Below are 53389 nucleotides of genomic sequence, written 5' to 3'. Positions count from 1 at the left end.
GCAGATGGTTGGCCTGCTGTTGCCGAGTGATTTCGTGGGCCGCCCGGGGCGTGATAGTGCGGCCTATGACGTGGTGGCGACGACCAATATCGTGATGTGCTGTTTTCGCAAGAAGCCCTTTGAAGAGATGATGGTGCGCACGCCGCATATCGCGCAGCGCCTGCTGGAAATGACGCTGGATGAACTGGATGCGGCGCGCGAGTGGATGCTGGTGCTGGGGCGCAAGACCGCGCGGGAAAAGATCGCCTCGCTTATCGCGATCATCGCGCGGCGCGATGCGGCGCTGAACATGGCAGGTATGCGCGGGCCTTTGACGGTCGATCTGCCGCTGACGCGTGAGGCGATGGCCGACTACCTCGGGCTGACGCTGGAAACCGTCAGCCGTCAGGTCTCGGCGCTCAAGAAGGACGGGGTGATCGGGCTTGAAGGCAAGCGGCGTGTGACGATCCCCGATTTCAACCGGCTGCTGGACGAAGCGGGCGATGACAGCGATGGCGGGATGCTTGCCTGACACGCTGCCCTTCGCCACCTACGACGTGTTCACCGAGCAGCGCTTTTCCGGCAACCCGCTGGCAATTGTTGAACAGGCCGACCGATTGAGCACGGCGCAGATGCAGACCATCGCACGCGAGTTCAACCTTTCGGAGACGATTTTTGTCCAACAGCCCGATGACCCGGCGCATGACGCAAAAGTGCGCATCTTCTTTCCGACAGCCGAGATACCGTTTGCCGGGCACCCGACTATCGGCTGTGCCATTCACCTCGCGCTGGAATCGGCGCCGGAGACGGATTTTGAGACTGCGATCACGCTTGAGGAAGTCGCCGGCCTCGTGCCTGTCCGGGTCTCGCGACATGGCGAAACGCTGCAGGCAGAGTTTCGTGCCCCGGTTCTGCCCCACCCGCCCGAGCACGGGGCCCTGCCCGACGTCGGGATTTTGGCCGCTGCGGTGGGGCTCGACCCGGAAATGATTGGGACCGGCGCGCACAGGCCGGGCCTGTGGCAGGGCGGTCCAAGTTACCTCTACGTGCCGGTACGCGACCTTGAGGCTTTGACCCGCGCGCGGCCCAGCGAACCTGCGTGGACCCGCGCAATGGATATTGCCGCCGCCGACAGCATCTATCTCTATGCGCCTCTGCCACCGGGCCAGGGTGCCGATTTCCGCGCTCGCATGTTTTCGCCCACCGCCGGAATCCCCGAGGATCCGGCGACCGGCTCCGCGGCTGCCATCATGGCCGCCCAACTGCGCGCCGCCGGTGTTTTGCAAGAGGGCGAAACCCGACTGACCCTGCATCAGGGGGTGGAGATGGGGCGCGACTCGGCAATTGGCCTTCGGATCGTAACGCAGGACGGTGCGCTGGCCGAAATTCATGTCACCGGGAGCGCCGTGCCGGTCAGCCGGGGCCGGATTTGCCGTCCCGACTGATGCTCGTGATCCTCTAGTGCGCCATGAATACCGGCAGGTTGGCCTGTTCCAGCATGTAGCGCGTCGCGCCGCCGAAGATCGCCTCGCGGAAGCGGGAGTGGCCGTAGGCCCCCATGACCACCATGTCGGCATCCATGTCGCCTGCGTGTCGCAGGAGCACATCCGAGACGCGCGGCAGGGTCTTGGAGAGCACGTCGATCTCGACCTTGACGCCGTGGCGCGCGAGGTATTGCGATAGAAGGCCGCCGGGATCGGAGCGATTGGGGCCGTGGCTGGGCGGGTCGATGACCACCACGTGCACCACATCTGCGCGCTTCAGCAGAGGCAGGGCGGCCCGGACGGCACCAAGCGCCTCGCTGCTTTCGTTCCAGCCCAGCATGATGCGCGCCGGGCGCGGCACGGGCGTGCCCCCCCTGGGGGCCACGAGCACCGGGGTGCGGCCTTCGAAAAGGGCCGATTCGGTCACCGGCTCAAGCTCGGCCCCGCGCCCCTCGGCGTAGGGTTGCGGCAAGATGACCATATCGGAGAACCGCGCGCGGGCCGCGACATGGCGTCCCAGATCGGCAAGCTGGCTGACGCCGGCCTCGACGCTCCAGCGCAGGGCGGAGCCGCCGAGAACCTTGCGGGCCCTGGCCTCGATCGCCTCGGCCTCTTCCTGGGCGCGGGCGATGGTTTCCTGCAGGACGATGGCGCTGGCCCCGGCGTAGTAATAGCCGGACTGGCTTCGATCCACGCCGAGGCAGAGCACATCGAGATGGGCCTCATGCTCGGTGGCGGCGGCCATGGCATGGTCGAGGGTTTCGTCAACAAGCGACTCGTCGGTCAATACTGTGAACAAACTGTTATAGGTCATGTCGCATTCCTTTGACCGTGTTGCGTTTGAATGCAGCATATAAGTCGATATGGGGTGGCGCCTTGACGCGGATCAAGACATAGCCGTTCAGGTTTTGACACAGATCAAGGATAGTTGACTCCGATCCTATCATTACGGTGCAGAGTCTAAACGCGCCCGTGCGGGTCAGCGACTCGTGCGGAAAGAGACGAAGGGACGCAACATGACGAACTATATCAAGCTGATCGTGCTTGGTCTGATCACGCTATTCGCGTTGATCGCGGCCAATTACGCGCGCGATCTGGCCTATCTGGTCAATGCGCTGACTGTGGCGCTGGTGGCCGGTGGGCTGTTTTTGTGGACGCTGCGCCACACCGATGAACCGAAGGCCAATATCGACCTGTCGGGCGAATACATGGACGGTGTCGTGCGCGCCGGGGTCGTCGCCACGGCCCTCTGGGGTGTCGTGGGCTTTCTCGCGGGCACGTTCATTGCCTTTCAGCTTGCCTTTCCGCAGCTCAATTTCGACTGGGCGCAGGGATATGCGAATTTCGGGCGGTTGCGGCCCTTGCATACAAGTGCTGTGATTTTTGCCTTTGGCGGCAACGCGCTGATCGCGACCTCGTTCTACGTGGTGCAGCGCACGAGCGCCGCGCGGCTGTGGGGCGGAAACCTCGCATGGTTCGTCTTCTGGGGCTATCAGCTGGTGATCGTGCTGGCCGCCACGGGCTATCTGCTGGGCGCCACGCAGTCCAAGGAATACGCGGAGCCCGAGTGGTATGTCGATCTGTGGCTGACGGTGGTCTGGCTGGCCTATCTGGCCGTGTTCCTCGGTACCATCGTCAAGCGCAAGGAGCCGCATATCTACGTGGCCAACTGGTTTTACCTGTCGTTCATCATCACCGTGGCGATGCTGCACGTGGTCAACAACCTCAGCATCCCGGTCTCGGTCTTCGGCTCCAAGTCGGTGCAGGTCTTCTCGGGCGTGCAGGACGCGATGACGCAGTGGTGGTATGGGCACAACGCCGTGGGCTTCTTCCTCACCGCAGGCTTCCTTGGCATGATGTATTACTTCGTGCCGAAACAGGCCGAACGTCCGGTTTACAGCTACAAGCTGTCGATCATCCACTTCTGGGCGCTGATCTTCATCTATATCTGGGCCGGTCCGCACCACCTGCATTACACCGCTCTGCCGGACTGGGCCTCGACCCTCGGCATGGTGTTCTCGATCGTGCTGTGGATGCCGTCCTGGGGCGGGATGATCAACGGTCTGATGACGCTCTCGGGCGCATGGGACAAGCTGCGCACCGATCCGATCATCCGGATGATGGTGATCTCCATCGGGTTCTACGGCATGTCCACCTTCGAGGGACCGATGATGTCGATCCGCGCGGTGAACTCGCTGTCGCATTACACCGACTGGACGATCGGGCACGTGCACTCGGGTGCGCTTGGCTGGAACGGGATGATCACCTTCGGCGCACTCTACTTCCTTGTGCCCAAGCTGTGGAACCGCGAGCGGCTCTATAGCCTGAGCCTGGTGAGCTGGCATTTCTGGCTGGCGACCATCGGGATCATTCTCTACGCCGCCGCCATGTGGGTGACGGGGATCATGGAGGGCCTGATGTGGCGCGAAGTGGATGCGAACGGTTTCCTCGTGAACTCCTTCGCCGATACCGTGGCCGCGAAACTGCCGATGTATATCGTGCGTGGCCTGGGCGGGGTGCTGTTCCTAAGCGGGGCGCTCATCATGTGCTACAACCTCTGGATGACTGTGAAGCGTTCGCCGGCTGTCGAAGCCACGAACAGCGCAGTCCCGGCTGAATAAGGAGGGCCGGAGAGATGGCAATTCTGGACAAACACGCAATCCTGGAAAAGAACGTCACGCTTCTGGCGATCTTTGCCTTCCTTGTGGTCACCATCGGGGGGATCGTGCAGATCGCCCCGCTGTTCTGGCTCGAAAACACCATCGAGGATGTAGAGGGCATGCGCCCCTACTCTCCGCTGGAACTGACCGGACGCGATATCTACGTGCGCGAGGGCTGTTACGTCTGCCATAGCCAGATGATCCGCCCAATGCGTGATGAGGTGGAGCGTTACGGGCATTACTCGCTGGCCGCGGAGTCGAAATACGACCATCCGTTCCAGTGGGGCTCCAAGCGCACAGGGCCGGATCTGGCCCGTGTAGGGGGTCGTTACTCGGATGAGTGGCATGTCGATCACCTGCGCAATCCGCAATCGGTGGTGCCGGAATCGGTGATGCCGAAATACGGTTTCCTCGAGAACCGCATGATCGAGCCTGAGCATATCGAGGACCTGCTGGGGACGCATCGTCTGGTTGGCGTGCCCTATACCGAGGAGATGATCGAGAACGCCAAGGCCGATTTCAACGTGCAAGTCGATCCGTTCGGCGACACCGACGGTCTGCTCGCCCGCTATCCCAATGCGCAGGTGCGCAATTTCGACGGGCAGCCGGGGATCTCCGAGGCGGATGCGCTGATCGCCTATCTGCAGATGCTGGGCACGCTGGTTGATTTCTCGACCTTCACGCCCGTGGCAAACCGGTAAGGAGGACAGATCATGGAAACCTATTCCCTGCTGCGCCAATTTGCCGATAGCTGGATGTTGCTGGTGCTCTTCGCGTTCTTCATCGGGGTGGTGATCTGGGTCTTTCGGCCCGGCGCCAGCAAGACCTACGAGAACCCGTCGAACATCCCCTTCCGGCACGAAGACAAACCGGCACCCTCACGGGATGCCGACGCCAAGGAGGCGTAAGACATGGCCAAGAAACCAACCAAGAAACAGGAACCGGATACCACCGGCCACGAGTGGGACGGTATCCAGGAATACAACAACCCCTTGCCGCGATGGTGGCTGTGGACCTTCTATGCCTGCATCGTCTGGGCGCTTTGGTATGTCGTCGCCTATCCCGCGTGGCCGCTGATCAATGAGGCGACGGCGGGCTACAAGGGCTGGTCGACCCGCGCCAACGTGGCCGAGGAGATTGCCGAGGCCGAGGCCGCCAACGCCGAGATCAACGCGCGGCTGGCCTCAGCCGAACTGACCGCGATCGCGGACGATGCCGAGTTGCAGGGCTATGCGACCTCTGCCGGGGCGGCGGTCTACAAGACCTGGTGCGCGCAGTGCCACGGGTCGGGTGCGGCCGGGGCAAAGGGCTATCCCAACCTGCAGGACGACGCCTGGCTCTGGGGTGGGACGATCGAGGATATCCACTACACCGTGGCCCACGGTATCCGAAACGAGGAAGACGCCGATGCGCGCTATTCCGAGATGCCGGCGTTTGGCGATCTTCTGGAGCCCGCGCAGATCGAAGAGGTCGTCAATTACGTGATGTCGCTATCGGGTGAGCCGCAGGATGCCAGCCTCGTGGCGGCAGGCGAGACGGTGTTCATGGATAACTGCGCCGCCTGTCACGGCGAGCAGGCGCAGGGCGATATCTATCAGGGCGCGCCCAACCTTTCGGATGCGATCTGGCTCTATGGTGGGGATTACGACACCGTCAAATACACCGTCGTCAATTCGCGCTATGGCGTGATGCCACCGATGGGCGGGGCCGATCTGAGCGAGGCCGAGATCCGCGCCGTTGCGCTCTATGTCCACCAATTGGGCGGGGGCGAGTAACCCCAAAAGAATACCCCTGGCCGCAAGGCCCGGGGGATGGTACCGGTCTTTCCGTCCTGTTCGCGCGTTTCCTGGAAGGACCGGTACCGATTACATCTGCGGATTGGACGATTTGTCAAGCTGGCCCCCTTCGCGGGGGCTTTGTCGTTTTGGTTCAGTCGCGGCGGCGCGCGGTAAGATGCGCCTCCAACTCAGCGCCGCTGCGGGCGTCGAAACGCTCTGCCGGCGGCCAGTGGGCGCGCCCCTGATGGCGGTGGCGGGTTTCGGGGCCGACGTTGAGGCGGGTGGCGGTCCTGAAAGTATTCGCGAAAATTCCTAGCATTGTGTGATCCTTTCCTGTGCTGTTGTGCTACGCTCAATATGGGATAAGACGTCGTTTCACGCGACTCTGGAAAATTTCCAAATTGTAAGCTAGGCTAACATCATGGATTGGCAGGCCCTTCCCCCTCTGACGGCGCTGCGCGCCTTTGCGGCGCTGGCTGAGACAGGCGGCACGGCAGCGGCGGGCGCGCGGCTGAATGTCAGCCACGCCGCCGTGAGCCAACAGGTCAAGCAGCTTGAGGCGCATCTGGGCGTGGCGCTGGTGGACCGGACGGGGCGGCAGTTGCGCCTGACCGCCGAGGGGCGCGATCTGGCGGATGCGCTGTCGCTTGGCTTTGGTGCGATTGCTCGGGCGGTCGAGACGCTGATAGGGGCCGATGCCGACCGCCCGCTGCAAATCTCGACGACGCCCAGTTTCGCGGCGCATTGGTTGATGCCCTGCCTGAGCGAGTTCCGGCAGGCGCATCCGCAGATCGACCTGATGATCGACCCGACGCCCCGGATGGTCACGCTGGAACCGGGCGGTATCGACATTGCCCTGCGCTATGGCACCGGGCACTGGCCGGGGCTGGAGGCGGACTTGTTGTTCCGCTCGCCCATCGTGGCGGTCGCTGCGCCCTCGCTGGTCGAGGGCAAGCGAATCGACTGCCCCGCCGATCTGGCCGATCTCCCCTGGTTGCAGGAATTCGGTACCAACGAGGCGAGCGATTGGCTGCGCCGTCGCGGCGTGGTCAAGGAGCGTGCGGCGGGGCTTGTGCAGGTGCCGGGGAACCTGCTTCTGGACGGGCTGCGCAACGGGCAGGGGGTGGCTGTCACTGTGCGCGAATGGGTGCGTCAGGATATCGCGGCGGGGCGTTTGCGGCTGTTGTTCGAGGAGAGTGAAGACAGCGGATACCATATTGTCACCCGTCCCGGCGTGCTGCGTCCGCCCGCCAAGGCCTTTGTCACATGGCTGCGACGGCAGGCGCGTCAGACGGTCTCATGTGAATAGATCGATTCAGGAGTCAGAATTTGATGCAGGTCAAAGCTCTTGGCCTCGCGCCCTGCCAAAAGACGATCAACAGATGCAAGATATCGGAGTACCTCCGTGGCCGATTCCCAGCCAGACGCCCCCCAATCCCTCTATGCCGCGCGCGAGCCGGTCTTTCCCAAGAAGGTCTACGGACCGTTTCGCAACCTGAAATGGGTGATCATGCTTGTCACCCTGGGCATTTACTATGTCACCCCGTGGATTCGTTGGGACCGGGGGCCGAGCCTGCCGGATCAGGCGGTGCTGCTCGATCTGGCGGAGCGGCGGTTCTTCTTCTTCTGGATCGAGATCTGGCCGCATGAATTCTATTTTGTGGCCGGTCTGCTGGTGATGGCCGGTCTGGGGCTCTTTCTGTTCACCTCGGCCCTGGGCCGGGTCTGGTGCGGCTATGCCTGTCCGCAGACGGTGTGGACCGATCTGTTCATCCTCGTGGAGCGTTGGATCGAGGGCGACCGCAACGCGCGGCTGCGGCTGCACCGGCAAAAGAAGCTGGATGTCCGCAAGGTGCGGCTGCGGCTGACCAAGTGGGTCACTTGGGCTTTGATAGCGGTGGCCACCGGGGGCGCGTGGGTGTTCTACTTTACCGATGCGCCTACATTGCTGGTCGACCTCTTCACGCTTGATGCGCATCCCATCGCCTATACGACGATTGCCGTTCTGACCGGCACCACGTTCTTCTTCGGCGGCTTCGCGCGCGAACAGATCTGCATCTATGCCTGCCCCTGGCCACGTATTCAGGCCGCGATGATGGATGAGGACACGCTCACCGTCGGCTATCGCGAATGGCGGGGCGAGCCGCGCAAGAACTCTGAAGAGGTCAGGGACGGGGCGGAGCAGGGCGATTGCATCGACTGCATGGCCTGCGTCAATGTCTGCCCGGTAGGGATCGACATCCGCGACGGGCAGCAACTGGAATGCATCACCTGTGCGCTCTGTATCGACGCCTGCGACGACATCATGGAAAAGATCGGCAAGCCGCGCGGGTTGATCGACTACATGGCCTTTACCGATGAGCAATCCGAACGTGCGGGCGGCGCGCCCAAGCCGATCTGGAAACATGTGTTCCGTCCTCGGACGATGCTCTATACTGTGTTGTGGTCGCTGGTTGGGATTGGTCTCGTGGTCGCACTTTTCATCCGCTCTGATATCGACATGACCGTGGCCCCGGTGCGCAATCCGACCTTCGTCACCCTCTCCGATGGCTCGATCCGCAACACCTATGAGGTGCGTCTGCGCAACAAGCACCATGAGGAGCGGCGCTTCAACCTCGCGGTGACGGGTGATCCGGCAGTGCGGCTGCAACTCGAAGGCACGCCCTACAGTTCCATCACCGTGCCCGCCGACGAGATGCGTCTGCAACGGGTCTACCTGATCGCGCCTCCGGGGGCTGAGGCGGCGCGGGAGGAGCGCACCGATGTGCGGCTCTGGATCGAGGACACGCTGAACGGTGAGCGCGCCTACAAGGACACGGTATTCAACGGAAAGGACAACTGATGACCGAGCGTCAGATCACTGGCAAACATGTGTTCATCGGCTTTGCGTCGGCCTTCGCGATCATCATCGGGGTCAACCTGGTGCTGGCCTTTTCGGCGGTGCGCACCTTTCCGGGGCTGGAGGTCAAGAATTCCTATGTCGCGAGCCAGGAGTTCAACGACCGCAAGGCCGCACAGGAGGGTCTGGGCTGGACCATCGCGGCGGATCATCAGGGTGGCGTGCTGACCCTCGGGATCACCGATGAGGCGGGGCAACCCGTCGAGGTTTCAAGGCTGGAGGCGACGGTGGGCCGCGCCACGCATGTCTTTGATGACCAGACCCCCGAGTTTCGCTTTGACGGCAGCGCCTATGTCGCCCCCGTGGCACTTGGTGATGGCAACTGGAACATTCGCATGAAGGCGTGGGACGAGGCTGGCACGCTCTTTCAGCAGCGGGTCGTTCTGCACAAGGACTAGGTCATGACCGCCACAATGCGCCCCACGCCGTCGGCCTGCCCGGCCTGCTCCGCCGCCCCTGCGGCAGAGGCATTGGCGGCGCGCGACCTGCCCAAAGCGCAGATCGCCCTGTCGCTGCCGACGATCCATTGCTCGGCCTGCATTTCCAAGATCGAGCGGGCGCTGAACGATCATCCGCAGGTCAATTCGGCGCGGGTCAACCTGACGCTCAAGCGCGCCAGCATCGACGCCGCCCCCGAGGTGACGGCCGAAGAGATGCGCACGCTTGTCGAGGAGCTGGGATATGAGGCACATGAGCTCGATGCAGGCACGCTGAATGCCACCGCGACCGATCGCGCGGGACGCGACCTGTTGATGCGGCTGGCCGTCGCCGGCTTTGCCAGCATGAATGTCATGCTGCTGTCGGTTTCGGTCTGGTCCGGGGCCGAGGACGCGACGCGCGACATGTTCCACTGGATTTCCGCCGCGATCACCCTGCCCGCGATTGCCTTTTCCGGCGTGCCGTTCTTTCGCAACGCCTGGGCTGCGCTGCGCAATGGGCGGCTCAACATGGATGTGCCAATCGTGCTGGCCATCGTGCTGGCCATCGTCACATCTCTTTGGGAGACGATGTTGTCGGGCGAGCATGCCTATTTCGACGCGGCACTTGCGCTGACGTTCTTCCTGCTGGCCGGGCGTTATCTCGATCACCGGACACGAGCGATTGCCCGTTCGGCGGCGGAGGAACTGACCGCGCTGGAAGTACCGCGCGCGACGCGGCTGCGAGACGGCGTCGAAGAAGTTGTGAATGTCGCGGAACTGGCTGTGGGTGATCTGATCCTCGTGCGGCCCGGCGGGCGGATGCCGGTTGATGGCGAGATCGTCAGCGGCACGTCGGAGATCGACCGCTCGCTGCTGACCGGCGAGACGCTGCCGGTCTTTGCAGGCGAGGGGCAGGCAGTGAGCGCGGGCGAGGTCAATCTGACCGGCCCGCTGACCATTCGTGCCAGTGCCGTGGGAGCCGAGACATCATTGCACCGAATGGCCGATCTGGTGGCGATCGCTGAATCTGGGCGCTCGCGCTACACCTCGCTCGCCGACAAGGCGGCGAAGCTTTATGCGCCGGGGGTGCATATCCTGTCGGGGCTGAGTTTCATCGGTTGGTATCTCTATACATGGGACATGCGCACGGCGCTCAACATCGCCGCCGCTGTCCTGATCATCACCTGCCCCTGTGCGCTCGGGCTTGCGGTGCCTGCTGTGACCACGGCGGCCTCGGGGCGGCTCTTTCGGCGGGGGATGCTGATCAAGCATGAAACCGCGCTGGAGCGATTGGCGCAGGTCGACACGGTGGTGTTCGATAAGACTGGCACCCTGACCACCGGCACGCCGCATCTGACCAATCTCGATGCCCTGCCGCGCGCGGCGGTGGAGACGGCCCTCGCATTGGCGCAGGGCTCGTCGCATCCGCTGGCGCAGGCAATCACCAAGGCGGCGCGCGATGCCGGCTTTGCGGCGGCGGAGGTGCGCGACGTGACCGAAGTGCCGGGCTATGGCACCAAGGGATTGATTGCAGGCGAGGAGGTGCGGCTTGGCCGCGCAAGCTGGACCGGGGCCGAAGGGCTGTCGCAAACCGCGACCTATCTGAAGATCGGCGCGGCGGCGCCGCTGGCGCTGACATTCACAGACGCCTTGCGCCCCGGCGCAGAGGAGGCGGTGCAGGCACTGGTCAAAGGGGGCAAGCGCGTGATCCTGATGTCAGGGGACACGACGCCGTCGGTGGAGGCCCTGGCGCAGCGTCTGGGCATCCCGCATTGGATGGCGGAGGCGCTTCCGGCTGACAAGGCGGCGCGCGTCGAGGCGCTGCGCGCCGAGGGCGCGCATGTGCTGATGGTGGGTGACGGGCTCAACGATACCGCAGCATTGGCCGCTGCGCATGTCTCGATCTCGCCCGCGACGGCGCTCGATGCCGCGAGGGTGGCGTCGGATATCGTGCTTCTGGGCAATGACCTCTCGCCCATCGGCGCGGCGTGCGAAACAGCCAAATCCGCCACCCGCCGTATTCGCGAGAATTTCCGGATCGCCACGGTCTACAACATCATCGCGGTGCCGCTGGCGGTGGCGGGGCTGGCGACGCCGCTGATCGCGGCCTTGGCCATGTCGCTCAGTTCGATTACGGTGTCCCTGAATGCTCTGCGACTGAGGTAAGCGATGAATATCCTCACCTATCTGATCCCGATATCTCTGATCTTGGGGGGTGTTGGCCTCGTGGCCTTTGTCTACACGGTGCGCAGCAACCAGTATGACGACCCCGAGGGCGACGCGCGGCGTATCCTGTCGGATGACTGGGACGACCACCCCAAACCCTGACCGCTCTTCATCTTTCCGAAAATACTCCGGGGGTTTGGGGGCGGGCCCCCAAGACCTCTGCGGTCAGCTTGGCCCGATCATAAAGCAGGTGACCTGCTTGGCCTGCAACCGGCGGCAGGCAAGATCGGCGCTGTCGCGGGTCATGCCCATGAAATTCGCGTCAAACCCTGTAGGGCGTTTCACGACCTTGCGCAGACTGCCGTCGAGCGTTGCCATTTCGCTGAGCGCGGTCTGCAAGAGCACCTGACGGGCCTTGTACTCGCTGGGGAAGCGGCCGACGTTCACGCCCCAATGCCGCCCGCCGGAGGTGGAGACGCGGGTCACGACCTCTGCCACCGGGTCCGTGGCCTCGGCGCTTGCAAGCGTGATGTCCTTGGGGCGGGGTTCCGGCCGGATGGCGGCATTGATCGCCTCGGCGATGGCGGTGCTGCCCTGTGCGGTCTGCGTGGCTGTCTCGTCCGGGGTGCCTGTCTCGACGGTGCTGTCCTGTGCCGCAAGCAGCGCGCGTTCGATGTCGCCGCTATCGGCGATGAGCACCGGGGTGGTCTCTGCGCCGGGCCGGGGTCGGGGGCGCAGGCTTTTGCGGACGGCGGCGGCAGCGGCGAGGCGCACGGTCTTGCCGGCAAGCTCGGGGCGTGCGCCACCGGCGGCGATCATCACCGGCTGGCTACCCATCTTGCCCAGATAGGACGGGCGGGCCGGACGGGCGAGGGCAACCCGGCTCGGGGCCTTGCTGAAGCCCAGGTCGAGCAGTTCCGCGACCTTGGCGTTACGCGAGGTGGTCGAATTGCCGCCGAAGACGGTGGCGATGATCCGTTCGCCGCCGCGTTCGGCACTGGCGGTCAGGTTGAAGCCTGCCGCGCGGGTATAGCCGGTCTTGATCCCGTCCGCGCCGCTGTAACTCTGGAGCAGACGGCGATTGGTATGGCTGACAGAGCGCACCCCTGCATGGGTCGTGATGCGTGAGAAGAGATTGTAATAATCGGGATAGTCGTAGAACAGGTGCCGCCCGAGGATCGTCATGTCGCGCGCGGTGGACAAGTGACCGCTCTCGGTCAGGCCATGGGCGTTCTTGAACGAAGTACGGGTCATGCCGAGCGCCTTGGCGGTGCGGTTCATGCGCCGGGCGAACTGTGCCTCGGACCCTTCGATCGCCTCGGCGAGGGCGGTGGCCGCGTCATTGGCGGATTTGACCGCCGCCGCGCGGATCAGGTAGCGCAGGGCGATGGTCTGGCCCGCGCGCAGACCGAGTTTGCTGGGCGGTTCACTGGCCGCGAACTTGGAAATCCGCACCTTGTCATCAAGGCTGATCTCGCCGTTCTCGACCGCCTCGAACACGACATAGAGCGTCATCATCTTTGTGAGCGAGGCCGGATGCAGTCGCGTATCGGCATTTCGTGCATAAAGCACCTTGCCGTTTCGCGCATCCATTACAAGACCTGCGTAGGGTGCCGCTGCCGCGCTCAACGGCACGATCACCAACATCCAGAAGGTCGCGAACGCCACCAATCCCCAACGGATCGGCTGCCTGCCCCGTGTTTTCATAGAACCGCTCTTTTACTGCCTCGTGTCGCCGATTTTTCGGCTGACGTGTTTTATAACTTAACCATAGCACAAGAGGTTTTTCTTTTAAAGTATTCGTTTACAACGAGTTTTTGAACGTGCCGCCCGGTACTGAGGCAACATGTAGTAGGTGTTGTCGGTTGGCCCTCAAGATGAACCTCGGAACCGGGAACAGCGGAGCTTGCTTTTGTCAAAAGACATCTGTCCCGGGCCAGGGCGCCTGCCTGATTTTTCAGCGAGATTGTTCGTGCTCGTAGCGTTGCCGCGCGATGGCCTCGTTGCGGTCGGCCTTTTGCTGATCGGCGAGGGCCTTTTCCACGTAGTTTAGATGGGCGTTGATCGCGGCGCGGGCGGCGTCGGGGTCGCGGGCCTGGATCGCAGTGTTGATCGCCCGGTGCTGATCGAGCAGGGCACCGCGCGTGGTGCGTTGCTTGAACATCACCTGCCGATTGTAGAACACGCCCTCGCGCAGCAGCTGGAACATCGAGCGCATCATGTGCAGCATGATCACGTTATGGCTGGCCTCGATGATCGCCATGTGGAACTCGGCATCGAGCCGCGCCTCGTCCGCCGGGTTGGTCTTTTTATGTGCAGCTTCCATCTTGTCCATGATGGTCTGGATCACCTGCAGATCGGTATCCGAGGCAAGGCGCGCGGCGCGGCAGGCGGCCAGCCCCTCGAGATCGCGGCGAAAGCCGATATAATCGAACACCGCCTCGTCGTGATCAGCAAAGAGCCGGATCAGCGCGTCGGAAAAGGCACTGCCGAGGACATCGGCCACGTAGATACCCGCCCCGGCGCGGGTGGTCAGCAGGCCCTTGTCCTGCAACTCGGCGATCGCCTCGCGCAGGGACGGGCGCGACACGCCCAGTTTGTCGGCCAACTCCCGCTCGGCGGGTAGGCGTTCGGCGGGGCGCAGGATGCCGCGCAGGATCAGTTTCTCGATCTGCCGTGTCACCGCGGTAGAGAGTTTCTCGGGTGTGACCTTTTGAAATGGCATGCGCGCGCCCCTTGAAAATTGGTTATACGATATGACCAATTTTTCCTTGCGGCAAGCGGCGTGATCAGAACTCGACCCCCGGCTGCGCCTTGACGCCCTGGCTGCGGAACGGGTGCTTGATCTCTTTCATCTCGCTGACAAGGTCTGCGAGGTCGATCAACTCGGGTTTGGCGCTGCGCCCGGTCAGCACGACATGTGTCATCGGCGGCTTTTCCTCTGCCAGAAACAGCAGCACGTCGTCGAGGTCGAGATAGTCGTAGCGCAAGGCGATGTTGATCTCGTCCAGCAGCACCATCGAGTTGGCCTCGTCGCGGATCAGATCCTTGGCCTTTTCCCAGGCGGCCTGCGCCATCTCGGTGTCGCGCTCGCGGTCTTGTGTATCCCAGGTAAAGCCCTCGCCCATGGTGTGGAAAGCGCAGACATCGCTGAACCTGTCTTTCAGCAGGCTGCGCTCACCGCTTGGCATACTGCCCTTGATGAACTGCACCACGGCGCATTGCATGCCGTTGCCGATGCAGCGCAGGATCATGCCGAAGCCGGAACTGCTCTTGCCCTTACCATTGCCGGTATGGACGATGATCAGGCCCTTTTCCTCGGTCTTGGTCGCCATGATCTTGTCGCGAGCGGCCTTTATGCGCTTCATCTTTTCCTTGTGGACTTCGGGGTCGAGGGCCATGCGTTCTCTCCTGCGTCACGATGCTTTGCGGGGGACTTTTGGCAGAGACGCGCGCGTGTGCAAGGGTTTTCGGCGTGCGTGGCACGCCTTCGTCTATCGTTTCGGGGGCACGGTTCGCCTTGAGCCATGCGATGATCGCCGTCCTTGCTTGCCACGGCGATATGCGGCTTGATCACGCGCGGTTTTGTCGCCAGAACAACCACATCGCGAGCCCCGTCGGGTTTGCAGAGCCAAAAGGGCCAGAATCATGGATTACAAGGCAGCAGGCGCGCCGAAGAAAGGCAGCAATGCCCCGCGTCACAAGGAGCACAACGCGCCCGGATCGCAAAAGAACCCGTTCGGCAAGCGACCCACCAAGGAAGAACTTGTGGCGCGGCTAAAGGCCAAGGCGCAGGCCCCAAAGAAAGCCTAAAGCGCTTTTTCCATGAAGATCGACGAGGGCGAGTTAGGATAATCGCCGAAGGGCCCGCAGGGGGTGAAGCCGTGCCGGGCGTAGAGACGGTGCGCGGCGTGCAGGACGTTGCCGGTCTCCAATTTCAGAGCGGCAAGCCCAAGGCTGCGGGCCTCGCCTTCGATGCGGCGCAGGATCGCGTCGGCCATCCCGCGCCCGCGCGCGACCTCATCGACGAACATGGATTTCACCTCGCCATAGCCGTCGCGCAGGGCAAGCGCGCCGGTGCCGAGGCAGGTCGTCCCTTCCATCGCGACGAAGAATCGGATGTCGGGCGCGCAGAGCGCGTCGATATCGAGAAAGAAATTGTCCTCGGGCGGGAACAGCGATTGCATGAGCGCGTGGCTTGCGGAGAGCAGCGCGGTCGCGTCTGGCCCTTTCGGGTCGGCGGGGATGATCCGGTAGGGCGTATCTGTGGCGCGTGCGGGCATTTCGGGTCTCTCCGGCGGGGAACGCGGGCAAGGTTAGCAGGCCCTCGGCGCGGTGCAAGTGGCGCGATTTCGGCGAAAACCCGCAATATCGTGTGGATAACTGACCTGTTCGCCCCATATCCTGTGGTTGGTCGTTGACAGAATCGCGGCGGGCTGGTCACATTCTGCTTTGATGGAATCGCCAGACCCGAGGTGCGCGTGCAGTTCTCCAAACTCCGACTGACCGGCTTCAAGAGCTTTGTCGACCCGACCGACCTGATCATCGCCGATGGCCTGACCGGGGTGGTGGGGCCGAACGGCTGTGGCAAGTCGAACCTGCTGGAGGCGCTGCGGTGGGTGATGGGTGAGAACCGCCCCTCGGCGATGCGCGGCGGCGGGATGGAGGACGTGATCTTTGCCGGGGCCGCGACCCGGCCCGCGCGCAATTTCGCCGAGGTGGTGATCCATCTCGACAATTCCGACCGGCTCGCCCCGGCCGGGTTCAACGATGCCGATCATCTGGAAATCGTGCGCCGGATCACTCGTGACGTGGGCAGCGCCTATAAGGTCAACACCAAGGATGTGCGTGCCCGCGACGTGCAGATGCTGTTTGCCGATGCCTCGACCGGCGCGCATTCGCCTGCGCTGGTCCGGCAGGGGCAGATCTCGGAGCTGATCAACGCCAAGCCGAAATCGCGGCGGCGTATTCTGGAAGAGGCGGCGGGGATTTCCGGCCTCTATCAGCGCCGCCACGAGGCGGAGTTGAAGCTGCGCGCGGCGGAGACCAACCTGACCCGCGTCGATGATGTGGTCGAGCAGCTGGCCGCGCAATTGGCGCAACTGGCGCGGCAGGCCAAGCAGGCGGCGCGCTATCGCCAGATTGGCGAGGAGTTACGGCTCGCTGAAGGGCTGTTGCTCTACCGCCGTTGGAAAGAGGCGGATCAGGCGCGCGCGCGGGCTGAGGAGGACTTGCGCGAGCGCACCACGGCGGCGGCACGCGCCGAAGCGGCTGCGCGCGAGGCCGCCAAGGCGCGCACCAAAGCCGACGATGCCCTGCCTGCCTTGCGCGAAGAAGAGGCGATCGCGGGGGCAATCCTGCAACGGCTGACCGTGCAGCGCGACACCCTGTCGGAACAGGAGGCCAATGCCCGCGACCGGATCGAGACGCTGGAGGGGCGCATCGCGCAGCTTGCCCGTGATATCGAGCGCGAGACCGGGCTGAACCACGATGCGGGTGAGACGATCAAGCGCCTCGACTGGGAGGCGGCGGAGCTGGCCAAGGGGGCCGAGGGGCATGAGGGGCGTCTGGAGGCCGCGCAGGAGGAGGCACGCGATGCCGCCCGCGTTTTGCAGGAGCGTGAAAGCGATCTGAGCCAGATGACCGAGGACATGGCGCGGCTCTCGGCGCGGCACCAATCGGCGCAGCGCCTGATCGAGGATTGCCGCAAGACGCTGGCGAAGAGCGAGACTGAGGCCGAGCGCGCCCGCGCCACACAGGCCGGATCGCTCGAGGCGCTGCGCAAGGCCGAGACCGATCAGGCGGCGGCGGCCAAGGCCGAAGCCGAGGCGGTGGCGGCGGCTGAGGCCGCCGAGGCCGCGCTGGTGACCGCCGACGAGGCCCGCGCCGAGGCGCAGACCCGTGAGGCCGAGGCGCGTGCCGCGCGATCGGAGGCCGAGGGCGAGGTGAACGCCCTGCGCGCCGAGGTTACGGCGCTGGCAAAACTGGTGGAGCGCGACACCGCCGAGGGCGGTCAGATCATGGACCGTCTGCAGGTGCAGCAAGGCTTCGAAAAGGCGCTTGGCGCGGCGCTTGCCGACGATCTGCGCGCGCCCGAGGTCGGGGCCGATGGCCCCTCGGGCTGGACCATCCTGCCCGGATACCAGACGCCGCAGCCTCTGCCCGAGGGGGTCACTGCGCTGACCAACCACGTCTCGGTGCCCGAGGTTCTGGCGCGCCGCATGTCGCAGATCGGCTTGGTCGACGCCGAGGATGCGCCGCGTTTGCAGCCGCTGTTGAAACCCGGTCAGCGGCTGGTCAGCACAGAGGGCGATCTGTGGCGGTGGGACGGGTTCCGGGCCTGGGCCGAGGACGCGCCCTCGGCGGCCGCGTTGCGGCTACAGCAACTGAACCGGCTGGAAGAACTGAAGCAGCAGTTGGAGCATGCCACCGCGCGCGCCGACGGGGCGATGCGCGCGCATGAGGCGCTGCGCGAGCAACTGGCGCACTGCACCGAGAAGGACCGCGCCGCGCGCGAGGCGCGCCGGTCGGCGGATGCCGCCGTCAACGAGGCCAATCGCGCGCTGAGCCGGGCCGAGGCAGACAGCAATCTTGCCGGGTCGCGGCTCGAATCCTCTGGCCTTGCGGTGACGCGCCACGAAGAGGAGGCGATGGCGGCGCGCAAGGGGCTGGCAGAGGCCGAAAATGGGCTGTCCGGCCTGGGCGACCTGGAGGCAACGCGCGCCGATCTCGAAGACATCAAGATGACCGTCGAGGCCGCGCGCATGACGATGATGGCCAAGCGTTCGGCGGCAGATGAATTGCGCCGCGAGGGTGAGCGGCGAACCCGCCGCAGCCAGGAGATTGCCAAAGAAGTCAGCGGCTGGCGGCACCGGCTGGAGACCGCCGAGAAGCGCAGCGCCGAATTGGCAGAGCGCAAGGATGCATCAGAGGCAGAACTGGCCGATGCGAGTGCGACGCCCGAGATCCTCGCCGCCAAACGCGCGGAACTGGGCGAAGAGATCACCCGCAGCGAGGCGCGCCGGGCTGAGGCCGCCGATGCGCTCTCGACCGCCGAAGGGGCGGCGCGGCAGGCGGGGCTCGATGAACGCGAGGCTGAGCGGCAGGCATCGGAGGCCCGCGAGGCGCGGGCCCGCGCCGAAGCCCGCGTCGATGCCGCGCGCGAGACCCGCGATCTGGCCGCCGAGCGGATTGGCGAGGCCATGGATACCACGCCCGACGCACTGCTGGAAAGCCTTGGGGCCGATCCTGACACCATGCCCGGTTCCGACGCCATCGAGGCGGATGTGAACCGTCTGAAACGGCAGCGCGATGCGCTTGGTGCGGTGAACCTGCGCGCCGAAGAGGATGCCAAAGAGGTGCAGGAAGAACACGACACGCTGGTCACGGAAAAGGCCGATCTGGAAGAGGCGATCAAGACGCTGCGCGGCGGGATTGCCAGCCTCAACCGCGAGGGGCGGGAACGCCTGCTGACCGCCTTCGAGCAGGTCAATTCGAATTTCACGCTGCTCTTCCGGCATCTATTCGGCGGGGGCGAGGCCAATCTCGTGCTGGTCGAGAGCGACGACCCGCTAGAGGCGGGGCTGGAGATCATGTGCCAGCCGCCGGGCAAGAAACTCTCGACGCTGAGCCTGCTGTCAGGCGGCGAGCAGACCTTGACGGCGCTGGCGCTGATCTTCGCGGTCTTCCTCGCCAATCCCGCACCCATTTGCGTGCTCGACGAGGTCGATGCGCCGCTCGATGACGCCAATGTGACACGCTTCTGCGACCTGCTTGATGAAATGTGTCGCCGCACCGAGACGCGGTTCCTGATCATCACCCACCACGCCGTGACGATGAGCCGGATGGACCGGCTGTTCGGGGTGACGATGGCCGAGCAGGGGGTCAGTCAGCTTGTCTCGGTGGACCTCAAGAAGGCTGAAGCCATGGTGGCCTGAGCACATTCACACACATCGACGACGTATTTTAACCTTTCCTTCACGTCGGCCCGGTGGTGTATTTTTGTTGCAATCCATTGCAGCAGAAGGAGGTGATCAGGCTGAATGAAAGCAATTTTCGAAAATGGATGGTCTTTCTGGCAGCGGGAACGTTGTTGGTCACGGTCATCCGGCTTTTGACGGGACTTTGAGTTCCTGAAAAAGAAGACCCTGCGGAGTTGGCGCTCCGCAGGGTCACGTTTTCGGTGCTCAGACTGAAAACAACTTTCGAATGCTTGATATACTGCCGATTCATTAGCAAAAAGTAAAGCGCGCCCCGCACAAACAGAAAACGCCGCCCCGAAGGACGGCGTGATCACTCTTCGGTCTGCCCGTGGCTTCAGAATCCGAGGCCAGCATACTTGTTCTTGAACTTCGACACGCGGCCGCCAGTGTCCATCAGACGCGAGGAGCCGCCGGTCCAAGCCGGGTGCACCGAGGGGTCGATGTCGAGCGAGAGCGTGTCGCCCTCGGCCCCGTAGGTCGAGCGCATCTGCACGACGGTGCCATCGGTCAGCTTGACGTCGATGAGGTGGTAATCGGGATGGATTTCTTTTTTCATCTTGCCAGTCCTTACGCCGACTTGCCCTTGAGGGGCTTGTAATGGGTGTCTTCCGCGATACGAGCCGATTTGCCACGGCGCGCGCGCAGGTAGTAGAGCTTGGCGCGGCGGACGCGGCCACGGCGCACCACCTCGATATGCTCGATATTGGTCGAATAGAGCGGGAACATGCGCTCCACGCCTTCGCCAAAGGAAATCTTGCGGACGGTGAACGAGCCTGCGATACCCTTGCCGTTGTTGCGGCTGATGCAGACGCCTTCGAAGTTCTGCACACGAGTGCGCGTGCCTTCGGTTACCTTGTAGCCGACGCGGATCGTGTCGCCGGCCTTGAAATCGGGAATGGTTTTCCCGAGCGAGGCGATCTGTTCCGCCTCCAACTGAGCGATAATATCCATCGCTATTCTCCTGATCTGCTTGCGGTTTTCCCCGCAAAGGTGGTTTGCGTCCCTCAGAGCTCTTGGTCTTCTTCCGGGTCCGCATGCCGCGCCCGCCAGAGATCAGGGTCGTCCTTGTCTTGTTCAGTCGTTTCCGCGGGCACCCCTCGGGGCCGAAGAAGGCCGGGCGGTGTGATGTGCCACAAGAAACACGCCCGGAACAGCGATGCCGATTCCAGACTGCGCGGTGTATAGGCGCAATCGAGGGGCGGATCAAGCCTTGTCGCGTTGGGATTTCAGGTGGCGGTCCCACAGGTCCGGGCGGCGCGTGGCAGTGAGGCGTTCGGACATCTCGCGCCGCCATTCCGCCACCTTGGCGTGATCGCCCGAGGTCAGCACCTCGGGGATCGGGCGGCCCTGCCATTCGGCGGGGCGGGTGTAATGCGGATGCTCCAAGAGGCCGCTCGAATGGCTTTCTTCGACGGCGCTCTCGGCATTGCCCAGAACCCCGGGCAGTAGCCGCACGCAGGCGTCGATCACGGCCTGTGCCGCGATCTCGCCGCCGGTCATCACGAAATCGCCCAGAGAGATCTCTTCGATGCCGTAATGTTCGATCACGCGCTCATCCAGCCCTTCGAAGCGGCCACAAATCAACGTCACGCCGGGCCCTTGCGCAAGGCGCTGCGCCATGGCCTGATCGAAGCGTCGCCCGCGCGGGCTGAGGTAAATGAGCGGTGCGCCGCGCGGTGCGCTGTCCTGTGCGCGGTCGATGGCGCGGCCCATCACGTCTGCGCGCAGCACCATGCCCGCGCCGCCACCGGCGGGGGTATCATCGACATTGCGGTGCTTGCCCTCGCCAAAGGGGCGCAGGTCGACCGGGGCGAGCGACCAAAGCCCGTCCTTGAGCGCGCGGCCGGTCAGGCTTTCGCCCAGAACACCGGGGAATGCCTGCGGCAGAAGGGTAATGACCTGCGCCTTCCACGCGCGGGCAAGCTCCGGCGTGGGGGTGATCAGCTCTCGCGGTTGCAGGGTGGCGCGAATGGATTTGCGCCCGTGGGATTTGGGTGTGTCACTCATGATGCTGCCGCTTAGCCTTTGGATCGGGGGGCAGGCAAGGGGTTTTGCGCGGCTCAGCTATCGGACTGTTCGGCGCGACGGTAGCGGCGCAGCACCTTGCGCTTGGCCTCGGCAAGCGCCTCGTCACCCAATGCAGAGCGGTTGAGTGTGAGAAAGTCATGCGCCGCGTTCTCGGGCTGGGTGTTGTGTTGGGGCAGGGTCGCAAGGTTGTCTGTCGCAACGCCAAGACGCCGCAATGCCTCGCCCAAGGGACCAAGGGGGTCGGGGCCGATATCCTCGATCCGGGCGGTCTCTACCTGCGCTTTGGCACCGAGACAGCGGCGCGCCTCCTCGATGATATGGGCGTGATCGGCGGCGGGGGCCATGCGGTCGCGGAACGGCTCGAACTCCTCGGTCAGGCGTTGCGCGCGCAGGTTCTGCCAGTAGAGGCTGCGCAGCCATGTCTCGGGGTCCCGGGTGGTGAACCAGACGGTGATCTGCGCCTCAGGGCCGTAATGCCGCTGCAAAACCTTGACCGCGCTGCGGGCAAGGATCGGGGCGGCGGCATAGGTCTTGACCCCCCTTAGGCCGGGCAAATGCCCGCTCAGCACCTCGGAACTGATGAGAAGCGGACGTCTGTCGCTGTTGTCCCGGTCTGCGACAGCGCGCTGAAATTCAGCGCTGAAGCGGTCGAGATCGGTCTGCGTGAGGCGTTCGGAGTAGTGCCGCGCAACACGGGCGGCCTCGATCAGGTCAGGGGTCAGCATTAGCTGAAGGCGCGGGGCGAGCGTGTCGAATTGCGCGGTTGCCCCGCGTTGCAGGCTCGACGTGCCGGTCTTGTGAAAACCGGGATGGAGCAGGATGCGCATCGCCTAGAACAGCCCCTCGGGCGGGTCCGCAACAATGCGTCCTGCTGCCAGATCGACCGTCGGCACCGCCTCGCGGGTAAAGGGCAGAAGCACCGTGGATTTGAGGCCGGGGCCGTGGATTTCCAAGAGGTCTGCCGCGCCGTGATTGAGCACCGCCTTGACCCGGCCCAGCGCTGTGCCGCCGGTGTCGACCACGTCGAGCCCGATCAGGTCGGCGTGGTAAAACTCGTCATCCGGCAGGCTTGGCAATCGGTCCCGGGGCACGTAGAGCCGCACGCCGCGCAGGGCGTCGGCCTGTTCCTTGGTGGCGATGCCGGGAAAGCGTGCGGTGAGGGCATTGTTGGTCTGGCCTGTCAGGGTCAGATCGAAGCTGCGGCTGGCGTCCTCGGTGCTGAGTGGCGCATAGTCGGCGATATCCTCGGGCGAGGCGGTGAAGCTCTTGAGGCGCAATTCGCCCTTGACGCCGAAGGCTCCGGCTATGGCCCCCACGCAGATGCGGTGATCGTCGCTCATGCTGCTCTCTCACGGTTTTGACCTGCATTGCAGGCTAGGGGAAAATCGCGCTGATGCAAAGGGTTGGCACACATCAGCGGGTCTCCGTCGGCAGGGTGGGGCGGCGTGTCTCCCATCCGGCCTGTTCCAGCTCGGGGGTGTCGCTGCGGGCCTCGGGCCAGCCGACGCAGAGATAGGCGACGAGCGACCAATCGCTTGGGATATCAAGGTCTTGGGCCAGTTGATCGGGGTCAAGGATCGACACCCAGCCGACACCGAGGCCCTTTGCGCGGGCGGTGAGCCAGAAGAGCGTGATCGCGCCCACCACGGAATAGCGGCGGGTTTCGGGCATGGTGGCCGCCCCGAGGCCCGCGCCCTTGTCGGTGCTGTCATCGCACCAGACCGCCAGCTGCACCGGGGCCTCTTGCATGCCCGAGAGTTTCAAGTTGCTGTAAAGATGCGCCTTTTCGCCGTCATAACCGTCGAGCGCCTGAGCATTCGCCGCGCTGAAATTGGCGAGGGCGGCGGCGCGGGCGGCGGGGGATTGCACCTCGATCACGCGCCACGGTTCGCTGAGGCCCACGGAGGGGGCCAACAGAAACGCGTCGAGGCAATCGCGCAGGATTGCCTCGTCCACGGGATCGGTGCGGAAGCGGCGCACGTCGCGCCGCCACCGCATGAGATCGCGCAGGTTGGTCTGGAAGTCTTTGGAAAACTCTGACATTCCAGTGCCTTGCCTGTCTTACTCTTCTGCCGTCGCCTCTTCGGCCGCAGCCTTTTCAGCAGGGGCGTTCGCGGCTTCGGCGGCTGCGGCGGCCTTGGCGGCTTTCTCTTCGGCGCGGTCCTGGGCTTTCTTGCCGGGGACGGCCTTTTTCAGGTTGGCGCGCTCTTTCTTGGCGATCACGCCTGCGTTTTCGAGCATGCGGCTGATGCGGTCGGTGGGCTGGGCGCCCTGCGCCAGCCAGTGCTGGATGCGCTCCACGTCCATCTTGACGCGGTCTTCGCTGTCCTTGGGCAGGAGCGGGTTGTAGGTGCCCAGTTTCTCGATGAAGCGGCCATCGCGCGGCATGCGGCTGTCCGCTGCAACGATGCGATAGAAGGGGCGCTTTTTCGAGCCACCACGGGCGAGACGGATTTTCATGGCCATTTGATATTCTCCTTTAATGGCGGGGGTTTGGTGGGGTCGAGCCCCACCCTACGACTGATGCTTCTGGTGATGCCGGATCACCTCGGCGATGATGAAGTTGAGGAATTCACGGGCGAATTCCGGGTCGAGGTCGGCGGATTTCGCCAGGTCTTCGAGCCGCTCGATCTGCGCGGCTTCGCGCGCGGGATCGGACGGGGGAAGGTCGTGTTCGGCCTTGAGCTTGCCCACCGCCTGGGTGTGCTTGAACCGCTCGGCCAGGGTGAAGACGAGGATCGCGTCGAGGCGGTCGATGCTCTCGCGGTGCTCGGCCAGAAGGGCCGCGGCGCGGGTGGCGTCATTGGTCATGGCGGGTCTCCCGGGCGGCGAACATGCGAGGCTGTATCACGTCGGTATTCTGTCGGTATCGCGTCGGTGCGCGGGTCAGGGTCATGTCAGTCAATTGGCATCCCCTTCGGCTTGAACATCGGGTCGCAATAATGGTCGATCTCGAGCTCGATCCCGTCGCGCAGCTGCCCCGAGGCGGCGGCGGAGGGGGACGGGTGGCGATAGACCGCGTCGGAGCCGTCGATCGTTGCGGCCTCGCGATCCTTGGTGCAGCCGAGACGTTCGGCAAGGCGGATGCTGTCGAGGTTCTTGGGGTCGATATAGCTGACCGCCCCCTCCCAGCCTTGCCGCTCGTAGAAATGGCGGCGCACGGCGTGGGTGGCTTCGAGTGCATAGCCCTTGCCGGCCTTGTCGGGCCAGATGATCCAGGCAATCTCGCGCTCGGGCCATTTGGCGGGGAACCAGCCGCCGGCCATGCCGTAGGTTTCGTCCGTCAGCTTGTCGTGGATCATCCACATGCCGAAGCCGCGTACCGCCCAATGGCCGATCTCGGCGGCGTAGAGCATCCACGCCTCATAGCCGTTGAGCGGCCCGCCCATGAAGCGCGAGCGGTAGGAGGCAAAGGTCGCCTTGAAATCGGGATAATCGCCCGCCTCGGGGCCGCGCAGCACGAGGCGGCGGGTCTCGATCACCGGGATATCGGGATAGTTGCTCATGCGTAGGCCTCGACCGAGCCGTCATCGTCGCGGCCAGGGGCGGTGTCGGTGGCGGCGTCGGGGCCGGGGTGGCGGTAGAGCATGTCGCGGCCCATCGAGACGTTGTCATATTCGCGCTCGAACACTGCGCCGAGGCGTTCGGCCAAGGCGACGGAGCGGGTGTTGCCCGGCAGGATGTTGGAGGTCAGCGTGGTGAACCCCAGATCCTCATAGGCGTAGCGGCGGGCGCGGAGAGCGGCCTCATGGGCGATACCGCGCCCCTCGAAACCCTCGAACACGACCCATCCCAGTTCCGGTTCGGGCCAGCCTTCGGGGTTCCAGATGCCGCAGATGCCTGCGGGCGCGCCGCTGGCCTTGTCCTCAATCGTGAAATAGCCGTAGCCATGGATATGCCAGTGGCCGATATTGCAGGCCCACCAGCGCCAGGCGTCGGGGCGCGTCTCGGCCCCGCCAAAGCCCCAGGCGCGGTCGGGATCGGCGAAGAAGGCCGCCAGCGAGTCGAAGTCGTGCAGTTCAGGCCCACGCAGGATGAGGTGGGTGCTGTCGAGCACAGGGGCTTGCGTGAGGCTCATGGGCGGGCCTCCGGGATAGTCGAGTATTTTTGGCAAGATGAAGTCATTGGATCACTTCTTCTTGCCGAAGCCCGAGAGGCCGGGGGGCAGGCCCATGCCGCCACCGCCCATGCCGCCCATGCCGCCGGGCAGCTTGCCGCCCATGGCCTTGGCGGCCTCTTCCATTGCCTTGGGGTCGTTCATGTCGGGCATGCCGCCCTTGCCGAACATGCCTGACATGGCTTGCTTGAGCATGCCGCCTTTGCCCATCTTGCCCATCTTCTTCATCATGTCGGCCATCTGCCGGTGCATCTTCAGAAGCTTGTTGAGATCGGACACCTCTTGCCCCGCGCCTCGCGCGATGCGTTTCTTGCGGCTGGCCTGCAACAGGGCGGGATTGGCGCGTTCCTTCTTGGTCATCGACTGGATGAGGGCGATCTGGCGCAGGATCATCTTGTCGTCAAAGCCCGACTCCTGCACCTGTTTCGCCATCTTGCCCATGCCGGGCATCATCCCCATCAGGCCTTGCATGCCGCCCATCTTCTGCATCTGCTCAAGCTGGCTGCGCAGGTCGTTCATGTTGAACTGACCCTTCTGCATCCGGCGCATCATGCGTTCGGCCTGCTCGGCCTCGATGGTTTCCTGCGCCTTTTCCACCAGCGCCACGATGTCGCCCATGCCGAGGATGCGACCGGCGATGCGCTCGGGCTCAAACGTCTCGATGGCGTCCATCTTTTCGCCGAGGCCCACGAAACGGATCGGCTTGCCGGTGACGGCGCGCATCGAGAGGGCGGCACCGCCGCGCCCGTCGCCATCCATCCGGGTGAGGACGACGCCGGAGACGCCGATCTTGTCGTCAAACTCTGTTGCAACGTTGACGGCGTCCTGACCGGTCAGGCCATCGACGACGAGCAGGGTTTCGCGCGGATTGGCGACGTCGCGTACCGCTGCGGCCTGTGCAATCAGGTCGGCGTCGATATGCAAGCGGCCCGCCGTGTCGAGCATGTAGACGTCATAGCCGCCCAGGGAGGCCTGCGTCTTGGCGCGTTTGGCGATGGCGACCGGATCTTCGCCCTTGACGATGGGCAGGGTGTCGACGCCGATCTGCTGGCCGAGAATGGCCAGCTGTTCCATCGCCGCCGGGCGGTTCACGTCGAGCGAGGCCATCAGCACCTTCTTGCCGTCGCGCTCTTTCAGGCGTTTGGCAAGCTTGGCGGTGGTGGTGGTCTTGCCCGAGCCCTGAAGGCCGACCATCAGGATCGGGGCGGGCGGGTTGTCGATCTTGAGCGCGCCGGGGTCTTCGCTGCCCCGGAGTGTTTCGATCAGGGCGTCATGGACGATCTTGACGACCTGCTGGCCCGGCGTCACCGATTTGGTGACCGCCTGACCGGTGGCCTCTTTCTCGACCTTCTTTATGAACTCGCGGGCGACGGGCAGCGAGACGTCAGCCTCGAGCAGCGCGACGCGCACCTCGCGCAGGGCAGTTTTGACGTCCTCTTCGGAGAGCGCGCCCTGCTTGGTCAGCCGGTCAAGGACGCCGGAGAGGCGTTCGGACAGATTTTCAAACATCACTCGGGCTCCTTCGCCGGTTAACTCATCTGTCACCCGATATAGGGGCAACGGTTCAAACGATAAACGCCCCCGTGGGCGCAACGCGCTGACGGGGGGCGATCCCGGACCGCGCCCGGGACCGGAAGCGTGCGGCTTCCGGGGTGTTGGGGTGGCGTTTACGCGCGCGGGGCGGGCGAGTCAAGCGCGGGGGCAGGGCTGTTGTAGTCCGCGCGCGAACGTATAGATTGAATGCGGCCTCTCATGTTGAGAGATGCACAGGGCGCGAGGATGCGGGTGGTGATGGACAATTGGGACGAGGTGCGGACCGCCTATAACGTGGCGCGAGTCGGCACGGTGAGCGGGGCGGCGGAGGTGCTGGGCGTGCATCATGCCACCGTCATCCGCCATATCGACGCGCTGGAGGAACGGCTGGGGGTAAAGCTGTTTCAGCGGCATGCGCGGGGTTATACGCCGACCGAGGCCGGCGACGATCTGTTGCGCGTGGCGCAGGCGACCGACGATCAGTTCAACCAGTTGGCGGGGCGGATCAAGGGGCGCGGCAATGATGTCTCGGGCGAATTGGTGGTGACCTCGATCGGCGGCTTGAGCCATCTGCTTGCCCCTGTGCTGGCGGAGTTTCAGCAGGGCTATCCCGATCTGGTGGTGCGCTATCTGACCGGGGATCGCCTGTTCCGGTTGGAATATGGCGAGGCGCATGTGGCGATCCGGGCAGGCGCGGTGCCGGATCAGCCCGACAATGTGGTGCAGCCGTTCTTTCAGCAGCAGTTCACGCTTTATGCCAGCGAGGGTTACGCGGCGCGGCATGGCTTGCCCAAGGGGTGTGCGGAGTTCGGGCAGCATCGCTTTATCGGGGCGGATGACCCAAAGACGCGCGCGCCGTTTCATCGCTGGTTGCAGGATAACGTGCCGGGCGAGAATATCGTGTTTCGCTCGGGTGACGTGCATGCGCAGCGCAACGCGATCCTTGCGGGGGCGGGGATCGGGTTCACCTCGGTGTTGCAGGCGGCGGAGGTGCCGGGGCTGGTGCAGGTGATGCCGCCCAAGCCGGAATGGGCGGCGCCGCTGTGGCTGGTGACGCATATGGACCTGCACCGGACGACCAAGGTGCAGGCGTTCCTGAGCTTTCTCAAGGAGCGGGCGAGCGGCTGGCAGACCGGATAGGCGGGCTCAGATAAAACCGCCGCCGCGCAGATCGCGGCGCAGCTGGAGCAGTTCGGGGGGCAGGGTGGTGTCGTCCGGGGTGTCCGTGAGATGCGAGAGCGCGGCGCTGGTCCACAAGTCGGCCTCACCCATCACGGTGATCTGGCGGGCGATGGCGTCGAATACGTGCTGGCGGGTGCGGCGCTGGATGAGGCCGACGCGGGTGCCGGGCTGCATCACGAACGGGGCGAGGTGAAAGGCCGAGCCGTCGGGGCCGACGATCACGCGCGCGGCGCGGTAGCGGGCGATCTGTTCGGTGACGGTGTGGCGTTCGGGATGAAAGACGGTGAACCCCGCAGCGGACATCCAGCGTTCGATCTGTTGTTCCTGCGGCACCTGTTGCGCAGGGCTCTTGAGCCTGCGGCGCGAGACATAGAGCTTTTCGGGGCCATCGGCGGGGATGGCGGCGCAGAGATGACGACGCATGTAGGCCCGCGCCTCGGATGTCCCATGGGTCCAGTGCAGGTGGCCGAAGCCCTGGCTTGGAATGATCGCCTCGTCGACCTGAACGGGGGTCTCCACAAGATGCATCGGCAGGCCCTGCCCGAGGATGTCGAGCAGGGGGCCGAGACGACGGCGCAGCACGGCGGCGATGTCGCGCCCGGCCATGGGAATGAGCGCGATGCCGTCGGGCCGTTCTTGCAGATGGTCGAGCGCCCAGAGACGTGGCGTGGCTTCGAGCAGGAAATGCCCGAAATGGTGCCGCCCGACCCCGGCAAAGAGCCATCGGCCTGGAAGGTGGGTGACGGGAGTTTCGGGCGGCGTCGGATCGGCGGTGAACCGGCTGGCCGAGAGTAATGTGCGCGCGGCGGGCACTGGGGTGCCTTGGGCGTCCAACACCCCGCAGGCGCGGTCCTGCGCGCTGGGCATCGGCAGGAGCGTAGCCCGCTCGACATGGGTGATCTGCGCCTCGGGGAGGTGGCGGGCGTCAGGTGTCATCTGGGAGTTCCGTGCGCAGGAACCGCTCGAACGCGTCGAGATGCACCGCCTCGAACTGGCCAAAGCCCTGCATCCAGATCGAGGCGTCGCGCAGGGCGTCCGGCTCCAGCCTGCACCAGACCACGCGGCCGCGCCGTTCCTGACTGATCAGACCGGCACGGCTGAGGATGCCGAGATGTTTGGAAATCGCGGCGAGGCTCATCTCGAACGGTTCGGCCACATCCGTCACCGCCATGTCATCTTCGAGCAGCATCGACAGGATCGCCCGCCGCGTCGGGTCGGCGAGGGCGGCGAAAACAGTGTCGAGGGCGGTGGCCTTGTCCATGCCGCTCATAAGCCCGAGCGCGCCGTGCGCGTCAACGCCCATCGCGGGTGGAGTCCTCGCAAATGTGCCGTTTTTCCGGGTTTTTTGGCCGGAAAAGGGGTTTGATCTGGGACAAAGCAATGTCAGGCTGGGCTCGTTAGGCTCAAAAAACGATCCAAGGAAACGCGAAAGGAAAGAATATGTTCTCCAAAATCATGGTTCCCGTCGATCTGGTTCACAAGGACACGTTGAGCAAGGCGCTCGATGTGGCCGGGGACATGGCCAAGCGCCACGGCGCGTCGATCGACGTGGTCAGCGTGGGTGGCGAACTGCCGGGTCAGTTGGGGCACACGCCGCAGGAATTCGGCGACCGTCTGCAGGGTTTTGCGGATGAGTTGCGCGACAAATACGGCGTGACCGTCAAGGCCGACCCGCTGATGGCGCATGATCCGGCGGTCGAGACCAACTCTGAACTGATGAAGGCGATCGAAAAGACCGGGGCCGACCTGGTGATCATGGCAAGCCACAAGCCCGGCTTTCTCGAGCATATCTTCAGCTCGCATGGCGGCTATATCGCGCAGCACGCGCAGTGCTCTGTTTTCGTGGTGCGCTGATACTCAACCGAAAAGTTGAATATGGCCAAACCGCCCCATCCCTCTGGTGGGGCGGTTGCGGCAGAAGGACGTCGCTGTTTCTTTATGGGAAAAATACTCATTAATACAAGGGTTTGCGCTCGTGTCGCGCGCGGGCGCATGGTGCTTGACTCATGGCCCCCTGCGCCATAGCAAAGGCGCAACATTCCAAAGGGGCCCCGCGTGACCGATCCCGAGCAGAGCGAGCGACTGGCAGAGCTGGAAGCGAGGATTGCAAAGCTCAGGGGGAAGAGCGCGCCAAAGCCCCATCAGGAAGAGCATTATTCTCAGGCGCAGCTGGCCTGGCGGATGGTGATTGAACTGGTGGCCGGTCTCTTGATCGGCTTTGGCATGGGATACGGGTTGGATCAGCTTTTCGGCACCATTCCGATATTCCTTGTCATATTCACATTTCTGGGCCTCGCGGCGGGCGTCAAGACGATGATGCGCAGCGCCGAAGAGATCCAAAAAGACGCGATGACGCCCAAGACGGGTGCGGAAGAGAGGGAAAAGGATGGCGACTGAAGCGCATGGGGCCGGTGAAGGCGGGCTTGCTTTTCACCCGATGGATCAGTTTCTGGTCAAGCCGCTCTTTGGTGACGGCGAAGTGGGCATGTTCACCCTGACCAACGCGACGTTCTGGATGGCGCTGACCATTCTGGCGATCTTCGCGCTGCTGGTCATGGGCACATCGGGCCGCGCCACGATCCCGTCGCGCATGCAGTCGGTGGCCGAACTGGCTTATGATTTCGTGCGCAAGATGGTCGAGGATGTGGCAGGCAAGGAGGCGCTGGTCTTCTTCCCCTATATCATGACGCTGTTCATGTTCATCGTCTTTGCCAACTTCCTCGGGCTCTTGCCGATGGCATTCACGACCACCAGCCATATTGCAGTGACGGCGGTTCTGGCGATGATGGTATTCCTGACGGTGACGATCCTCGGGTTCGTCAAGAACGGCCCGGCCTTCCTGAGCCTTTTCTGGGTCAGTTCCGCGCCGCTGGCGCTGCGGCCCATTCTGGCTATCATCGAGCTGATTTCCTACTTCGTGCGCCCGGTCAGCCACTCCATTCGTCTGGCGGGCAACATGATGGCCGGTCACGCCGTGATCAAGGTGTTCGCGGGCTTCAGCCAGGTGGCGATGATCGCCCCGCTGTCGATCCTCGCGGTCTCGGCGATGTACGGGCTCGAAGTGCTGGTGTCCTTTATCCAAGCCTATGTCTTTACCATCCTCACCTGTGTGTATCTCAAGGACGCGCTGCATCCGCATCACTGAGGGTGACGGTGGGCATCCCCCACCAACCGAACAACCAAACGACGGCGGGTTCGCCCGCCTCACGACCAACCTAGCAATGCCAATTCCAACGTAAGGAGACATCTCATGGAAGGCGATATCGCACAACTGGGTCAATTCATCGGTGCAGGCCTCGCAGGCATCGGTTCGGGTGCTGCCGCGATCGGTGTGGGCCACGTGGCCGGCAACTTCCTCGCGGGCGCACTGCGCAATCCGTCGGCTGCCGCCGGTCAGACCGCGACGCTGTTCATCGGCATCGCATTCGCCGAAGCCCTGGGGATTTTCTCGTTCCTCATCGCGCTTCTGCTGATGTTCGCCGTCTGAGCCTTACGGGTATCTGATCCTTACGGCCGGAGGGCGGCATTGCGCCGCCTTCCGGTGTAACCGGAACATTCCCCAGGGAGGACGACATGGCAAGCGAAACGCAAGGGGCCGAGGCCGCAACGGGCTTGCCTCAGCTCGATATCACGACATTCTCCAACCAGATCTTCTGGCTGTTGGTGTCACTGGTCGTGATCTACTTCATCCTGTCGCGCGTGGCCCTGCCGCGCATCGCGGCAGTGCTGGCCGAGCGTCAGGGGACGATCACCAACGATCTTGCCGCTGCCGAAGACCTCAAGGCCAAGGCGGTCGAGGCCGAGGAGGCGTATAACAAGGCGCTGGCCGATGCCCGTGCCGAGGCGCAGAAGATCATCGCCGAGACCAAGGCCGAGATCAAAGCCGATCTCGACAAGGCCAATGAAGAGGCCGATGCCGAGATCGCGGAACGGACCGCCGAGGGCGAGAAGAAGCTTGCGGAGATCCGTGAAAGCGCCATGGAGAGCGTGCGCGAGGTGGCCAAGGATACGGCTGCCGAGATCGTCTCGGCCATGGGTGGCAAGGCCGATGGCCGCAGTGTCACCGCTGCGATCAACGCCCGGATGAAAGGATGACTGCCATGCGCAAGCTGACCCTGACCGTCGCCGCATCCGTGATTGCCAGCCCGGCGCTGGCCGCATCGGGCCCGTTCTTTTCGCTGAGCAACACGGATTTCGTGGTGCTGCTGGCGTTCCTGCTGTTCGTTGGCTTTCTGACCTACATGAAGGTGCCGGGCCTGATCGGCAAGAAGCTGGACGAGCGGGCGGACGGCATCAAATCCGAGCTCGACGAGGCGCGCGCGCTGCGTGAAGAGGCACAGACCCTGCTGGCGAGCTATGAGCGCAAGCAGAAGGAAGTGCAGGATCAGGCCGATCGGATCATCGCACAGGCCAAGGAGGAGGCGACCCAAGCCGCCACCGAGGCCAAGGACGAGATCAAGGCCTCGATCGCGCGCCGTTTGCAGGCCGCCGAGGACCAGATCAAGAGCGCCGAGGCGCGGGCCATCCGGGACGTGCGGGATCAGGCGGTGAATGTCGCCGTGGCCGCCGCGCGCGACGTGATCGCCAAGCAGATGACCGCCGCCGAGGGCAATACGCTGATCGACAACGGCATCTCCGAGGTGGAAGCCAAGCTTCACTGAGGCTCTGGCATTGAGTACGAGAGGCCCGGTCTGGTGACGGACCGGGCTTTTTCTTGTCGATTGATGGCTTGTGATCACAAAATCAACGCTGGGATTGGCGCAACTTGCAGCTTGTCTCCGGGTTCTGGTCGGAGACTCAGTGCGGGCGTGCAGCTGACCAGTCGTGAATCCTCTGATAATTGTGATCACACGATAAATGATGTGATCACAAAGCCAAAGTTTTTGCGGCGAATTGCCCTGATTGTCAGGAATTCTATCCTGTAGCAGGTGACAGCGCCGCTAAAAAGTTTCAAAACAGGGGCAGCTTGAGCCGGCGCATGCGCCGCCGCCATCTGTAAAGGAGGTTCTCCATGGCCGAAACCGATCTGGCCCGCACCGAACAGGTAGAACGCCCACTATCCCCGCATCTGCAAGTCTATCGCCCGCAGCTGACCTCGATCACGTCGATTCTGACGCGGATCACCGGGAACGCGCTGATCGTGGCGGCGCTGCTGATCGTGTGGTGGCTGCTCGCGGCCTCGACCTCGGACGACTATTTCGCGATGGCCGATGCCGTGCTGACATCGTGGTTCGGCGATCTGGTGATGACGCTGTCGCTCTGGGCGATCTGGTATCACTACCTGGCGGGGCTGCGGCATTTCTATTTCGACGCGGGCAAGGGGCTCGAGATCGAGACTGCGGAAAAGCTGGGATGGGGCTGTATCATCGGCTCGGTCGTTCTGACCGTCATCACGCTGTTTCTGGTCTGAGGAGGGAAAGATGCGTTATCTGACCGCACGTAAACGGGCCGAGGGCAAAGGCGCTGCTGGCACCGGCACCGAGCATTTCTGGTACATGAAGATGTCGGGCGTCGGCCTGGCGCTTATAATTCCGATTTTTCTGGTGGCCTTTGGCCGCACATTGGGCGGCGACCGGGCCGAGGTGCTTGACGCGATGTCGCATCCGGCCATGGCGATTCTGACTGGCCTCGTGATCTTTTTCGGGCTGCGCCATTATGCAGGCGGGGCGCAGACGATGATCGAGGATTACGCCCACGGCATGACGCGTCGCGCCCTGATTATCGCGGTGACCGTTCTAAGTTACGGGATGATCGCCACCGGGCTTTTCGCCCTCGCCAAGATTGCGCTGTGAGGAACTGATTAAATGGCTGCTTATGAATTCGAGACGCATGATTACGACGTCGTGGTCGTGGGGGCCGGCGGGGCCGGTTTGCGCGCGACGCTCGGCATGGCCGAACAGGGGCTGCGCACCGCCTGCGTGACCAAGGTGTTCCCGACCCGCTCGCACACCGTGGCCGCACAGGGCGGCATCGCGGCGAGCCTTGGCAACATGGGCCCCGATAGCTGGCAGTGGCATATGTATGACACGGTCAAGGGGTCGGACTGGCTGGGCGATACCGACGCGATGGAATATCTGGCGCGCGAGGCGCCCAAGGCGGTTTACGAGTTGGAGCATTATGGCGTGCCGTTCTCGCGCACTGAGGAAGGCAAGATTTATCAGCGTCCCTTTGGCGGGCATACCACTGAATTCGGTGAAGGCCCGCCGGTGCAGCGCACCTGCGCCGCCGCCGACCGGACCGGCCACGCGATCCTGCACACGCTTTATGGGCAGAGCCTGAAGGAAAAGGCCGAGTTCTACATCGAGTATTTCGCGATTGATCTGATCATGACCGATGGGGCCTGCACCGGTGTCGTCTGCTGGAAGCTGGACGATGGCACGATGCATGTCTTCAACGCCAAGATGGTGGTGCTGGCGACCGGCGGTTATGGCCGGGCGTATTTCTCGGCGACCTCTGCCCATACCTGCACCGGTGACGGCAATGGCATGGTGGCGCGCGCGGGTCTGCCGCTTCAGGATATGGAATTCGTGCAGTTCCACCCCACGGGCATTTTCGGCGCGGGTTGCCTGATTACCGAGGGCGCGCGCGGCGAGGGCGGGTACCTCACCAATTCCGAGGGCGAGCGGTTCATGGAACGCTATGCGCCCAACTACAAGGATCTGGCCCCGCGCGACTATGTCAGCCGCTGCATGACGATGGAAATCCGCGAGGGGCGCGGTGTGGGGTCGGGGGGCGATCATATCCACCTGAACCTGAGCCACCTGCCGCCCGAGGCGCTGAACCTGCGCCTGCCGGGGATTTCCGAGAGTGCCAAGATCTTTGCCGGGGTGGATGTCACCAAGGAGCCGATCCCGGTGCTGCCCACCGTGCATTACAACATGGGCGGCATTCCGGCGAATTACTGGGGTGAGGTGATCAACCCCACCAAGGATGATCCGCATGCCATCGTGCCCGGCCTGATGGCCGTGGGCGAGGCGGCCTGTGCCTCGGTGCATGGGGCGAACCGACTGGGCTCGAACTCGCTCATTGACCTTGTGGTGTTTGGTCGTGCGGCGGCCATTCGGGCGGGCAAGGTGGTGGATCCCGAGAGCGCGGTGCCCGCAACCAATGCGGCCGAGGTGGATCGTGCGCTTGATCGCTTTGACACACTGCGCCATGCGGATGGGGACGTGCCGACCGCCGATTTGCGGCTGGAGATGCAAAAGACGATGCAGGCGGATGCCGCCGTGTTCCGCACCTCCAAGACGCTGGCCGAAGGTGTCGAGAAGATGAAGGGTGTCGCAGCCAAGATGGCAGATATCAAGGTCACCGACCGCAGCCTGGTGTGGAACAGCGACCTGATGGAAACGCTGGAACTGACCAACCTGATGCCCTGCGCGCTGTCGACGATCTTTGGCGCCGAGGCGCGGCATGAAAGCCGGGGCGCGCATGCGCATGAGGATTTCAGCACCCGCGACGATGAGAACTGGCGCGTGCACACGATTGCGCGGATCGGCGAGACGGATGTCGATCTGAGCTATCGCCCGATCATCGAGGACCCGATCACGCCCGAGGACAAGGGCGGTATCAGCCTCAAGAAGATTGCCCCGAAGGAAAGGACATTCTGATGCGGATTTTTACGAACGGAGTGATCCCCGCCCTTATCGGTCTCGGCCTGAGCGTTGCGAGCGCCCCGGCCGCGTTTGCCGATCCCAACCGGTATATCCCGGTGCGCGATCAGCGCGCGGCGATTCTGGATTGCCGCTACGAGATGGGGCTGCGCGGGGCCGCACGCTTTGCCGCCGAATGGCCGGAAGTGCCGCCCGGCGGGCAGACCATATCGTGGATCGTGCCGGGGCCGAACCTGAGCCCGGCGCAGACCGACCGGATCAATGAATGCGCCGACAAGCGGCTGGGCCGCAACCCGACGCCGCGCTTTGCCTCGGGTCAGCCGCGGAGGGTCGAGCGTCGCTACAGCCGGTGCCCGAAGCACGCCGCGATCTTTGTTCGCGGTTCGGGTTATTGCATCAAGGGCAATTGAAACGATGATCCATCGCGCGTTTCTATGTCTTGCCATGGTCGCCCTCGGGGCCTGTGAGGCGACCAATCAGGTGGCGGACAACATCGCGCGTGAGCGGGCCAAGAGCGTGGTCAACACGGTCGTGTCAGAGCGGTTTCCGGGTGTGAATGCCGCGCCTGTCACCGATTGCATCATCGACGCGGCCTCGGCCCGCGAGATTGTCCGGATCGCCGGAGCGAGTGTCACCGGGGTGACCCCCGAAGTGGCGCAAGAGGTTGTCGGCATCGCACAGCGTCCCGAGGCCGTGCAATGCATCGCCGCAAATAGCCTGACCCTGCTGGGCGGCTGAAAGGAGTAGAAAATGGTTCAACTCACACTCCCCAAGAATTCACGCATGGTGGCGGGAAAGACCTGGCCCAAGCCCGAGTCGGGCGGCACGATGCGCAAGTTCACGATCTATCGCTGGAACCCGGATGACGGGCAGAACCCGCGGGTTGATACCTATTTCGTCGATCTCGACGATTGCGGGCCGATGGTTCTGGATGCGCTGATCTACATCAAGAGCAAGATCGACCCGACGCTGACCTTTCGCCGGTCCTGCCGCGAGGGGATCTGTGGCTCCTGTGCGATGAATATCGACGGGATCAACACGCTCGCGTGCATCTACGGGATGGACGAGGTCAAGGGCGACGTGAAGATCTACCCGCTGCCGCATATGCCGGTGGTCAAGGATCTCATTCCCGACCTCACGCATTTCTACGCGCAGCATGAGAGCATCATGCCGTGGCTGGAGACCAAGACCAACCGGCCCGCGAAGGAATGGAAGCAGTCGATCGAGGATCGCGAAAAGCTCGACGGGCTTTACGAATGCGTGATGTGCGCCTGCTGTTCGACATCCTGCCCGTCCTATTGGTGGAACGGCGACAAGTATCTGGGGCCGGCGGCATTGCTGCATGCCTATCGCTGGATCATCGACAGCCGCGACGAGGCGACGGGCGAGCGGCTGGATGATCTGGAAGATCCGTTCAAGCTCTATCGGTGCCACACCATCATGAACTGCACCAAGACCTGCCCCAAGGGGTTGAACCCCGCCAAGGCGATTGCCGAGATCAAGAAGATGATGGTCGAACGGCACGTGTGAGGCCGGGATAGTGGCGCATCATGGCTGATCTCTGGTCCGCGCTGCTCCTGACGCTGATGCCGGGGGCGGCGATGCCCATCGGGGCGGCGTTCGCCCTGTCTGCCACCTGCCGCAAGCTGCCGCATGAGGTGACGCATGGCATCATGGCCTTTGGCGGTGGGGCGCTGTTGGCCGCGATTGCGCTGGTGCTGGTCCCGCATGGCCGGGAGGACCTGACGGCACCCGTTGCGCTGCTGGCCTTTGTCGGTGGCGGGGGCACGTTCTATGTCATCGACCGCAGGCTGGAGGCCGGGGGTGGGCGCGGTGCGCAGCTTCTGGCCATGCTGCTGGATTATCTGCCCGAGGCGATGGCGATCGGGGCCTTGCTGGCGGCGCAGAAGGAGCGTGCCTTTCTGCTGGCCGGTCTGATCTTTCTGCAAAACCTGCCCGAAGGCTTTGCCGCGTTTCGCGAGATCGTGCGGGATGGCGCGGTTTCTGGTGGCAAGATCGTCCTGCTCTTTGCCAGCCTTGCCCTGCTTGGCCCGGCCTGTGCCGCCATCGGGTTCACGTTTCTGGCTGAGATGCCGGAGGTTCTGGGCTTCATCATGCTGTTTGCGGCGGGCGGTATCCTCTACCTGATCTTTCAGGACGTGGCACCCGAGTCGCATGAGGTGCAGGCGTGGTCGCCCGCGTTGGGTGCGGTTCTGGGGTTCAGTCTTGGCCTTTGGGGGGAACTGATGATCGGGTGACATGCAATTCCTGCATGGCCAGACTGCGGGATTGAGGGTTTTCGCTGCAGCGCAGAGGATTATCTTTGTCCTGTCCGAAAAATGGAGAAAAGCAATGGCTTATCCGGTCGAGAAACCAGCAACCCCGGTCCCCGCCCTGCCCGATTGGGTCGAGGCCTATTACACCCCCGAGGCCCCCGCGAACCAACCCGAGGCCCCGACGCTGAGCGTGCTGGAGCAGATGTACGCTTATTATGACGGCTGAGTCCGCCCGCTCACATCAATGTGCCCTCTGCCCGTTGGGGCGGGGGGTTTTCTTTTGGGCTGCGCTTCGGGAGGATCGCGCGCACCAGAGGAGACATGGATCATGCCGCTATTGCCGAGCCTGCGAGACCCCGCGCATCTGATGGACCTGAGCGCGCGCTTCAACGTGATGAACCGGATCATCGAGGGCTGAGCCGCATGATCGTTGTCGTCGGGCTGATTGTTGCCTTTGTCCTCGTGCTGATCTTTTCCAACCGCGCGACGCGGGCGTGCCGGTGGCGGGAATACCGGGTGAGCGGGTGCGATCTGCGGCGGCGCTGGCATTGCGTGACTTGCGGGGCGGAGGTCTTTACATCCGACGGGACCGCGCCGAAGGTCTGTCATGCCCCCGGTCGCAAGAGGACGTGACACCATGAGCCAAGCCCCCGCCGATGCCGCCGCCCGCCGCGCCGTGGCGCCCGTGATCTGCTATCCCAATGACACGCTGCCGGTGCCCGATCTGGCGCTCTATGCGGCGGCGCGCGAGGGGGCGGAGAAGATCGCCGAAGTGGTGGTGCTGCCGCGTGAGGCGGCCTGTTTTCGCGTGGGGGCGGGTGAGTTTTTCCGGATCAGCAGCGTTGAGGGGCCGCAGGTGGGTGATCTCAACCTGTGGAACGCGGATGACCTGACGGAGCGGTTCTATTCCGGCAAGACGCGGGCGCTGCATGGCACCCATGTGACGCGGGGCGAGCGGCTGTGGTCGTCGTTCCCGCATCTGCGCGCCATGGCGACGATCGTCGCGGATACGCTGGAGTGGTATGGAATCGACGACTTCGGAGGCTCGGTGCATGACGTGATCGGCACGCGTTGCGATCCCTATACGGGCAATCTGCTGTCGGGGGTGCAGTATCACCATTGCTGCCATTCCAACCTGACGCGCGCGGTGGCGGAGGAGTTAGGGGTGTCGCTGACCGAGGCGGAGGGGCATGTGCATGACGTGCTCAACGTCTTCATGTGCACCGGCTTTACCCGCGATACCGGGCAGTATTTCATGAAGGCGAGCCCGGTGCGGCCCGGGGATTACCTGGAGTTCTTTGCCGAGATCGACCTATTGGGGGCGTTGAGTGCCTGCCCGGGCGGGGATTGTTCGGCGGAGCATACGAGCGATTCCGCCGCCTGCTATCCATTGATGGTCGAGGTCTTTCGGCCCGTGGCGGGGGCGTTGCGCGGCTGGCAGAGCCCGGCGCGCAACGGGTATGATCGCAGTCATGGGCGGTGATGGGGTGGGAATGGTCTTATGCTGCCGTTGACGGTTTCGAGATGAGCCGCGCGGTGCCCGACCGCCGGGTGGGCGCAGCAACCTCGGTGGACCGCACTTTATGCCCGCCAAGCACTCCCGCGTTTTCAATGGCTTGATACGTTGCAAAAGCGCCCGCCCGAGGGGGCGGTCGGGCGCTGCGCGGCGGTGCCTACGGCACCTTGATTCCGCGCATTGGGGCTGAACCTAAACGGCAGCAACAGGCCATACGCACCCCTTTCTAGAACGGCTTGCGCCAGGCGAGGGCGAAGCTCCAGTCGGTTTCGGACTGCACGCCGTTGAGGTCCTGATGGATCGGCAGACCGAGTTCAAAGCCGATCAGGTGGCCTTTCAGCGGCCCCTTGCGGGGTGTGATGTCGGCCCCGGCATAGAGCGTCACGTAGCGCCCGCCGTAATTCTGCGGATCGGCCCCGAGTGACGGCCCCATGATCTGCGGATCGCGCCCGTGAATGTGATCGGCATAGCGATATTCGAGCCGACCCGAGTAGCTGATCCACGGCGCGGCGCGGTAGCTGAGCCAGCCGGTGAGTGCCGCCTCATGGCCCCGCCGATACCCGGCGTGATTGCGGTCGAGCCGCAGGATGCCGCGCAGCTGCCCGCCCCAGTTCATCGCACCACGCCCGCTCTCCCATGTCAGGCTGGGATGCAGATCGTAGGTGCCCGAGCCAAGCTGCATCGAATAGGCGAGCCGCATGGTGGGGGTGGTGCCCATCGGGCTGAGCATCTGGCCGCTTTCGGTGATCGAGCCGGTGGGCAAGCTGAGCCCGAGGCCGAGCGCGGCGCGGCTACGCCCGGCCTTGTGCAGCGACCAGAGCGCGCCGAGACGGAGATCGCCCAGACCCTCTGAGCTAGCGGTGCTCTGGCCGAGGACCGTGGTGCCGGTGGGACCGGCATAGGTGCGCATGGTCATGGATTTGCGGATATAGGGCAGCATGCCCATCAGCGTGAGGCGGTTGCTGACGCCGTACATCGCGCCCAGCATGTGCATCTGGCCGGTCATCTCGACTGGGGCCATGCGGATCGTTGGGGGCTGGCCGGGCATGCCTGCAAAGGCATTGGGCACCGTCGTGACCAGCGTCGCGGCATCGAGGTCATCGGTGCCGGAGCGGATGCCCGACATCGACATCGCCCCCAGCCGGTAGGTCAGAACCACGCGGCCCTCGGGCAGTTGGTGGCGGCCCGGAAGGCCGACGGGGCCGTGATGGTGCATGTGATGCTGGCCCCGGGGCATCTTGCCGCCGGTCTGCATGGTCATTGGTGGCATGGTCTGGGCGGCGGCCATGGTGGCCAGCAGCACGGCGCAGGCGAGAGCCGCGCCAAGGGTTCGTTTGAGCATTGTGTCGTCCTTTGAGAACGGGCGCGCAGGGGCGGCCCGGTGATCTGTCGTGATGGTGTCAGGGTCAGATCAGGCGATCGGGGGCGCGCGGGGCTGATGGGCGGGTGCCGTGGGCCGCGTCACGCGGGCGGGGTGGGCTGGCCGGACTGTCCGCGCAACCAGCCGCCGGCTGGGCGCCGGAACGCTGAGATCGGGCAGGTCAAGTGCGGCGGTGATCCCGAAGGCGGGGCAGGGATCGTGGGCGGTGCCCTCGCCCGGGTCCGCCGGGCTGTCGCCGCCGATGGGGATATAGATGATGTCCGATCCGGTGCAGATCGCCATCATGCCGGGGCCGGGGGCATTGCCCGCCATGACCATCGGCAGGGCCATCACGCGCAGGGCAAGCACCAGCGCCAGAAGCACCGCGATGCCGCCGCGCGCCCAGATTGTCGAGATTTTGGGAATGGTCCGCATACCTGCCCGTCACTTGTTCGGGTCGGTTATATGCATGATCACGATTTTGTGAAGTCGAAGCCCGCCGCGTGGTCCACTTTGCCGCAGGGCGGGTCCGCGCGAGGGCAAGCCACGCGCGGACCTGACATCAGAATGCGTATTGCCAGCCGAGCGAGGCAATCCAGTCGGTTTCCATCTGCGGGCCGTTGAGGTCCTGATAGATCGGTACGCCAATCTCGGCGGCGAGGCGATGGCCGCGCAGCGCACCGCGCTGCGAGACGAGGTTCACCCCGGCAAAGAGGGTGATGGTGTCACCGCCGTAATTGTCCGGGTCGGCGGTCTGCACCGGGCCCGCGATCTGCGAATCGCGGCCGCTGATATCGCCGACGGTCTTGGCCTCGATTCGGCCCGAGAGGCTGATCCAGGGCTTGGGCTGGATGCTGGCCCAGCCGGTCAGCCGCGCCTCGTGGCCCAAACGGTAGCCTTCGTTCCTGCCGGTGCGGATCACGCCGGAGAGTTGCGCGCCCCAGGCGGTATCGCCCGACCGGGCGCTATAGGTGATGCCCGGCAGCAGGTCATAGGTGCCCGATCCGATCTGCATCGCATAAGGCAGGCGGATGTTGGGGCGTGCGCCATTGGGGGCGAGGATCGTGCCGCGCTCGGAGGTGGAGCCGGTGGGCAGGCTGACCCCGAAGTTCAGATGCCACTTGTGGGTGCCGCGCTCGGCGAGGCCGATCAGGGCTGACACCTTGAGATCGCCCCAGCCCTCGGACGAGGTGCGAAAGCCGCCCAGCACATTGGTGCCCGCGCCGCCCTGAAAGGTGATGTGGTCCATCTTCTTCTCGATATAGGGCAGCATCGCCATCAGGGTGATGCGGTCATTGGGGGCGTACATCGCGCCGAACATGTGCATCTGCATCTGCATTTCGGTGGGCACGATGCGCAGCGTGGGCGGCTGGCCCGGCGCGCCGAAGAAGCGGTTGGGCACGGTGGTTGCGATGGTGGTGGGGCTGACATTGTCGTCACCGATGAGATTGCCCTGCATGTCCATGTGCATGAAGCGATAGGACAGCATCACCTCGCCGGTCTTGTGGCGGTGTTCGCCCATCACGCCAATCGGGGCGTGACCGTCGGCGCGCAGCGGCGGCAGGTCGGTCGCGCTGACGCGCAGCCCATCTTCGGGTGCTGGTGGCGCGTCTTCATGCGCCGTTGCGGGCAGTGTCGAAAGGCAAAGCGATAGGGCTGCGCAGAATGCACCTGCGCGCAGGAAAGCCTGTGTCATGGTCTTGGTCTCTTTGTGTTGGGGTCCGTCACCGGGCGCGCGGGGCTATGTGAGTGGCCCGGCTGGCACCTGCGGAATTCCTAGTGAAAATGGATTGGGTGATCTTGCCGTAAGGGGCTGGCATGGGCCGTTCGGGCCGATCATCCCGGGTCTCGATTGTGTCCGTCTGCCCGCTGGAGAGGGCGTCGCGGTCGAGAACCTGAATGGGGAAAGCCCCGCACCGGATGTCCCGCTGGAGATGCATGCCGCCCCTGTGTGGGGGAACGGATGCACGGGGTGGGCCCGTCAGGCGCGCATGCCAGTTATCCCTGGGCAGGCAGGGGCGGCGCGCGCGGGCTGTAGGCCGCGCAGCGGGTCTGCGCGGCGGCGCAGGGCACGTCAGTGCGCGCCGCAATGTAGGAAAAGGCCATGATCCGCGCCGCCGGGTCGACCGAAAGATCGGTCAGCGCGGCGGGCGATTTGAAGAACGGGCAGGGCGTGCTGAGATGCGGGCCGTCGTGATCATGCGCGGCCTCGGTCGGGTTGGGCTGCGCCGGATACTCCTCGACGAGGCACAACTCTCCTCCGAGGTGCTGTGCCTCGATGCGCAGCGCCTCTTGCGCGCGCTCGGCGGCGCGGGCGGCATCGGCCAGCTCGTGCTGGCAGTCGACGGCGGCGGCGGTGGCGACGCGCACGCTGAGCAGCACGATCAGAAGGGCCGGTGCGACACCGACCTTTCGCAAGCCTGCCATGAGTGCGCGTATGCTCAACACATCGAAATCTCCGGGCCGGAATGGCCGGACTGGTCCAAAATCAAGCGCGGGAGCGAGTAATGAAGGAACCGCGCATCAAAAGGTTAGCCAGCGATGCAAATTTCGTCAAGCCTGCGCGGCACGTGCCTAACCCTTTTGGCGTTGCCGCCAGAGGGTAAACAGCCCCGCCCCCACGATCAGCGCCGCGCCAAGCGCCACGTTGAGGCGGATGGTCTCGGAAAACACAAGGATGCCGAGGGTGCTGGCGAAGACCAGTTGCAGATAGGCGAAGGGCTGCACCGCGCTCGCCTCGGCGACCTCGTAGCATTTGATCAGCGTGTAATGCCCCGCCGCCCCGGTGATGCAGAGCGCGCCCATCCAGACCCAGTCGGGGCCGGTCATCGGTTCCCAGAACCACGCGCCGACCGCCGTCATCGCGACCGAGCCCACCGTGCCGGTCCAGAAGAACGAGGTGGCCGCCGTGTCGCGCCGGGCGACATAGCGGGTGAGCAGGCCGTAGAGCGCGAACATCAGCGCCGCGATGAAAGGGATGATGGCGGCGGGCTGGAACACGCCGAAGCCGGGCTCGAGGATGATGGTCACACCGACGAAGCCGACGGCGATGGCGGCCCATCTGCGCCAGCCCACGCTTTCGCCCAGAACCGGCCCGGAAAGGGCGGCGATCAGCAGCGGGTAGCAGGCAAAGACCGCGTGGCTCTCGACCAGACCGAGGAGGGTGAAGCCGTAGATCATCACGCAGATCTCGGCCACCAGAAGCACGGCGCGAAAGCCCTGCATCAGGGGCTGGGTGGTGGCGGAGGCGGCGCGCAGGCCGCCCGCCTTGCGCGCGGCGATGGTCATCACGAAGGCGGCGAAGAACCAGTAGCGGATCATCACCACCATGAAGACGTTGTATTCGCCTGCCAGATGCCGCGAGATGCCATCCTGCACCGCGAAGATGAAGGTGGTCAGCACCATCAGCCAGATGCCGAGCCGGGTATTCTGGAGTGTCATGCCTCGCCTTTCGCCGCCACGGTCATGTGCCGTTTGCGGCCATATCCTGCCTGACGGGTAACAGAAAACCCCGCCGCCTCAAGCCCCCGGCGCACGAAACCCGCCGCCGTGTAGGTCGCCGCCGTGCCGCCCGGTGCCGTGTGGCGGGCGACTTCGGCCATCAGGTCGGGCTGCCAGAGTTCGGGGTTTTTGGCGGGGGAAAAGCCGTCGAGAAACCACGCATCCGCCGTGCCGGGCCAAGGGTTTAGCGTGTCGCGGGCATCGCCGGTGATCAGCGTGAACTGCAGGTCCGGCAGGGCGATCTCTTGCGCGCATCCCTGCCAATGGGGGGCAAGCTCGGCTGCGACCGGTGCAAGCTCCGCAAAGCGGCCTTGCGCGCGGCGCATGTCGGAGGGCGGCATCGGGAAGGCCTCGAAGGTGGTGAAGTGCAGTCGTCCGGCGATCCCTGCCGCGCGCCATGCCGCCAGCGTCGCCAGCAGGTTGAGCCCGGTGCCGAAGCCCAGTTCGGCGATATGAAAGCCGTCGCGGAACCGGGCGGGCAGGCCGTTGCCTGCAAGAAAGACATGGCGGGTTTCGGCAAGGCCGTTTTCGAGGCTGAAATAGGGATCGTCGAAGCGGGTCGAGACCGGCACATCGCCGTCACGCCAGGCAAGCTCAGCGGGATGGTCCTGCATGCGGCGATCCTCTAGAACGGGGGCGAATGCGCGCGACCATGGCGCGCGGCAAGGGGATTGGCAATGGTCGATATCACGGTCAGGGGTGCGGGTATTTTCGGGCTGTCGGTGGCCTGGGCCTGCGCGCGGCGGGGGGCGCGGGTGCAGGTGGTCGACCCGTTCGGCCCCGGTGCCGGGGCCTCGGGCGGTGTGGTCGGCGCATTGGCCCCGCATGTGCCGGAAAACTGGAACGACAAGAAGGCGTTTCAGTTCGAGAGCCTGATCATGGCCGGGCCGTTCTGGGCCGAGGTGGCGGAGGCCGGGGGCGTCTCGCCGGGTTATGCGCGGCTGGGCCGGGTGCAGCCGGTGATGGACGCGGCCGGGCTGGCGCTGGCCCGCGCGCGCGAGGCCAGCGCGGCCACGCTCTGGCAGGGGCAGGCAGCGTGGCACGTGGAGCCTGTGCAGGGCGCGTGGTGCCCGCAGAGCCCCACCGGGTATGTGATCCGCGATACGCTGAGCGCGCGGCTGCATCCGCGCCGGGCCTGTGCGGCGCTGGTGGCGGCGCTGCGCGCGCGCGGCTGCGAGGTGCTGCGCGAGGGGCCGGATGCGGGCCGGGTGCTCTGGGCAACGGGCGTCGCGGGGCTGGAGGCGTTGAACGTGGGTCATCCCCGGCAGGTGGGCAACGGGGTCAAGGGGCAGGGTGCGGTGCTGGATTTCGACGCACGTGACTTGCCGCAGCTTTTCGCCGATGCGGTGCATGTCGTGCCGCATGAGGACAGGACCACGGCAGTCGGCTCGACCTCGGAGCGCGACTATGACGACGCCACGAGCACCGACGCACAACTGGACGCGGTGATCGCGCGGGCCTGCGCGGCGGTGCCTGCACTCAGCGGCGCGCGGGTGCTGGAGCGCTGGGCCGGGGTGCGGCCGCGAACACGCTCTCGCGCGCCGATGCTGGGGGCACATCCGCTGCACGCGGGGGCGTTCATCGCCAATGGCGGGTTCAAGATCGGGTTCGGCATGGCCCCCAAACTGGGCGAGGTGATGGCCGACCTGATGCTCGACGGGGTGGATCGCATCCCCGAGGGGTTTCGTCCGGAGGCGTCACTGTGAGCGGGGGGAAGGCCCTAATTTTTAACCAATATGCGGTACATGACCACGCAAACCGAATGGGAAATGTAAGCGGCGAACCCTCTCAGAATTGAGTTGAAACGTCAGGGGGTGACTTATGCCCAGCTTGTTGAAAAGCTGGCGGACATTGGAATCAGTGAGAAAGAGGTGAACGTTGCGAGTAAACTACCCAGAGGGAAGTTTAGCGCAGCGTTTATGTTGGCATGTCTGACCGTGATAGGGGTGCAAGATTCAAGGTTGTAACGGCACTTGCCGCAGCGATCATTGCTTTGCTGATGACAATAGGTTTCTTTGACTCAGGGCGGCAATATGGCGAAGCCATAGCCAAAAAGTCTGCCAATTCCCAAACCTATTCCACCAACGCCGAGCAAGAGATACGCAGCACCTGTCTCAGGCTTGACGGAACCGCCCAAGCGGAATGCATACGTCGCGTAGTAGAAACCGCAAACGAGCACCAACGCGCTGAGAAAGACCTTGTAGCCCAAACTGAAATGGCGCTTTGGGCGTTCTGGATGCTGATAGTAACGGCTCTTATGGCTGCTATTACTGCTGTCGGTGTTTTCTATGTTTGGCGCACTTTGCTGGCCACTCAGGATATGGCGCGTGAGACTACCCGCATTGGTGAGGCGCAGGTCAAAGCTTACCTTTCTGTAGAAAGCGTGAAAGGTATTTTGCATACCGTCGAAAAGGACCCCTTCATAGAGATTTTGATTACTGTGAAAAACAGCGGGCAATCTCCCGCCTTGGACGTAAAAGTGGGTGTAGATGGAAAGGTTTTCGCGCGTCACAATCATAAAGATGGGTTTGGGGACATTCCGAGTAACGCCACTTCGGAAAGAAGATTGTTGCGAAGCCTTAATGCCCCACTTGTAGTTGATAGGCTTGGTAGGGTGAATTTCATGATTGATGTAAACGTTTTCTTTGAAGACGTTTTTTCTACAGGCTACAATAGCAACAAAATCTGTAACTCCCAAGCACCATGTTGAAACGCGAGAAACAGGGTGAGGATCTTCTCATCCGGTTTGTCGCGCGACACCCCTCCGATAATGAAGTGCAGGGTGCCTGCCGTCAGAGCCGGGCGATGATCTGAGATGGTGACAGGGTCAGGGTTTCCAGAATATTGAGCCCGTGTTTTCTGGCCGTTGAGATGACGGACCTGATGTCGGCGAATACCTGTGCACCCTCGAGTGTGCGGAAGGTGCCCGAGATTTTCATGCGCAGCTTCATCATGCGCAGGTCCTGTTCGGCCTGATTGTTGGTGAAGGGGACTGCGAAGTCGGCGATGAACCGCAAGACGTCATCGCGGTAGTCACGCAGACGGACGAGCAGGTTGTGGCCTGGTCGCCTGGCTTTTCGGCCGCGGGTGCCGGGGCTTCTGGCCAGCGGGGGCTGACATTCGTGGAAAGCGAGCCCCTTGGCGAGGATCGCCATGTATCTGGTGACGATACCCTGGCGAACCGGTTCCGGGAGTTCGGTCTCGCCTCGGTGCTGAGCCTCGCACCTGAGCTGATTGGCGCGGTTGAGCACCGCGCTCATCTCTGTCGCCCACGGCTCCTTGTCGATCTCTTCGATGGCCCTGAGTTCGCGCAAGTGATGCGCCCCGCAGAGGGCGTGGGCGTCCACCCCGCTCATATGGGCGTAGTAGGGTTTCCAGTGATCATGAACGATCGTCCCGCCGTTCAGGAAGGTTGGAACAGCACCGCGCTTGGCGCTGATGCGGTAATGCGTGAAGGCGGGATCGCAGATCGAGTGCAGCCAGTGCAGCTTGCCGGCGACCCGAAGTCCGGTCTCGTCCAGATGCCGAACGTCGCCTTCAGTGAGCCGGGCAAGAATGTGCTCGACCACGCCACCCAAGGTATGCGCCGCGCTGTTCACCCAGTTGGTCACGCTGGCCGCGCACAGGCTGGTGGCCCCAAACAGGTCGCGCAGGAGTTGGCAGACCCGATCCTCGGGTATCAGCTGCCCAACATTGCAATAGACCGCCGCCGCCCGCATGCGCGTGCCGTATTGCACATGAGCGTTCACGCCATCGGGAAAGCCAGCTGTCGTCATGGCTCGACAATGGCCGCAACAATAAACCGCCGCCTGATGCTCGGTGACCTCCAGTCGCGGCGCGGGCAAGTCGAACACCTGACGCCGCTCCATCCCCTTCGCCATCTCCGCCGTCAGGGCGCGTTGACACGCGCTGCAATGCGCCGCCTCATGCCGTTCCACGAAGTCGGGCGTTGGCGTCTGGCGCAGGGTGTTGCCCCGGTGGCCAACCTGGCCGCCGCTTTTCTTGCCGGACTTGCCACGCAGGCTGCGCGGTGCTGGCTTCTTCAGGCCATCACTCGAAGGGGGCTTGCTGCTATTGTTGCTGTTCTTGGCCAACTGCCGGCGCAGATCCGCATTCTCTTCCGCCATGGTCGCCAACGCGGCTTCAAGCTCAGCGATCCTGCGCAGAGCCGTGGCGAGGAGTTGTTCAAGGGTGGTAACCTGATCCATTCCACCACTGATTCAGAGAAATCAAAACGGCGCCACGGAATTCAGACCGGAACGAAAACTTCATGCGCCCAATGGCAATTTGGACTCACCCCAAAACTGACAACAACCTCCCACCTCAGGGGGGGTGCTTGGGAGTTACCAAAATCTCTGAATTTCTTGAAGGACGATTCAACTTTGAATGTGGAGCTAAGGCAGATTTCACGCCCGTTAATGTCACCATAGCCGAAGCAGTGTGGTAAAAATATTAAAATCAGAACCTTAATCATCGCTCAGCCCTCGGGCTGGCGCGTTTGATACACAAGGCCCTTGCAAGGGCCTTGTGCAAGCCGTTTTCAAACGGCTTGGCCAAGCGTTTTCGAAAACGCTTGGCGGGGCCATGGGCGGATCGTGTGAGGAGGGCGTATCGCGATGCAACCTGACCTGAGCGGCTTGGATCACCTGGTGCTGACGGTGTCGGATATCGAGGCAAGTCTCGCGTTTTACGTGGAGGTGCTGGGGATGCGGGCCGAGGCGTTTTGCCCGGCGGATGGCTCGCGGCGCTGGGCGCTGCGGTTCGGGCGGCAGAAGATCAACCTGCACCTCGCCGGGGCCGAGTTCGAGCCGAAGGCAGCGCGCGCGATGCCCGGCACGGCGGACCTGTGTTTCCTGAGCGATGTGCCGCTGGAGGAGTGGCTGGCGCACCTGTCCGTCTCCGGCCTGCGCGTCGAGGACGGGCCGGTGCCGCGCAGCGGGGCCACGGGACCGATCCGGTCGATCTACCTGCGCGATCCCGATGGCAACCTGATCGAGATTTCCAACCTGGTTGACTGAAACCGCCCCTCGCGCGTGGCGAGGGGCGGCTCAGGATCAGTGGACGACGGCGTCGGCGGGCGGGTCCTGGGTGGTGGTGCCCACCCGGTCGCCGATGATCAGCCCCTCGGCCCCGGCGGTGACCGGCACGGTCGCCCCGTCGAGAATATCGCCCGCAAGCAGCGCCTCGGCGAGCGGATCCTGCAGGGCGCGCTGGATCACCCGCTTCAAAGGCCGCGCGCCGAACACCGGATCATAGCCCGCATCGGCAAGCCATGTCTTGGCGGCATCGTCGAGTTGCAGCGCGATGTTGCGGCTGGCCAGACGCCGGAGCAGGCGGCGCAGCTGGATTTCGACGATCCCGTCCATATCCTCGCGGTTGAGACGGTCGAAGATGATCGTCTCGTCGAGGCGGTTGAGGAATTCGGGGCGGAAATGCGCCCGCACCGCATCCATCACGTCGCGCTTGGCATCCGCCGAATCCGACCCTTCGGGCAGCTGGCTGAGCGCCTGTGAGCCGAGGTTCGAGGTCAGCACGATCAGCGTCTGCTTGAAATCCACGGTGCGCCCGTGACCATCGGTCAGCACGCCGTCATCGAGCACCTGCAAGAGCACGTTGAACACGTCGGGATGCGCCTTTTCGACTTCGTCGAAGAGCACCACCTGATAGGGGCGGCGGCGCACGGCCTCGGTCAGGACACCGCCCTCGTCATAGCCGACATAGCCCGGAGGCGCGCCGATCAGCCGGGCGACGGAGTGTTTCTCCATGAATTCCGACATGTCGATGCGGACCATCGCGCTATCGTCGTCAAAGAGGAATTCCGCCACCGCCTTGGTCAGTTCGGTCTTGCCCACGCCGGTCGGCCCGAGAAAGAGGAAGGAGCCAAGTGGCCGGTTCTCGTCGTTGAGGCCCGCGCGGGCACGGCGCACGGCGTTGGCGACGGCCTTGACCGCCTTGTTCTGACCGATCACGCGGCGATGCAGGTTGTCTTCCATGCCCAAGAGTTTCTCGCGCTCGCCTTCGAGCATCTTGGCGGTCGGGATGCCGGTCCAGCGTTCCACGACCTGCGCGATCTGTTCGGGGCGCACGGCCTCTTCGACCATGACATCGTCATCGCCCTGTTGCTCGGCCTCACTCAGCTGCTTTTCAAGCTGCGGGATGACGCCATAGCTGAGCTCACCCGCCTTGGCGAGATTGCCCTCGCGCTTGGCGATGTCGAGTTCGGCGCGGGCACGATCAAGCTGTTCCTTGAGATCGCGGGCGCTGGCCAGCTTGTCACGCTCGGCCTGCCATTGCGCGGTCATCTCCGAGGATTTTTCCTGCAACTCGGCCAGTTCGCGTTCCAGCTTGGCCAGCCGGTCGCGGGAGGCGTCGTCGTCCTCTTTGCGCAGCGCCTCGCATTCGATCTGCTTTTGCAGGATGTCGCGGTCGAGCGCGTCCAATTCCTCGGGCTTGCTGTCCACTTCCATGCGCAGACGGGAGGCTGCCTCGTCCATCAGGTCGATGGCCTTGTCGGGCAGGAACCGGTCGGTGATGTAGCGGTGTGAGAGCGTCGCCGCCGCGACAAGCGCGCTGTCGGAGATGCGCACGCCGTGGTGCAACTCGTATTTCTCCTTGATGCCGCGCAGGATCGAGATCGTGTCCTCGACCGTCGGCTCTTCGACCACAAGCGGTTGGAATCGGCGGGCGAGCGCCGCGTCCTTTTCCACGTGCTTGCGGTATTCATCGAGCGTGGTCGCACCGATGCAATGCAACTCGCCGCGCGCCAGTGCGGGCTTGATCAGGTTGGCCGCGTCCATCGCGCCGTCGGTCTTGCCCGCACCCACCAACGTGTGCATCTCGTCGATGAAGAGGATGATTTCACCGGCGGCCTGCGTCACCTCGCCCAGCACGCCCTTGAGCCGTTCCTCGAAATCACCGCGATATTTCGCGCCCGCGATGAGCGCGCCCATGTCGAGCGACAGCAGGCGCTTGTTACGCAAGGATTCAGGCACGTCGCCATTGATGATACGCAGGGCGAGGCCCTCGGCGATGGCGGTTTTACCCACGCCCGGCTCACCGATCAGCACCGGGTTGTTCTTGGTCCGGCGGCTGAGCACCTGCATGGCGCGGCGGATCTCGTCGTCGCGGCCGATGATGGGGTCGATCTTGCCTTCGCGGGCGGCCTTGGTCAGGTCGTGCGCGTATTTTTCCAGCGCCTCATAGGTGTCCTCGGCGCTCGCCGTGTCGGCGGTGCGGCCCTTGCGGATATCATTGATCGCCTCGTTGATCTGTTGCGCGCTGATGCCACCGGCGTCGAGCGCGTCCTTGGCGGGGCTCTTCACGACGGCAAGCGCGGTCAGGATGCGTTCCACGGGCACGAAGCTGTCGCCGGCCTTTTGCGCCAGTTTCTCGGCTTCGGCCAGCACCTTGCCGGTCTGCTGGTCCATGTAGGTCTGGCCCGCGTCGCCCGAGACCTGCGGGATCTTGCCCAGTGCCAGATCGTTGGCCTGCGTCACCCGTGCGGGATCGCCGCCGCCGCGTTTGATCAGGTTGCTGGCCAGCCCCTCTGGATCGTCCAAGAGCGCCTTGAGCAGATGTTCGGGGGCGAGTTTCTGATGGCTTTCGCGCATCGCAACGGTCTGAGCGGCCTGGATGAACCCGCGCGACCGCTCCGTGAACTTGTTGAAGTCCATGGTCGTTCTCCTTTTCTCAAGCGTTCCCCCGGTGGCGCACCCTAATCTAGGCATGCAGCGGTCGGGGACCTTGAGTGATAAATGGGGAACGGCGTTGTGAGGTTCAAGGCAGGACATCGCCGGAATCGCGATCTGCGGGGTTTTCAGGCCGTAAGGTGCGATGAGCGAATTGTCGCGCCACGGGAGGATGGGACGAAAATTCACCCTGACGCGGGTGTCGCGACGGGGTACTCCTCGCCGGGAGTGGTACGAGTGACCGGGTGTGATGGCATGAAGATTTCGCGGATCGCGCTGTGCGATATGACACGGGCATTGCCAGCGGCTTCGTCCTACGCCAGCGCCGCAGCCCGATTGAAAAGGTGCGCCGCCCGGTGCAGAGCCAGCACGGCACGGCCAGAACGATGATGTGGATGCTGAAATCACTGGCAGTCTGACCGCGTTATCGGCGCAATGTCGCGCTCGACGCGCCGTGCCGATTTTTCACCTTTCCTGACAGAGGCGCCTCGCCTACGTATTCCGAAGTGAGTGACGGGATGTTTTGTATGCGTATTCTGGGTGTGAAGGTGGTGGACCGGACTCCAACGGGCGATGGCGGGCGGCAACGCGCGACGCTGCTATTTCAGACCGACACCGGTGGTATCAGCCTGAGTGCCACAGCGGAGGGTGCCGATACACTGCCTGAAAGCGATGTGGTCGATCAGTTGGTCCGCGATGGGCTGCGCCAGCTGAACCGCCTGCCCGAACATCGGCATGGCGACGCCCCCGTAATCCTGGCGCAGGATATCAAGGTTGAGGTGATCTGATCACCGGACCGCGACAACGCGCTTATCTGCGGGCCGCCACGCTCAGTAATTTTCAGGGCCCGCCTAAAGCGTTTCGCCGTCAACCTGAGACATCAGGTAAATGCGACACGCGCGCATTGATTTGCAGTTGCGCCGCATGTCGCAAAAACCTGCGTCTCCGGTTTTGCGCGAAACGCTCTAGGATTTGCGCCGCATGCGCCGCAGACCGCCCAACAGGGCCAGACCGGTTAACCCGAGCAGACCAGCGGCGGGCAACGGCACCGCCGGAACCTGCCGGATCGAGATCGTGGCACCGACGAAGGGGTCAGGGTCGTTCAGGATGCCGCTTGAGATCAGATACTGGTTTCCGTCAAACCCGGCGAAACCTGTGAGCTTTCCGGCAAAGTCCGACAAATCTTCAATAGCTTGGATCACGCCGTTCTC

Annotated in this window: 65 protein-coding genes (2 of these 65 cut by a window edge); 36 read left to right on the top strand and 29 right to left on the bottom strand. The window is 64.0% G+C overall.

The annotated features are described in order from the left end of the window. Both fnrL and PVU19_RS19020 read left to right on the top strand, forming a co-directional pair. On the top strand, positions 1–511 hold the 3' portion of the coding sequence (gene fnrL, locus PVU19_RS19025) for a transcriptional regulator FnrL (protein ID WP_050661377.1). Its footprint begins 236 nt before the window's first position; 511 of the gene's 747 nt are visible here — the last part of the coding sequence; its start codon lies off the left edge, out of view; it ends in the stop codon at positions 509–511. Next, entirely contained in the window at positions 483–1424 is a 942-nt protein-coding gene (locus PVU19_RS19020) for a PhzF family phenazine biosynthesis protein (RefSeq protein WP_235575662.1), read from the top strand. The genes fnrL and PVU19_RS19020 overlap by 29 nt, the downstream gene beginning before the upstream one ends. Positions 1425–1437: 13 nt before the next feature. On the opposite strand, the gene PVU19_RS19015 is transcribed toward PVU19_RS19020, so the two are convergent. After that, complete coding sequence (locus PVU19_RS19015; RefSeq protein WP_050661379.1) at positions 1438–2277, bottom strand: universal stress protein; 840 nt, start codon at positions 2275–2277, stop codon at positions 1438–1440. Positions 2278–2479: 202 nt separating this feature from the next. On the opposite strand from PVU19_RS19015, the gene ccoN reads away from it, so the two are divergent. From ccoN to ccoP, 4 genes are read left to right on the top strand one after another with little or no spacing between them, the layout of a single operon-like run. Continuing rightward, complete coding sequence (gene ccoN, locus PVU19_RS19010) at positions 2480–4084, top strand: cytochrome-c oxidase, cbb3-type subunit I (RefSeq protein ID WP_050661380.1); 1605 nt, start codon at positions 2480–2482, stop codon at positions 4082–4084. A gap of 14 nt (positions 4085–4098) precedes the next feature. Continuing rightward, positions 4099–4824: a cytochrome-c oxidase, cbb3-type subunit II gene (gene ccoO, locus PVU19_RS19005; protein ID WP_050661381.1), complete on the top strand. Its 726-nt coding sequence runs from the start codon at positions 4099–4101 to the stop codon at positions 4822–4824. A 12-nt stretch (positions 4825–4836) separates the two neighbouring features. Beyond that, positions 4837–5031 (top strand): CcoQ/FixQ family Cbb3-type cytochrome c oxidase assembly chaperone, encoded by a 195-nt coding sequence (locus PVU19_RS19000; protein ID WP_050661382.1) that lies wholly within the window; start codon positions 4837–4839, stop codon positions 5029–5031. A gap of 3 nt (positions 5032–5034) precedes the next feature. After that, positions 5035–5898 carry a cytochrome-c oxidase, cbb3-type subunit III gene (gene ccoP, locus PVU19_RS18995; protein ID WP_050661383.1) on the top strand — a complete coding sequence of 288 codons (864 nt, stop codon included), beginning with the start codon at positions 5035–5037 and terminating at the stop codon, positions 5896–5898. A 154-nt stretch (positions 5899–6052) separates the two neighbouring features. Here ccoP and PVU19_RS18990 read toward each other — a convergent pair whose 3' ends face one another. Next, a complete protein-coding gene (locus tag PVU19_RS18990) occupies positions 6053–6220 on the bottom strand; it encodes a hypothetical protein (RefSeq protein WP_160316345.1) in 168 nt (55 codons plus the stop codon). A gap of 102 nt (positions 6221–6322) precedes the next feature. Here PVU19_RS18990 and PVU19_RS18985 point away from each other — a divergent pair, with 102 nt between their 5' ends. The 5 genes from PVU19_RS18985 (at position 6323) to ccoS (ending at position 11547) form a co-directional block, all read left to right on the top strand. Further along, the gene (locus PVU19_RS18985; protein ID WP_050661384.1) at positions 6323–7210 is read left to right on the top strand and encodes a LysR family transcriptional regulator; all 888 of its coding nucleotides are present in this window, start codon (positions 6323–6325) and stop codon (positions 7208–7210) included. Between the two features lie 96 nt (positions 7211–7306). Next, positions 7307–8743 (top strand): cytochrome c oxidase accessory protein CcoG, encoded by a 1437-nt coding sequence (gene ccoG / locus PVU19_RS18980; protein WP_050661385.1) that lies wholly within the window; start codon positions 7307–7309, stop codon positions 8741–8743. Continuing rightward, positions 8743–9198 (top strand): FixH family protein, encoded by a 456-nt coding sequence (locus PVU19_RS18975; protein ID WP_175477322.1) that lies wholly within the window; start codon positions 8743–8745, stop codon positions 9196–9198. Before ccoG ends, PVU19_RS18975 begins: the two co-directional genes overlap by 1 nt. Before the next feature lie 3 nt (positions 9199–9201). Further along, on the top strand, positions 9202–11385 hold the full coding sequence (locus PVU19_RS18970) for a heavy metal translocating P-type ATPase (RefSeq protein WP_050661387.1): 2184 nt from the start codon (positions 9202–9204) through the stop codon (positions 11383–11385). A 3-nt stretch (positions 11386–11388) separates the two neighbouring features. Continuing rightward, a complete protein-coding gene (gene ccoS / locus PVU19_RS18965; RefSeq protein WP_037241323.1) occupies positions 11389–11547 on the top strand; it encodes a cbb3-type cytochrome oxidase assembly protein CcoS in 159 nt (52 codons plus the stop codon). Between the two features lie 63 nt (positions 11548–11610). Here ccoS and PVU19_RS18960 read toward each other — a convergent pair whose 3' ends face one another. The 3 genes from PVU19_RS18960 to cobO form a co-directional block, all read right to left on the bottom strand. Beyond that, complete coding sequence (locus PVU19_RS18960; protein ID WP_050661388.1) at positions 11611–13092, bottom strand: D-alanyl-D-alanine carboxypeptidase family protein; 1482 nt, start codon at positions 13090–13092, stop codon at positions 11611–11613. A 250-nt stretch (positions 13093–13342) separates the two neighbouring features. Beyond that, positions 13343–14110, bottom strand: a complete 768-nt coding sequence (locus PVU19_RS18955; protein ID WP_050661389.1) for an FCD domain-containing protein — start codon at positions 14108–14110, stop codon at positions 13343–13345. 64 nt (positions 14111–14174) lie between these two features. After that, complete coding sequence (gene cobO / locus PVU19_RS18950; RefSeq protein WP_050661390.1) at positions 14175–14786, bottom strand: cob(I)yrinic acid a,c-diamide adenosyltransferase; 612 nt, start codon at positions 14784–14786, stop codon at positions 14175–14177. Between the two features lie 247 nt (positions 14787–15033). Between cobO and PVU19_RS18945 the strand changes: the two genes are divergently transcribed. Further along, positions 15034–15198 (top strand): hypothetical protein, encoded by a 165-nt coding sequence (locus PVU19_RS18945; RefSeq protein ID WP_050661391.1) that lies wholly within the window; start codon positions 15034–15036, stop codon positions 15196–15198. Here PVU19_RS18945 and PVU19_RS18940 read toward each other — a convergent pair. Beyond that, complete coding sequence (locus PVU19_RS18940) at positions 15195–15668, bottom strand: GNAT family N-acetyltransferase (protein WP_050661392.1); 474 nt, start codon at positions 15666–15668, stop codon at positions 15195–15197. The genes PVU19_RS18945 and PVU19_RS18940 overlap by 4 nt on opposite strands. A gap of 198 nt (positions 15669–15866) precedes the next feature. On the opposite strand from PVU19_RS18940, the gene smc reads away from it, so the two are divergent. After that, entirely contained in the window at positions 15867–19322 is a 3456-nt protein-coding gene (smc, locus tag PVU19_RS18935) for a chromosome segregation protein SMC (protein WP_050661429.1), read from the top strand. A gap of 40 nt (positions 19323–19362) precedes the next feature. On the opposite strand, the gene PVU19_RS18930 is transcribed toward smc, so the two are convergent. The 12 genes from PVU19_RS18930 to ffh all read right to left on the bottom strand — a co-directional run bounded on the left by PVU19_RS18930 (position 19363) and on the right by ffh (position 27021). Next, positions 19363–19560: a hypothetical protein gene (locus PVU19_RS18930; RefSeq protein WP_160316346.1), complete on the bottom strand. Its 198-nt coding sequence runs from the start codon at positions 19558–19560 to the stop codon at positions 19363–19365. 141 nt (positions 19561–19701) lie between these two features. Continuing rightward, complete coding sequence (rpmE, locus tag PVU19_RS18925; RefSeq protein WP_050661393.1) at positions 19702–19923, bottom strand: 50S ribosomal protein L31; 222 nt, start codon at positions 19921–19923, stop codon at positions 19702–19704. Positions 19924–19934: 11 nt separating this feature from the next. Further along, a complete protein-coding gene (gene rplS / locus PVU19_RS18920) occupies positions 19935–20318 on the bottom strand; it encodes a 50S ribosomal protein L19 (RefSeq protein WP_050661394.1) in 384 nt (127 codons plus the stop codon). A 252-nt stretch (positions 20319–20570) separates the two neighbouring features. Beyond that, complete coding sequence (gene trmD / locus PVU19_RS18915) at positions 20571–21374, bottom strand: tRNA (guanosine(37)-N1)-methyltransferase TrmD (protein ID WP_050661395.1); 804 nt, start codon at positions 21372–21374, stop codon at positions 20571–20573. 53 nt (positions 21375–21427) lie between these two features. Next, positions 21428–22222 (bottom strand): hypothetical protein, encoded by a 795-nt coding sequence (locus tag PVU19_RS18910; RefSeq protein ID WP_050661396.1) that lies wholly within the window; start codon positions 22220–22222, stop codon positions 21428–21430. 3 nt (positions 22223–22225) lie between these two features. Further along, positions 22226–22735 carry a ribosome maturation factor RimM gene (gene rimM / locus PVU19_RS18905; protein WP_050661397.1) on the bottom strand — a complete coding sequence of 170 codons (510 nt, stop codon included), beginning with the start codon at positions 22733–22735 and terminating at the stop codon, positions 22226–22228. 73 nt (positions 22736–22808) lie between these two features. Further along, positions 22809–23438 (bottom strand): 5,6-dimethylbenzimidazole synthase, encoded by a 630-nt coding sequence (gene bluB, locus PVU19_RS18900; RefSeq protein WP_050661398.1) that lies wholly within the window; start codon positions 23436–23438, stop codon positions 22809–22811. An 18-nt stretch (positions 23439–23456) separates the two neighbouring features. Beyond that, entirely contained in the window at positions 23457–23861 is a 405-nt protein-coding gene (gene rpsP, locus PVU19_RS18895; RefSeq protein ID WP_050661399.1) for a 30S ribosomal protein S16, read from the bottom strand. Between the two features lie 48 nt (positions 23862–23909). After that, a complete protein-coding gene (locus PVU19_RS18890) occupies positions 23910–24206 on the bottom strand; it encodes a chorismate mutase (RefSeq protein ID WP_050661400.1) in 297 nt (98 codons plus the stop codon). Between the two features lie 86 nt (positions 24207–24292). Next, the gene (locus PVU19_RS18885) at positions 24293–24901 is read right to left on the bottom strand and encodes a GNAT family N-acetyltransferase (protein ID WP_050661401.1); all 609 of its coding nucleotides are present in this window, start codon (positions 24899–24901) and stop codon (positions 24293–24295) included. Further along, a complete protein-coding gene (locus PVU19_RS18880) occupies positions 24898–25473 on the bottom strand; it encodes a GNAT family N-acetyltransferase (protein ID WP_050661402.1) in 576 nt (191 codons plus the stop codon). The genes PVU19_RS18885 and PVU19_RS18880 overlap by 4 nt, the downstream gene beginning before the upstream one ends. 51 nt (positions 25474–25524) lie before the next feature. Next, entirely contained in the window at positions 25525–27021 is a 1497-nt protein-coding gene (ffh, locus tag PVU19_RS18875; protein WP_050661403.1) for a signal recognition particle protein, read from the bottom strand. 282 nt (positions 27022–27303) lie between these two features. On the opposite strand from ffh, the gene PVU19_RS18870 reads away from it, so the two are divergent. Further along, positions 27304–28185 (top strand): LysR family transcriptional regulator, encoded by an 882-nt coding sequence (locus PVU19_RS18870; RefSeq protein WP_050661430.1) that lies wholly within the window; start codon positions 27304–27306, stop codon positions 28183–28185. 6 nt (positions 28186–28191) lie between these two features. Here PVU19_RS18870 and PVU19_RS18865 read toward each other — a convergent pair whose 3' ends face one another. Together PVU19_RS18865 and PVU19_RS18860 are read right to left on the bottom strand one after the other, a co-directional pair. Beyond that, positions 28192–29163: a glycosyltransferase family 61 protein gene (locus PVU19_RS18865; protein ID WP_082237358.1), complete on the bottom strand. Its 972-nt coding sequence runs from the start codon at positions 29161–29163 to the stop codon at positions 28192–28194. Further along, positions 29153–29530: an ArsR/SmtB family transcription factor gene (locus tag PVU19_RS18860; RefSeq protein WP_235575663.1), complete on the bottom strand. Its 378-nt coding sequence runs from the start codon at positions 29528–29530 to the stop codon at positions 29153–29155. Before PVU19_RS18860 ends, PVU19_RS18865 begins: the two co-directional genes overlap by 11 nt. 137 nt (positions 29531–29667) lie before the next feature. On the opposite strand from PVU19_RS18860, the gene PVU19_RS18855 reads away from it, so the two are divergent. From PVU19_RS18855 to PVU19_RS18780, 16 genes are all read left to right on the top strand, one after another. Then, complete coding sequence (locus tag PVU19_RS18855) at positions 29668–30081, top strand: universal stress protein (protein ID WP_050661405.1); 414 nt, start codon at positions 29668–29670, stop codon at positions 30079–30081. A gap of 201 nt (positions 30082–30282) precedes the next feature. Next, positions 30283–30624: an AtpZ/AtpI family protein gene (locus tag PVU19_RS18850; protein ID WP_050661406.1), complete on the top strand. Its 342-nt coding sequence runs from the start codon at positions 30283–30285 to the stop codon at positions 30622–30624. Beyond that, the gene (locus PVU19_RS18845; protein WP_050661407.1) at positions 30614–31372 is read left to right on the top strand and encodes a F0F1 ATP synthase subunit A; all 759 of its coding nucleotides are present in this window, start codon (positions 30614–30616) and stop codon (positions 31370–31372) included. The genes PVU19_RS18850 and PVU19_RS18845 overlap by 11 nt, the downstream gene beginning before the upstream one ends. Before the next feature lie 105 nt (positions 31373–31477). Beyond that, a complete protein-coding gene (locus PVU19_RS18840) occupies positions 31478–31714 on the top strand; it encodes a F0F1 ATP synthase subunit C (RefSeq protein WP_009816528.1) in 237 nt (78 codons plus the stop codon). An 86-nt stretch (positions 31715–31800) separates the two neighbouring features. After that, positions 31801–32322, top strand: a complete 522-nt coding sequence (locus PVU19_RS18835) for a F0F1 ATP synthase subunit B' (protein ID WP_050661408.1) — start codon at positions 31801–31803, stop codon at positions 32320–32322. A 5-nt stretch (positions 32323–32327) separates the two neighbouring features. Further along, positions 32328–32888, top strand: coding sequence for a F0F1 ATP synthase subunit B (locus tag PVU19_RS18830; RefSeq protein WP_050661409.1), 561 nt, complete (start codon positions 32328–32330; stop codon positions 32886–32888). Between the two features lie 365 nt (positions 32889–33253). Next, positions 33254–33637 (top strand): succinate dehydrogenase, cytochrome b556 subunit, encoded by a 384-nt coding sequence (gene sdhC / locus PVU19_RS18825; protein WP_074785218.1) that lies wholly within the window; start codon positions 33254–33256, stop codon positions 33635–33637. A 10-nt stretch (positions 33638–33647) separates the two neighbouring features. After that, on the top strand, positions 33648–34019 hold the full coding sequence (sdhD, locus tag PVU19_RS18820; protein ID WP_050661411.1) for a succinate dehydrogenase, hydrophobic membrane anchor protein: 372 nt from the start codon (positions 33648–33650) through the stop codon (positions 34017–34019). A gap of 12 nt (positions 34020–34031) precedes the next feature. Further along, a complete protein-coding gene (gene sdhA, locus PVU19_RS18815; protein WP_050661412.1) occupies positions 34032–35834 on the top strand; it encodes a succinate dehydrogenase flavoprotein subunit in 1803 nt (600 codons plus the stop codon). After that, positions 35834–36247 carry a hypothetical protein gene (locus tag PVU19_RS18810; protein WP_050661413.1) on the top strand — a complete coding sequence of 138 codons (414 nt, stop codon included), beginning with the start codon at positions 35834–35836 and terminating at the stop codon, positions 36245–36247. The genes sdhA and PVU19_RS18810 overlap by 1 nt, the downstream gene beginning before the upstream one ends. A 4-nt stretch (positions 36248–36251) precedes the next feature. Further along, complete coding sequence (locus tag PVU19_RS18805; protein WP_050661414.1) at positions 36252–36575, top strand: hypothetical protein; 324 nt, start codon at positions 36252–36254, stop codon at positions 36573–36575. Positions 36576–36587: 12 nt separating this feature from the next. Then, complete coding sequence (locus tag PVU19_RS18800) at positions 36588–37367, top strand: succinate dehydrogenase iron-sulfur subunit (protein WP_050661415.1); 780 nt, start codon at positions 36588–36590, stop codon at positions 37365–37367. A gap of 20 nt (positions 37368–37387) precedes the next feature. Further along, positions 37388–38095, top strand: a complete 708-nt coding sequence (locus tag PVU19_RS18795) for a ZIP family metal transporter (RefSeq protein WP_050661416.1) — start codon at positions 37388–37390, stop codon at positions 38093–38095. 94 nt (positions 38096–38189) lie between these two features. Beyond that, a complete protein-coding gene (locus PVU19_RS18790) occupies positions 38190–38339 on the top strand; it encodes a hypothetical protein (RefSeq protein ID WP_160316347.1) in 150 nt (49 codons plus the stop codon). Between the two features lie 197 nt (positions 38340–38536). Beyond that, a complete protein-coding gene (locus PVU19_RS18785) occupies positions 38537–38746 on the top strand; it encodes a hypothetical protein (protein WP_050661418.1) in 210 nt (69 codons plus the stop codon). Between the two features lie 4 nt (positions 38747–38750). Continuing rightward, positions 38751–39596 (top strand): urea carboxylase-associated family protein, encoded by an 846-nt coding sequence (locus PVU19_RS18780; protein ID WP_050661419.1) that lies wholly within the window; start codon positions 38751–38753, stop codon positions 39594–39596. 259 nt (positions 39597–39855) lie between these two features. Here PVU19_RS18780 and PVU19_RS18775 read toward each other — a convergent pair whose 3' ends face one another. The 6 genes from PVU19_RS18775 to mnmC2 all read right to left on the bottom strand — a co-directional run bounded on the left by PVU19_RS18775 (position 39856) and on the right by mnmC2 (position 45104). After that, positions 39856–40971, bottom strand: coding sequence for a transporter (locus PVU19_RS18775; protein WP_050661628.1), 1116 nt, complete (start codon positions 40969–40971; stop codon positions 39856–39858). Positions 40972–41040: 69 nt separating this feature from the next. Then, positions 41041–41424 carry a DUF2946 family protein gene (locus tag PVU19_RS18770; RefSeq protein ID WP_050661629.1) on the bottom strand — a complete coding sequence of 128 codons (384 nt, stop codon included), beginning with the start codon at positions 41422–41424 and terminating at the stop codon, positions 41041–41043. Between the two features lie 127 nt (positions 41425–41551). Next, positions 41552–42685: a transporter family protein gene (locus PVU19_RS18765; RefSeq protein WP_050661630.1), complete on the bottom strand. Its 1134-nt coding sequence runs from the start codon at positions 42683–42685 to the stop codon at positions 41552–41554. A gap of 302 nt (positions 42686–42987) precedes the next feature. Beyond that, positions 42988–43416, bottom strand: coding sequence for a hypothetical protein (locus PVU19_RS18760; RefSeq protein ID WP_050661632.1), 429 nt, complete (start codon positions 43414–43416; stop codon positions 42988–42990). A gap of 147 nt (positions 43417–43563) precedes the next feature. Further along, a complete protein-coding gene (locus PVU19_RS18755) occupies positions 43564–44430 on the bottom strand; it encodes a DMT family transporter (RefSeq protein ID WP_050661633.1) in 867 nt (288 codons plus the stop codon). Continuing rightward, the gene (gene mnmC2, locus PVU19_RS18750; protein WP_050661634.1) at positions 44427–45104 is read right to left on the bottom strand and encodes a tRNA (5-methylaminomethyl-2-thiouridine)(34)-methyltransferase MnmC2; all 678 of its coding nucleotides are present in this window, start codon (positions 45102–45104) and stop codon (positions 44427–44429) included. The genes PVU19_RS18755 and mnmC2 overlap by 4 nt, the downstream gene beginning before the upstream one ends. Before the next feature lie 63 nt (positions 45105–45167). Between mnmC2 and PVU19_RS18745 the strand changes: the two genes are divergently transcribed. The 3 genes from PVU19_RS18745 (at position 45168) to PVU19_RS18735 (ending at position 47200) form a co-directional block, all read left to right on the top strand. Continuing rightward, a complete protein-coding gene (locus PVU19_RS18745; RefSeq protein WP_050661635.1) occupies positions 45168–46196 on the top strand; it encodes an NAD(P)/FAD-dependent oxidoreductase in 1029 nt (342 codons plus the stop codon). 108 nt (positions 46197–46304) lie between these two features. After that, complete coding sequence (locus tag PVU19_RS18740; RefSeq protein ID WP_235575682.1) at positions 46305–46457, top strand: DUF6471 domain-containing protein; 153 nt, start codon at positions 46305–46307, stop codon at positions 46455–46457. Continuing rightward, positions 46418–47200, top strand: a complete 783-nt coding sequence (locus PVU19_RS18735) for a hypothetical protein (RefSeq protein ID WP_274789838.1) — start codon at positions 46418–46420, stop codon at positions 47198–47200. The genes PVU19_RS18740 and PVU19_RS18735 overlap by 40 nt, the downstream gene beginning before the upstream one ends. A gap of 82 nt (positions 47201–47282) precedes the next feature. On the opposite strand, the gene tnpC is transcribed toward PVU19_RS18735, so the two are convergent. Next, a complete protein-coding gene (tnpC, locus tag PVU19_RS18730) occupies positions 47283–48698 on the bottom strand; it encodes an IS66 family transposase (protein ID WP_274789805.1) in 1416 nt (471 codons plus the stop codon). A gap of 408 nt (positions 48699–49106) precedes the next feature. Between tnpC and PVU19_RS18725 the strand changes: the two genes are divergently transcribed. After that, positions 49107–49508, top strand: a complete 402-nt coding sequence (locus PVU19_RS18725; protein WP_050661637.1) for a VOC family protein — start codon at positions 49107–49109, stop codon at positions 49506–49508. A 36-nt stretch (positions 49509–49544) separates the two neighbouring features. Here PVU19_RS18725 and clpB read toward each other — a convergent pair whose 3' ends face one another. Next, the gene (clpB, locus tag PVU19_RS18720) at positions 49545–52163 is read right to left on the bottom strand and encodes an ATP-dependent chaperone ClpB (protein WP_050661638.1); all 2619 of its coding nucleotides are present in this window, start codon (positions 52161–52163) and stop codon (positions 49545–49547) included. 293 nt (positions 52164–52456) lie between these two features. On the opposite strand from clpB, the gene PVU19_RS18715 reads away from it, so the two are divergent. Continuing rightward, positions 52457–52597, top strand: a complete 141-nt coding sequence (locus tag PVU19_RS18715; RefSeq protein WP_160316350.1) for a hypothetical protein — start codon at positions 52457–52459, stop codon at positions 52595–52597. Positions 52598–52705: 108 nt separating this feature from the next. Continuing rightward, positions 52706–52966, top strand: a complete 261-nt coding sequence (locus tag PVU19_RS18710; protein ID WP_152911589.1) for a hypothetical protein — start codon at positions 52706–52708, stop codon at positions 52964–52966. A 177-nt stretch (positions 52967–53143) separates the two neighbouring features. Here the strand turns inward: PVU19_RS18710 and PVU19_RS18705 are convergent, their stop codons facing one another. Next, a protein-coding gene (locus tag PVU19_RS18705; RefSeq protein ID WP_152911590.1) for a spondin domain-containing protein crosses the window boundary here: on the bottom strand, positions 53144–53389 show its final stretch. It continues 600 nt past the right edge of the window; the window shows 246 of its 846 coding nt (coding positions 601–846); the start codon falls outside the window, past its right edge; its stop codon occupies positions 53144–53146.

The organism is Roseovarius tolerans (genome assembly GCF_028885395.1).
Classification (GTDB): Bacteria; Pseudomonadota; Alphaproteobacteria; order Rhodobacterales; family Rhodobacteraceae; genus Roseovarius; species Roseovarius tolerans.
The sequence above is the reverse complement of the archived record's forward strand: the minus strand, read 5'-3'. Positions and strand labels throughout refer to the sequence as shown.

Excerpts from the sequence above, each read along its gene's own strand:
- clpB (WP_050661638.1), bottom strand. The coding sequence starts at position 52,163 with ATGGACTTCAACAAGTTCACGGAGCGGTCGCGCGGGTTCATCCAGGCC.
- PVU19_RS18755 (WP_050661633.1), bottom strand. The coding sequence starts at position 44,430 with ATGACACTCCAGAATACCCGGCTCGGCATCTGGCTGATGGTGCTGACC.
- PVU19_RS18985 (WP_050661384.1), top strand. The coding sequence starts at position 6,323 with ATGGATTGGCAGGCCCTTCCCCCTCTGACGGCGCTGCGCGCCTTTGCG.
- rpmE (WP_050661393.1), bottom strand. The coding sequence starts at position 19,923 with ATGAAAAAAGAAATCCATCCCGATTACCACCTCATCGACGTCAAGCTG.
- mnmC2 (WP_050661634.1), bottom strand. The coding sequence starts at position 45,104 with ATGCAGGACCATCCCGCTGAGCTTGCCTGGCGTGACGGCGATGTGCCG.
- sdhA (WP_050661412.1), top strand. The coding sequence starts at position 34,032 with ATGGCTGCTTATGAATTCGAGACGCATGATTACGACGTCGTGGTCGTG.
- bluB (WP_050661398.1), bottom strand. The coding sequence starts at position 23,438 with ATGTCAGAGTTTTCCAAAGACTTCCAGACCAACCTGCGCGATCTCATG.
- PVU19_RS18975 (WP_175477322.1), top strand. The coding sequence starts at position 8,743 with ATGACCGAGCGTCAGATCACTGGCAAACATGTGTTCATCGGCTTTGCG.
- PVU19_RS18860 (WP_235575663.1), bottom strand. The coding sequence starts at position 29,530 with ATGGGCGTTGACGCGCACGGCGCGCTCGGGCTTATGAGCGGCATGGAC.
- PVU19_RS18710 (WP_152911589.1), top strand. The coding sequence starts at position 52,706 with ATGCGTATTCTGGGTGTGAAGGTGGTGGACCGGACTCCAACGGGCGAT.
- PVU19_RS18870 (WP_050661430.1), top strand. The coding sequence starts at position 27,304 with ATGGACAATTGGGACGAGGTGCGGACCGCCTATAACGTGGCGCGAGTC.
- PVU19_RS18910 (WP_050661396.1), bottom strand. The coding sequence starts at position 22,222 with ATGCGCATCCTGCTCCATCCCGGTTTTCACAAGACCGGCACGTCGAGC.
- rpsP (WP_050661399.1), bottom strand. The coding sequence starts at position 23,861 with ATGGCCATGAAAATCCGTCTCGCCCGTGGTGGCTCGAAAAAGCGCCCC.
- PVU19_RS18835 (WP_050661408.1), top strand. The coding sequence starts at position 31,801 with ATGGCAAGCGAAACGCAAGGGGCCGAGGCCGCAACGGGCTTGCCTCAG.
- PVU19_RS18795 (WP_050661416.1), top strand. The coding sequence starts at position 37,388 with ATGGCTGATCTCTGGTCCGCGCTGCTCCTGACGCTGATGCCGGGGGCG.
- PVU19_RS19020 (WP_235575662.1), top strand. The coding sequence starts at position 483 with ATGACAGCGATGGCGGGATGCTTGCCTGACACGCTGCCCTTCGCCACC.
- PVU19_RS18845 (WP_050661407.1), top strand. The coding sequence starts at position 30,614 with ATGGCGACTGAAGCGCATGGGGCCGGTGAAGGCGGGCTTGCTTTTCAC.
- ccoO (WP_050661381.1), top strand. The coding sequence starts at position 4,099 with ATGGCAATTCTGGACAAACACGCAATCCTGGAAAAGAACGTCACGCTT.
- PVU19_RS18780 (WP_050661419.1), top strand. The coding sequence starts at position 38,751 with ATGAGCCAAGCCCCCGCCGATGCCGCCGCCCGCCGCGCCGTGGCGCCC.
- PVU19_RS18880 (WP_050661402.1), bottom strand. The coding sequence starts at position 25,473 with ATGAGCCTCACGCAAGCCCCTGTGCTCGACAGCACCCACCTCATCCTG.
- PVU19_RS18810 (WP_050661413.1), top strand. The coding sequence starts at position 35,834 with ATGCGGATTTTTACGAACGGAGTGATCCCCGCCCTTATCGGTCTCGGC.
- PVU19_RS18855 (WP_050661405.1), top strand. The coding sequence starts at position 29,668 with ATGTTCTCCAAAATCATGGTTCCCGTCGATCTGGTTCACAAGGACACG.
- PVU19_RS18970 (WP_050661387.1), top strand. The coding sequence starts at position 9,202 with ATGACCGCCACAATGCGCCCCACGCCGTCGGCCTGCCCGGCCTGCTCC.
- PVU19_RS18960 (WP_050661388.1), bottom strand. The coding sequence starts at position 13,092 with ATGAAAACACGGGGCAGGCAGCCGATCCGTTGGGGATTGGTGGCGTTC.
- PVU19_RS18735 (WP_274789838.1), top strand. The coding sequence starts at position 46,418 with ATGTCTGACCGTGATAGGGGTGCAAGATTCAAGGTTGTAACGGCACTT.
- PVU19_RS19015 (WP_050661379.1), bottom strand. The coding sequence starts at position 2,277 with ATGACCTATAACAGTTTGTTCACAGTATTGACCGACGAGTCGCTTGTT.
- ccoP (WP_050661383.1), top strand. The coding sequence starts at position 5,035 with ATGGCCAAGAAACCAACCAAGAAACAGGAACCGGATACCACCGGCCAC.
- PVU19_RS18765 (WP_050661630.1), bottom strand. The coding sequence starts at position 42,685 with ATGACACAGGCTTTCCTGCGCGCAGGTGCATTCTGCGCAGCCCTATCG.
- trmD (WP_050661395.1), bottom strand. The coding sequence starts at position 21,374 with ATGAGTGACACACCCAAATCCCACGGGCGCAAATCCATTCGCGCCACC.
- PVU19_RS18760 (WP_050661632.1), bottom strand. The coding sequence starts at position 43,416 with ATGGCAGGCTTGCGAAAGGTCGGTGTCGCACCGGCCCTTCTGATCGTG.
- cobO (WP_050661390.1), bottom strand. The coding sequence starts at position 14,786 with ATGGCCCTCGACCCCGAAGTCCACAAGGAAAAGATGAAGCGCATAAAG.
- PVU19_RS19000 (WP_050661382.1), top strand. The coding sequence starts at position 4,837 with ATGGAAACCTATTCCCTGCTGCGCCAATTTGCCGATAGCTGGATGTTG.
- PVU19_RS18785 (WP_050661418.1), top strand. The coding sequence starts at position 38,537 with ATGATCGTTGTCGTCGGGCTGATTGTTGCCTTTGTCCTCGTGCTGATC.
- PVU19_RS18865 (WP_082237358.1), bottom strand. The coding sequence starts at position 29,163 with ATGACACCTGACGCCCGCCACCTCCCCGAGGCGCAGATCACCCATGTC.
- ffh (WP_050661403.1), bottom strand. The coding sequence starts at position 27,021 with ATGTTTGAAAATCTGTCCGAACGCCTCTCCGGCGTCCTTGACCGGCTG.
- PVU19_RS18770 (WP_050661629.1), bottom strand. The coding sequence starts at position 41,424 with ATGCGGACCATTCCCAAAATCTCGACAATCTGGGCGCGCGGCGGCATC.
- PVU19_RS18805 (WP_050661414.1), top strand. The coding sequence starts at position 36,252 with ATGATCCATCGCGCGTTTCTATGTCTTGCCATGGTCGCCCTCGGGGCC.
- rimM (WP_050661397.1), bottom strand. The coding sequence starts at position 22,735 with ATGAGCGACGATCACCGCATCTGCGTGGGGGCCATAGCCGGAGCCTTC.
- PVU19_RS18940 (WP_050661392.1), bottom strand. The coding sequence starts at position 15,668 with ATGCCCGCACGCGCCACAGATACGCCCTACCGGATCATCCCCGCCGAC.
- tnpC (WP_274789805.1), bottom strand. The coding sequence starts at position 48,698 with ATGGATCAGGTTACCACCCTTGAACAACTCCTCGCCACGGCTCTGCGC.
- PVU19_RS18745 (WP_050661635.1), top strand. The coding sequence starts at position 45,168 with ATGGTCGATATCACGGTCAGGGGTGCGGGTATTTTCGGGCTGTCGGTG.
- PVU19_RS18830 (WP_050661409.1), top strand. The coding sequence starts at position 32,328 with ATGCGCAAGCTGACCCTGACCGTCGCCGCATCCGTGATTGCCAGCCCG.
- PVU19_RS18790 (WP_160316347.1), top strand. The coding sequence starts at position 38,190 with ATGGCTTATCCGGTCGAGAAACCAGCAACCCCGGTCCCCGCCCTGCCC.
- PVU19_RS18800 (WP_050661415.1), top strand. The coding sequence starts at position 36,588 with ATGGTTCAACTCACACTCCCCAAGAATTCACGCATGGTGGCGGGAAAG.
- ccoN (WP_050661380.1), top strand. The coding sequence starts at position 2,480 with ATGACGAACTATATCAAGCTGATCGTGCTTGGTCTGATCACGCTATTC.
- PVU19_RS18840 (WP_009816528.1), top strand. The coding sequence starts at position 31,478 with ATGGAAGGCGATATCGCACAACTGGGTCAATTCATCGGTGCAGGCCTC.
- PVU19_RS18955 (WP_050661389.1), bottom strand. The coding sequence starts at position 14,110 with ATGCCATTTCAAAAGGTCACACCCGAGAAACTCTCTACCGCGGTGACA.
- PVU19_RS18725 (WP_050661637.1), top strand. The coding sequence starts at position 49,107 with ATGCAACCTGACCTGAGCGGCTTGGATCACCTGGTGCTGACGGTGTCG.
- PVU19_RS18990 (WP_160316345.1), bottom strand. The coding sequence starts at position 6,220 with ATGCTAGGAATTTTCGCGAATACTTTCAGGACCGCCACCCGCCTCAAC.
- PVU19_RS18890 (WP_050661400.1), bottom strand. The coding sequence starts at position 24,206 with ATGACCAATGACGCCACCCGCGCCGCGGCCCTTCTGGCCGAGCACCGC.
- PVU19_RS18885 (WP_050661401.1), bottom strand. The coding sequence starts at position 24,901 with ATGAGCAACTATCCCGATATCCCGGTGATCGAGACCCGCCGCCTCGTG.
- PVU19_RS18945 (WP_050661391.1), top strand. The coding sequence starts at position 15,034 with ATGGATTACAAGGCAGCAGGCGCGCCGAAGAAAGGCAGCAATGCCCCG.
- ccoS (WP_037241323.1), top strand. The coding sequence starts at position 11,389 with ATGAATATCCTCACCTATCTGATCCCGATATCTCTGATCTTGGGGGGT.
- PVU19_RS18775 (WP_050661628.1), bottom strand. The coding sequence starts at position 40,971 with ATGCTCAAACGAACCCTTGGCGCGGCTCTCGCCTGCGCCGTGCTGCTG.
- rplS (WP_050661394.1), bottom strand. The coding sequence starts at position 20,318 with ATGGATATTATCGCTCAGTTGGAGGCGGAACAGATCGCCTCGCTCGGG.
- sdhD (WP_050661411.1), top strand. The coding sequence starts at position 33,648 with ATGCGTTATCTGACCGCACGTAAACGGGCCGAGGGCAAAGGCGCTGCT.